This window comes from Bacillus sp. RC252 (assembly GCF_044909215.1).
In the GTDB taxonomy this organism is placed as follows: domain Bacteria; phylum Bacillota; class Bacilli; order Bacillales; family Bacillaceae_G; genus Bacillus_A; species Bacillus_A mycoides.
Window position 1 is genome coordinate 171,934 of record NZ_JBIYDV010000004.1, and the last position, 57,671, is coordinate 229,604.

54 protein-coding genes, 1 pseudogene and 1 riboswitch (1 of these 56 running past the window's edge) are annotated in these 57,671 nt (G+C 34.6%); of the genes and pseudogenes, 38 read left to right on the forward strand and 17 right to left on the reverse strand.

Annotated elements, in window-relative coordinates:
- On the forward strand, positions 1-4,133 hold the 3' portion of the coding sequence (locus ABH960_RS07725) for a DUF7507 domain-containing protein (RefSeq protein WP_404444082.1). It extends 3,340 nt beyond the left edge of the window; the window shows 4,133 of its 7,473 coding nt (coding positions 3,341-7,473); its start codon lies off the left edge, out of view; it ends in the stop codon at positions 4,131-4,133.
- 47 nt (positions 4,134-4,180) lie between these two features.
- Here the strand turns inward: ABH960_RS07725 and ABH960_RS07730 are convergent, their stop codons facing one another.
- Entirely contained in the window at positions 4,181-4,738 is a 558-nt protein-coding gene (locus ABH960_RS07730) for a CatB-related O-acetyltransferase (protein ID WP_002128459.1), read from the reverse strand.
- A 139-nt stretch (positions 4,739-4,877) separates the two neighbouring features.
- Here ABH960_RS07730 and ABH960_RS07735 point away from each other — a divergent pair, with 139 nt between their 5' ends.
- The 3 genes from ABH960_RS07735 to ABH960_RS07745 all read left to right on the forward strand — a co-directional run bounded on the left by ABH960_RS07735 (position 4,878) and on the right by ABH960_RS07745 (position 6,318).
- Entirely contained in the window at positions 4,878-5,219 is a 342-nt protein-coding gene (locus ABH960_RS07735; RefSeq protein WP_404444085.1) for an ASCH domain-containing protein, read from the forward strand.
- The gene (locus tag ABH960_RS07740) at positions 5,216-5,611 is read left to right on the forward strand and encodes an NUDIX hydrolase (protein ID WP_404444088.1); all 396 of its coding nucleotides are present in this window, start codon (positions 5,216-5,218) and stop codon (positions 5,609-5,611) included. Before ABH960_RS07735 ends, ABH960_RS07740 begins: the two co-directional genes overlap by 4 nt.
- An 86-nt stretch (positions 5,612-5,697) precedes the next feature.
- Positions 5,698-6,318, forward strand: coding sequence for an acetate uptake transporter (locus ABH960_RS07745; protein ID WP_000070943.1), 621 nt, complete (start codon positions 5,698-5,700; stop codon positions 6,316-6,318).
- A 43-nt stretch (positions 6,319-6,361) separates the two neighbouring features.
- Here ABH960_RS07745 and ABH960_RS07750 read toward each other — a convergent pair whose 3' ends face one another.
- Positions 6,362-7,459 (reverse strand): phosphodiester glycosidase family protein, encoded by a 1,098-nt coding sequence (locus ABH960_RS07750; RefSeq protein ID WP_219303272.1) that lies wholly within the window; start codon positions 7,457-7,459, stop codon positions 6,362-6,364.
- Between the two features lie 315 nt (positions 7,460-7,774).
- Here ABH960_RS07750 and ABH960_RS07755 point away from each other — a divergent pair, with 315 nt between their 5' ends.
- The 5 genes from ABH960_RS07755 to ABH960_RS07775 all read left to right on the forward strand — a co-directional run bounded on the left by ABH960_RS07755 (position 7,775) and on the right by ABH960_RS07775 (position 11,276).
- Positions 7,775-8,218: a flavodoxin gene (locus tag ABH960_RS07755; protein ID WP_002185212.1), complete on the forward strand. Its 444-nt coding sequence runs from the start codon at positions 7,775-7,777 to the stop codon at positions 8,216-8,218.
- A gap of 16 nt (positions 8,219-8,234) precedes the next feature.
- Positions 8,235-9,134, forward strand: coding sequence for a WD40/YVTN/BNR-like repeat-containing protein (locus ABH960_RS07760; RefSeq protein ID WP_404444092.1), 900 nt, complete (start codon positions 8,235-8,237; stop codon positions 9,132-9,134).
- A gap of 218 nt (positions 9,135-9,352) precedes the next feature.
- Positions 9,353-9,553, forward strand: a complete 201-nt coding sequence (cspB, locus tag ABH960_RS07765) for a cold shock-like protein CspB (RefSeq protein ID WP_001179147.1) — start codon at positions 9,353-9,355, stop codon at positions 9,551-9,553.
- A 188-nt stretch (positions 9,554-9,741) separates the two neighbouring features.
- Positions 9,742-10,587 carry an exonuclease gene (locus tag ABH960_RS07770; protein ID WP_002185214.1) on the forward strand — a complete coding sequence of 282 codons (846 nt, stop codon included), beginning with the start codon at positions 9,742-9,744 and terminating at the stop codon, positions 10,585-10,587.
- Positions 10,588-10,928: 341 nt separating this feature from the next.
- Positions 10,929-11,276 (forward strand): hypothetical protein, encoded by a 348-nt coding sequence (locus tag ABH960_RS07775; RefSeq protein WP_002087722.1) that lies wholly within the window; start codon positions 10,929-10,931, stop codon positions 11,274-11,276.
- A gap of 313 nt (positions 11,277-11,589) precedes the next feature.
- Here the strand turns inward: ABH960_RS07775 and ABH960_RS07780 are convergent, their stop codons facing one another.
- On the reverse strand, positions 11,590-12,681 hold the full coding sequence (locus ABH960_RS07780; RefSeq protein ID WP_404444096.1) for a DUF3900 domain-containing protein: 1,092 nt from the start codon (positions 12,679-12,681) through the stop codon (positions 11,590-11,592).
- Between the two features lie 115 nt (positions 12,682-12,796).
- Complete coding sequence (locus tag ABH960_RS07785; RefSeq protein ID WP_404444099.1) at positions 12,797-13,123, reverse strand: hypothetical protein; 327 nt, start codon at positions 13,121-13,123, stop codon at positions 12,797-12,799.
- 466 nt (positions 13,124-13,589) lie between these two features.
- Between ABH960_RS07785 and ABH960_RS07790 the strand changes: the two genes are divergently transcribed.
- The 5 genes from ABH960_RS07790 (at position 13,590) to ABH960_RS07810 (ending at position 18,152) form a co-directional block, all read left to right on the forward strand.
- On the forward strand, positions 13,590-14,501 hold the full coding sequence (locus ABH960_RS07790) for a VanW family protein (RefSeq protein ID WP_404444102.1): 912 nt from the start codon (positions 13,590-13,592) through the stop codon (positions 14,499-14,501).
- Positions 14,502-14,738: 237 nt separating this feature from the next.
- Positions 14,739-14,845: riboswitch (SAM riboswitch) on the forward strand.
- Between the two features lie 69 nt (positions 14,846-14,914).
- The gene (locus tag ABH960_RS07795) at positions 14,915-15,583 is read left to right on the forward strand and encodes an amino acid ABC transporter permease (RefSeq protein WP_002066492.1); all 669 of its coding nucleotides are present in this window, start codon (positions 14,915-14,917) and stop codon (positions 15,581-15,583) included.
- A gap of 19 nt (positions 15,584-15,602) precedes the next feature.
- Positions 15,603-16,364, forward strand: a complete 762-nt coding sequence (locus ABH960_RS07800; RefSeq protein WP_033708422.1) for an amino acid ABC transporter ATP-binding protein — start codon at positions 15,603-15,605, stop codon at positions 16,362-16,364.
- An 11-nt stretch (positions 16,365-16,375) separates the two neighbouring features.
- On the forward strand, positions 16,376-17,161 hold the full coding sequence (locus ABH960_RS07805) for an amino acid ABC transporter substrate-binding protein (protein ID WP_002033609.1): 786 nt from the start codon (positions 16,376-16,378) through the stop codon (positions 17,159-17,161).
- 82 nt (positions 17,162-17,243) lie between these two features.
- A complete protein-coding gene (locus ABH960_RS07810; protein WP_404444106.1) occupies positions 17,244-18,152 on the forward strand; it encodes a VOC family protein in 909 nt (302 codons plus the stop codon).
- Between the two features lie 200 nt (positions 18,153-18,352).
- Here the strand turns inward: ABH960_RS07810 and ABH960_RS07815 are convergent, their stop codons facing one another.
- Positions 18,353-18,871: a GNAT family N-acetyltransferase gene (locus ABH960_RS07815; protein ID WP_002087711.1), complete on the reverse strand. Its 519-nt coding sequence runs from the start codon at positions 18,869-18,871 to the stop codon at positions 18,353-18,355.
- 313 nt (positions 18,872-19,184) lie between these two features.
- Between ABH960_RS07815 and ABH960_RS07820 the strand changes: the two genes are divergently transcribed.
- Both ABH960_RS07820 and colA read left to right on the forward strand, forming a co-directional pair.
- Positions 19,185-19,862, forward strand: a complete 678-nt coding sequence (locus ABH960_RS07820) for an MgtC/SapB family protein (RefSeq protein WP_404444109.1) — start codon at positions 19,185-19,187, stop codon at positions 19,860-19,862.
- A gap of 203 nt (positions 19,863-20,065) precedes the next feature.
- Positions 20,066-22,981 (forward strand): collagenase ColA, encoded by a 2,916-nt coding sequence (colA, locus tag ABH960_RS07825; RefSeq protein WP_404444112.1) that lies wholly within the window; start codon positions 20,066-20,068, stop codon positions 22,979-22,981.
- A gap of 33 nt (positions 22,982-23,014) precedes the next feature.
- Here the strand turns inward: colA and ABH960_RS07830 are convergent, their stop codons facing one another.
- On the reverse strand, positions 23,015-23,518 hold the full coding sequence (locus tag ABH960_RS07830) for a GNAT family N-acetyltransferase (protein ID WP_000636219.1): 504 nt from the start codon (positions 23,516-23,518) through the stop codon (positions 23,015-23,017).
- Between the two features lie 255 nt (positions 23,519-23,773).
- On the opposite strand from ABH960_RS07830, the gene ABH960_RS07835 reads away from it, so the two are divergent.
- The 6 genes from ABH960_RS07835 (at position 23,774) to ABH960_RS07860 (ending at position 28,003) form a co-directional block, all read left to right on the forward strand.
- Positions 23,774-24,172 carry a DUF2871 family protein gene (locus ABH960_RS07835; protein WP_033729908.1) on the forward strand — a complete coding sequence of 133 codons (399 nt, stop codon included), beginning with the start codon at positions 23,774-23,776 and terminating at the stop codon, positions 24,170-24,172.
- 171 nt (positions 24,173-24,343) lie between these two features.
- Positions 24,344-25,735, forward strand: a complete 1,392-nt coding sequence (locus ABH960_RS07840) for an FAD-binding oxidoreductase (protein WP_404444117.1) — start codon at positions 24,344-24,346, stop codon at positions 25,733-25,735.
- Between the two features lie 6 nt (positions 25,736-25,741).
- Positions 25,742-26,089, forward strand: coding sequence for a DUF4260 domain-containing protein (locus ABH960_RS07845; protein WP_000415340.1), 348 nt, complete (start codon positions 25,742-25,744; stop codon positions 26,087-26,089).
- A gap of 24 nt (positions 26,090-26,113) precedes the next feature.
- Complete coding sequence (locus tag ABH960_RS07850; protein WP_000808566.1) at positions 26,114-26,650, forward strand: GrpB family protein; 537 nt, start codon at positions 26,114-26,116, stop codon at positions 26,648-26,650.
- Positions 26,651-26,837: 187 nt separating this feature from the next.
- A complete protein-coding gene (locus ABH960_RS07855) occupies positions 26,838-27,443 on the forward strand; it encodes an FMN-binding negative transcriptional regulator (RefSeq protein WP_404444121.1) in 606 nt (201 codons plus the stop codon).
- A 350-nt stretch (positions 27,444-27,793) separates the two neighbouring features.
- Positions 27,794-28,003 carry a hypothetical protein gene (locus ABH960_RS07860; protein ID WP_016120604.1) on the forward strand — a complete coding sequence of 70 codons (210 nt, stop codon included), beginning with the start codon at positions 27,794-27,796 and terminating at the stop codon, positions 28,001-28,003.
- A 46-nt stretch (positions 28,004-28,049) separates the two neighbouring features.
- Here the strand turns inward: ABH960_RS07860 and ABH960_RS07865 are convergent, their stop codons facing one another.
- The 5 genes from ABH960_RS07865 to ABH960_RS07885 form a co-directional block, all read right to left on the reverse strand.
- A complete protein-coding gene (locus ABH960_RS07865; RefSeq protein ID WP_000592011.1) occupies positions 28,050-28,238 on the reverse strand; it encodes a Phr family secreted Rap phosphatase inhibitor in 189 nt (62 codons plus the stop codon).
- Complete coding sequence (locus ABH960_RS07870) at positions 28,235-29,329, reverse strand: response regulator aspartate phosphatase (protein ID WP_404444124.1); 1,095 nt, start codon at positions 29,327-29,329, stop codon at positions 28,235-28,237. Before ABH960_RS07870 ends, ABH960_RS07865 begins: the two co-directional genes overlap by 4 nt.
- A gap of 276 nt (positions 29,330-29,605) precedes the next feature.
- Complete coding sequence (locus ABH960_RS07875; protein ID WP_016127388.1) at positions 29,606-31,072, reverse strand: protein adenylyltransferase SelO; 1,467 nt, start codon at positions 31,070-31,072, stop codon at positions 29,606-29,608.
- A gap of 177 nt (positions 31,073-31,249) precedes the next feature.
- Positions 31,250-32,248: an NADP-dependent oxidoreductase gene (locus ABH960_RS07880; protein WP_404444127.1), complete on the reverse strand. Its 999-nt coding sequence runs from the start codon at positions 32,246-32,248 to the stop codon at positions 31,250-31,252.
- Between the two features lie 18 nt (positions 32,249-32,266).
- Complete coding sequence (locus ABH960_RS07885; protein WP_002167867.1) at positions 32,267-32,611, reverse strand: ArsR/SmtB family transcription factor; 345 nt, start codon at positions 32,609-32,611, stop codon at positions 32,267-32,269.
- Between the two features lie 533 nt (positions 32,612-33,144).
- Between ABH960_RS07885 and ABH960_RS07890 the strand changes: the two genes are divergently transcribed.
- The 3 genes from ABH960_RS07890 (at position 33,145) to ABH960_RS07900 (ending at position 35,695) form a co-directional block, all read left to right on the forward strand.
- Entirely contained in the window at positions 33,145-34,761 is a 1,617-nt protein-coding gene (locus tag ABH960_RS07890) for an FAD-dependent oxidoreductase (protein WP_404444131.1), read from the forward strand.
- A 115-nt stretch (positions 34,762-34,876) separates the two neighbouring features.
- Entirely contained in the window at positions 34,877-35,248 is a 372-nt protein-coding gene (locus tag ABH960_RS07895; RefSeq protein ID WP_002185228.1) for a hypothetical protein, read from the forward strand.
- A gap of 87 nt (positions 35,249-35,335) precedes the next feature.
- Positions 35,336-35,695 (forward strand): hypothetical protein, encoded by a 360-nt coding sequence (locus ABH960_RS07900; RefSeq protein ID WP_016130038.1) that lies wholly within the window; start codon positions 35,336-35,338, stop codon positions 35,693-35,695.
- 55 nt (positions 35,696-35,750) lie between these two features.
- Here the strand turns inward: ABH960_RS07900 and ABH960_RS07905 are convergent, their stop codons facing one another.
- The 3 genes from ABH960_RS07905 to ABH960_RS07915 form a co-directional block, all read right to left on the reverse strand.
- On the reverse strand, positions 35,751-36,428 hold the full coding sequence (locus ABH960_RS07905; RefSeq protein ID WP_002167869.1) for a YdcF family protein: 678 nt from the start codon (positions 36,426-36,428) through the stop codon (positions 35,751-35,753).
- Between the two features lie 93 nt (positions 36,429-36,521).
- Positions 36,522-37,034 carry a DUF3916 domain-containing protein gene (locus tag ABH960_RS07910; RefSeq protein WP_215553747.1) on the reverse strand — a complete coding sequence of 171 codons (513 nt, stop codon included), beginning with the start codon at positions 37,032-37,034 and terminating at the stop codon, positions 36,522-36,524.
- The gene (locus tag ABH960_RS07915) at positions 37,027-37,878 is read right to left on the reverse strand and encodes a LysR family transcriptional regulator (RefSeq protein ID WP_340952995.1); all 852 of its coding nucleotides are present in this window, start codon (positions 37,876-37,878) and stop codon (positions 37,027-37,029) included. Before ABH960_RS07915 ends, ABH960_RS07910 begins: the two co-directional genes overlap by 8 nt.
- A 112-nt stretch (positions 37,879-37,990) precedes the next feature.
- Between ABH960_RS07915 and ABH960_RS07920 the strand changes: the two genes are divergently transcribed.
- Complete coding sequence (locus tag ABH960_RS07920; protein WP_404444136.1) at positions 37,991-39,217, forward strand: MFS transporter; 1,227 nt, start codon at positions 37,991-37,993, stop codon at positions 39,215-39,217.
- Between the two features lie 94 nt (positions 39,218-39,311).
- Here the strand turns inward: ABH960_RS07920 and ABH960_RS07925 are convergent.
- Positions 39,312-39,539, reverse strand: a pseudogene (locus tag ABH960_RS07925) (hypothetical protein).
- Between the two features lie 261 nt (positions 39,540-39,800).
- Between ABH960_RS07925 and ABH960_RS07930 the strand changes: the two are divergent.
- From ABH960_RS07930 to ABH960_RS07965, 8 genes are all read left to right on the forward strand, one after another.
- Positions 39,801-40,928 carry a serine hydrolase domain-containing protein gene (locus ABH960_RS07930; RefSeq protein WP_016120598.1) on the forward strand — a complete coding sequence of 376 codons (1,128 nt, stop codon included), beginning with the start codon at positions 39,801-39,803 and terminating at the stop codon, positions 40,926-40,928.
- Positions 40,929-41,213: 285 nt separating this feature from the next.
- A complete protein-coding gene (locus ABH960_RS07935; protein ID WP_404444139.1) occupies positions 41,214-42,377 on the forward strand; it encodes an agmatine deiminase family protein in 1,164 nt (387 codons plus the stop codon).
- Positions 42,378-42,553: 176 nt separating this feature from the next.
- The gene (gene psiE, locus ABH960_RS07940) at positions 42,554-42,973 is read left to right on the forward strand and encodes a phosphate-starvation-inducible protein PsiE (protein WP_404444142.1); all 420 of its coding nucleotides are present in this window, start codon (positions 42,554-42,556) and stop codon (positions 42,971-42,973) included.
- Positions 42,974-43,151: 178 nt separating this feature from the next.
- Entirely contained in the window at positions 43,152-44,084 is a 933-nt protein-coding gene (locus ABH960_RS07945; RefSeq protein WP_016127380.1) for a bestrophin family protein, read from the forward strand.
- Between the two features lie 229 nt (positions 44,085-44,313).
- Positions 44,314-45,291, forward strand: a complete 978-nt coding sequence (locus tag ABH960_RS07950; protein WP_404444330.1) for an agmatine deiminase family protein — start codon at positions 44,314-44,316, stop codon at positions 45,289-45,291.
- 44 nt (positions 45,292-45,335) lie between these two features.
- On the forward strand, positions 45,336-46,157 hold the full coding sequence (locus tag ABH960_RS07955; protein ID WP_002185237.1) for a MerR family transcriptional regulator: 822 nt from the start codon (positions 45,336-45,338) through the stop codon (positions 46,155-46,157).
- Between the two features lie 81 nt (positions 46,158-46,238).
- On the forward strand, positions 46,239-47,981 hold the full coding sequence (locus ABH960_RS07960; protein WP_404444146.1) for an amidohydrolase: 1,743 nt from the start codon (positions 46,239-46,241) through the stop codon (positions 47,979-47,981).
- Positions 47,982-48,077: 96 nt separating this feature from the next.
- Positions 48,078-49,127, forward strand: a complete 1,050-nt coding sequence (locus ABH960_RS07965) for an agmatine deiminase family protein (RefSeq protein ID WP_404444149.1) — start codon at positions 48,078-48,080, stop codon at positions 49,125-49,127.
- A gap of 54 nt (positions 49,128-49,181) precedes the next feature.
- Here ABH960_RS07965 and pepF read toward each other — a convergent pair whose 3' ends face one another.
- Positions 49,182-50,969, reverse strand: coding sequence for an oligoendopeptidase F (gene pepF, locus ABH960_RS07970; RefSeq protein WP_404444152.1), 1,788 nt, complete (start codon positions 50,967-50,969; stop codon positions 49,182-49,184).
- Between the two features lie 118 nt (positions 50,970-51,087).
- Entirely contained in the window at positions 51,088-51,879 is a 792-nt protein-coding gene (locus ABH960_RS07975; protein ID WP_404444155.1) for an arylamine N-acetyltransferase family protein, read from the reverse strand.
- Positions 51,880-52,093: 214 nt separating this feature from the next.
- Here ABH960_RS07975 and amyS point away from each other — a divergent pair, with 214 nt between their 5' ends.
- The 4 genes from amyS (at position 52,094) to ABH960_RS07995 (ending at position 57,471) form a co-directional block, all read left to right on the forward strand.
- Positions 52,094-53,635, forward strand: coding sequence for an alpha-amylase (amyS, locus tag ABH960_RS07980; RefSeq protein WP_404444158.1), 1,542 nt, complete (start codon positions 52,094-52,096; stop codon positions 53,633-53,635).
- A gap of 532 nt (positions 53,636-54,167) precedes the next feature.
- Positions 54,168-56,069, forward strand: coding sequence for an endonuclease MutS2 (locus ABH960_RS07985; protein ID WP_404444161.1), 1,902 nt, complete (start codon positions 54,168-54,170; stop codon positions 56,067-56,069).
- A 6-nt stretch (positions 56,070-56,075) separates the two neighbouring features.
- Positions 56,076-56,600 carry a GNAT family N-acetyltransferase gene (locus tag ABH960_RS07990; RefSeq protein ID WP_002137597.1) on the forward strand — a complete coding sequence of 175 codons (525 nt, stop codon included), beginning with the start codon at positions 56,076-56,078 and terminating at the stop codon, positions 56,598-56,600.
- 160 nt (positions 56,601-56,760) lie between these two features.
- Positions 56,761-57,471: a histidine phosphatase family protein gene (locus ABH960_RS07995; protein WP_404444165.1), complete on the forward strand. Its 711-nt coding sequence runs from the start codon at positions 56,761-56,763 to the stop codon at positions 57,469-57,471.
- Positions 57,472-57,671 lie beyond the last annotated feature (200 nt).

Here is a 57,671-nt window from a genome sequence, read left to right on the forward strand (position 1 = left end):
AGCCACCAATTACAATTGTAACGATTAGTAATATTGTTGTGACGCGAGTGAATGTAGGATCACTTAATGTAATGAAGAGTGTAAATACACCACAAGCAGGTATAGGAGATACGTTAACGTATACGATTCTTATTCAAAATACAGGAACTGTTCCTACAACAAATATCATTTTTCAAGATCCAATCCCAACTGGAGCTACATTTGTAGCGAATAGTGTAACGATAAATGGAGTTGTTCAGCAAGGCGCGAATCCTATGACAGGTTTTCCAGTACCAAATATTCCAGTCGGGCAAACCGCTACAATTACGTTTCAAGTTACAGTGACGAGTGTTCCAAGTGGAGGGAATATAAGAAATCAATCGAACGTTACTGCAAGCTTCCTTATAAATCCGGCAGGACCTCCTATAACGACTGTTACGAATAGTAATTTTGTAGTGACACAGGTAAATACGGCACAGTTAAATATACAAAAATCTTCATCTGTACAACAAGCAGCACTTGGAGAGACTTACACGTATTCTGTTGTCATTCGAAATAATGGCACAGTACTAGCGACGAATGTTTCTTTCATTGATCCGATTGCAACAGAAACAACATTTGTCGCAAATAGTTTAACGATAAATGGAACGCCTCAACCTGGCTTTGACCCAAATGTTGGTTTCCCGCTCCCTAATATCGCAGCGGGAACATCATTGACAGTAACGTTCCAAGTTACGGTAGTTGCACCGTCTACACGTGGAGCAGTATTAAACACAGCATCTGCTACAGCCACTTTTTTATTAAATCCTTTACAACCGCCTGTAACAACGACAAATTCAAGTAATACGACAGTAGTTACAATACCGTTACCTCCTCCTGGTGAAGTAACAGCAACAAAAACTGTAAATGTTGCTGCTGGAGCTGTTGGAGATGTATTAACGTATACCGTTCTAATAACGAATGTAGGAATTATACCTGTTACAGATGTACTCTTCCAAGATGTCATTCCAGAAGGAACAACATTTGTAGCAAATAGTGTAACGATAGGTGGAATACAGCAACTTGGTTTAAATCCTGAAATAGGATTTACAGTTACTCCGTCATTAAATGCTGGTGGAAGTATTACGGTAACATTCCAAGTGACGATTACAGAAATTCCAGATAATGAAGTCATATTAAACGATGCTGACGTTACATTTACTTCACAACCAAATCCGCAGGAACCACCGATTACGCAAACGATATTAACAAATTTAGTCGTTACGACGATTAATATAGCGTCTATTTTCCCATTAAAACTAGTAGATAAAGAGGCAGCAACGGTTGGAGAAATATTAACTTACGATGTACTAATTTTTAACTTTGGAACAGTGCCGGCAACAAATGTTCAATTTCTTGATTCTAGTACGAGTGGTGTAGCATTTGTTCCAGGAAGTGTGAGTATAAACGGAATACCAGAGCCTGGATTAGATCCGTTCATAGGCTTTACAGTTCCAGATATACCTGTAGGTGATTTTGTACTTGTCACATACCAAGAGATGGTAACGAGCATACCTCAAGGTGGAACAGTTGTTAACTTTGTGGATGTTACGGCTACATTTGCTGTAAGTGAAACAGAGCCGCCTATTACTGAAACAACGACAAGTAACACGACATTAACGAAAATAAATGAATCTGGTTTGAATGCTTTAAAATCAGTAAGTCAGCCGGTTGTTGCAGTAGGAGATACAATCACATATACAACAGTAGTTCAAAATACAGGAACAGTGACAGCGACGAATGTTCAATATAGTGATGTATTACCTTCCTCTATAACATTCATACCGAACAGTGTAACGATAGACGGTGTGTTACAACCTGGATTCAATCCTAATAATGGATTCCCGCTTCCAGATATAAATCCAGGTGAAAGTGTAAAAGTAACCTTCCAAGTAACCGTCGTCAGTGTGCCATCAAACGGAACGATTGCCAATACGGCAAATGTGACTGGAAGCTTTATATTAGTACCAGGAGAACCACCAGTTATAGTAAACCAACCAAGCAATACAACACTCACAACTGTAAATAGAGGACGATTTAATGTTATAAAACAGGTGAACAGGGCTGCGACTCTCGTTGGCGATGTATTAACGTATACAGTGCAAATAACGAATACGGGAACAGTAACAGCTAACAATGTTCAGTTTATTGATACGATTTCAGCAGGAGCGTCATTTGTCCCAAATAGTGTAACGGTAAATGGAACTCCGCAACCTGGTTTAAATCCGATTACTGGGTTTGGAATTGGCGATATACTTGTTGGCAATACGACTATAGTGACGTTCCAAGCGACAGTGACAAATATTCCATCTTCAGGAACGATAACGAATGTTGCAAATATAACAGGAAGTTTTACTTTAGTACCAGGAGAACCACCAGTTGTAGTAACAGAGCCGAGTAATACGACAATAACAAGGGTAAATAGAGGGCGATTCAATGTTATAAAAACTGTCAACAAACAGGCGACACGATTAGGAGATACGTTAACGTATAGTGTGCAAGTTACAAATACAGGAACGGTAACAGCGACAAATGTGCAATTTATTGACGTTCCATCACCTAGTTTAGAATTCGTTCCAGGGAGTGTACAGATAAATGGGATTCCGCAAGTAGGTTTAGATCCTTTTGTAGGCTTTTCATTACCGGATCTCCCAGTAGGAGATAGTGTACTCATAACGTTTGAAGTAACTGTAATCTCAATCCCGCCTTCTAATAGCATTATGAATTCGGCGAGTGTAACGGGTAGTTTTGAACTTATTCCAGGAGAACCACCGTTTACAATTACGAGTTCGAGTAATACGACAGTAACTCCAGTAAATAGAGGCAGTTTAGATATGCTAAAAGAAGTAGATCGTCCAATTGTTGGAGTAGGAGAAACGGTAACGTATACTGTTCGTATATTAAATACTGGTACGGCTGATGCGATGAATGTTCAATTTATAGACGTGTTATCTCAGGAAGCTGATTTTGTCCCAAATAGTGTAACGATAAATGGAATACCACAGCCGGGGTTAAATCCACAGATTGGATTTACGATACCAGATATCCCAGTCGGTGAAACGGTGATTGTAACATATGAAGCTACGATTACAAGTTTTCCTGATGGTGGTACGGTAGTGAACGTTGCTGGGGCATTAGCAGAGTATATTTTAGTACCAGGAGAGCCACCAGTTACAGTGATGGACACAAGTAATACAGTTATTGTAACGGTAAATACTGCAATTTTATTTGTTGCAAAAGGAGCGGATTTTGAAGTAGCAATGGTAGGAGATGTTGTCACTTACGGAATTGCTGTTATAAATGATAGTACAGTTCCTGTGACGAATATTATTTTAACAGACATCATTGACCCAAATACGTTATTTATAAATGGCACGGTAACAGTAAATGATGTACCTTTTCCATTTGCCAATCCGAATACTGGTATCCCTTTAGGTAATTTTCAGCCAAATGATGCAGCGATTATTAATTTCCAAGTTGTAATAACAGGAGGGCAAATAAATAATTTAGTTACAAATACAGCTACAGCGAATGGGCTTGCAACTGTAAATCCTAATGAGCCGCCAGTAGTAGTTGAAGGCGATAGTAATACAGTTGTTATCCCTTTTATTCCTCAAAATGTTTCAACAACAGTCGTAAAAACGGCAGATCTTCAATCAGCAACGATAGGCGATGTTATTACGTTTACGACAGTTATTACGAATACGGGGGATACAGCGATACAAAATATTCGTTTTCAAGATATGTTAGATAGTAGTTTTCGATTTGTTCCTGGAAGTGTAACTGTTGATAATACGCCAGTGCCAAATGTAAGCCCAGTATTAGGGTTTCTTATAGGAAGTTTAAATCCAGGTGAAGCACGGACAGTTTCGTTCCAAGTAACAGTTCAGAGTGCACCAAGCGGTTCAGGAAATTATATTAATCAAGCGAGTATTCGCTTCGAACATCAAGTAGGCACAGTATTGCCACCTGTTACACAAATAATAGATAGTAACATAGTTGTCATTCCATTTGTTCCAACGATAGAACAAATTTGTGAAATAAACTTTAATTGTTTAGACAAAATTCCATTTCACTGTTCCCCGTGTAATCAGTTGCGAATAAATAAAAAATAAACACAAAAAGAGCATCCTGAAAGAATAGGATGCTCTTTTTGTTTAGATTAAGTAGCTTCTTCTTCGGGAGAAGTGAAAAATTCGTTGACTTTGTTGGAGAGTAGAAATGGAATAGCTCCTTTTATAACGGAAATGTCCCAGTCCCACCATGCAAGGTTTTCTAGTTTTTCAATGATTTCTTGCGGGAAACGATATCGAACTAGTTTGGCAGGATTACCAGCGACGATTGCATATGGAGGTACGTCTTTTGTAACAACACTCTTGGCCCCGATAATGGCCCCGTTACCAATTGTAACACCAGATAAAATGCAGGATTGATAACCAATCCATACATCATTGCCGACTACGATATCACCTTTTGAAGAAGGATGCCCAGTAATGTGTGCTCCTTCTTCGAAGAGGACATTAAATGGATAAGTTGTTATCCAATCAGCACGATGTTCACCGCCAAGTACGAAAACGACTTCTTCTCCTAATGAACAAAACTTACCTATTTTTAATTTTGTTTCATCATTCCAAGAAAAAATAATAGGGCCTACTTTACTGTAAGTATAATCACCGATATCATATTTATTATATTCAGGTTTTTGATTTAAATATAACATACCAATTTTAGCATCCTCTCTAAAGAAAGTAATGGATATGGAACATTATATGCAAGGTGAAGTAAGGCGAACTATGTTGTATGAAATAGTAATGTGCAAAAATGTTAGTAGGCAAGATGAATAAAAGGGAGTGAAATGTATGAGATACGAAATGGGATTATATAATAAACCTTTTCAGTCGATTCAATTAGGAAAAAAAGTATATGAAGTACGCTTATACGATAAAAAACGTCAACTTATAAAACAAGACGATGAAATTGTATTTACGAACCTTACGACAGCAGAACCGATGGCTGTAAAAGTAACGGAGATAAAACGATACGAAAGCTTTAAAGCAATGTACGAACAAATTGATAAAAAATTATTTGATTGTGAAGAACTTAGTATAAAAGAAATGTTAGAAAGTACATACGGAATATATACGAAAGAACAAGAAAAAGAATGGGGAACAGTTGCGATTGGTGTTGAGGTAATAAAGTGAGAAGAAATCGCGGTGTAGCTATAATTATACAAGGTGGTAAAATCGCTCTTATAAAACGTGTTCGAGAAGGTGAAATGTATTTTGTTTTTCCAGGCGGGGGAATTGAAGAAGGAGAAACACCTGAAGAAGCAACGAAGCGAGAGGTTTATGAAGAATTAGGGGTACATATACAAGTGGAGCATCTGATTACAAAGGTGGAGTATAAAGGTACGGAGTATTATTATAATGCCCATATTATAGGTGGAGTTTTCGGAAGTGGTAAAGGCGAGGAGTTCGAGCTGAAAGATAGAGGGAGCTATATTCCTTTATGGATGCCGGTAAATGAGTTGCCAAATTTAAATGTAAAACCTTATGATATGGCCAAATGTGTATTTGATTATTATGGAATATAAGGTCTGACAACATACAAAAAAAACCATTGACATAGCCTTCTGATTTAAGTATTGTATTCGAGTATGTTTATAATCAGGAGGTTTATATGAGCAATCAAACTACTACACATCATGTGAAAATGACAACAGCAGATCCATCTGGAATTGGTCTATTTGGATTAGCGATGGTAACACTTGTAGCATCATCTCAAAAGTTAGGCTTAACAGATGGCGTTTCACTTGTATTACCATGGGCAATCTTTTTAGGAGGATTTGCACAAATCTTTGCATGCATTCACGATGCAAAGCATAACAATACGTTCGGTACAACAGCATTTGGTGCGTACGGCCTATTTTGGTTAGGTGTTGGAATGACTTGGTTAATTCAACTCGGAGTATTTGGCGAAAAATTAGCCCAAACTGCAGATTCAAAACAGCTTGGTGTAGCCTTTATCGGATACTTGATTTTCACGATCTTTATGACAATTGGTGCAATGGAAACACATAAAGTATTATTTATGATTTTCGTCCTTATTGATTTCTTATTTATTGGTCTTTCATTAAGTACTTTGGGTGTTATGCCGCACGCAATGCATAATTTAGCAGCGTATTCTGAACTATGTATTTCATTATTATCTTTCTATGGTTCAGCAGCAGCCGTGTTAAATACACACTTCGGAAAAGTTGTATTACCAGTTGGAAAACCATTTGGTATTTTTAAAAAGTAATAAAAAAGAACAGATGATTGTATAGTCATCTGTTCTTTTTTATTTATTTATTTATTGCTACAGCAGTAGATCCTGTCATTTCGGAAATCTTTTGAGAGCTTGCTGGGCTACCATCTATCGTTACATGAACTTGTTGCTTAGGGTTCGAGGTAACAACCCAGGCGTTTGGTAAATAGCGTGATTTATGAGATAAGGTTGAAGGGATGTTTAAAATGTCTCCCATTGCGTACAATGTTGCTGACGAGCCCCCGTCCATTGCCATTGCATTTATGGCCCCTTTTTCATAAAGAATATCTTGGCAGTCTCTTAAAGAAGCTCCGATACTATGAGGTTGTCTTCCATCAATGATGAAAAACATAATTGATCCATCTTTTTTCTGAGCCATAATACTTCGGGGACCATAGCCCCATCCGCCATCATTTGTAATCATTTTTTCGCCATTTACAATTAGTTGAGGCATAAAGCCAGCAGCGGAAACGACATTCTTATTTAACAGTTGATTAGCAGAAAACTCTCCTGAAACCATTTGTCCGTATTTTGTAAGTCCACTGACGAGAGTAGGGGTATTAATGTCTTGCGGTGTGTTTATAACTTTCCCGTTTTCAATAACAATACCGATGCCTGTTTTACCACCACCATGCCCCGTTTCATCCCAGAACCCACTAGCATTTACAGCAGCAAGTGCATGGTTTCGTTTTGCCATGACATATATTTTTTCTCCAACGTCTTTCCCTTCTGAACCTTGTTGTGTAACGAGCTTTACATTTAATGGATTACTAATAGTCATTAATTTACCTTCAAAAAAATGATCATTGTATTTTTTCTTTATCGTTTCAATCGAAACGTTTAATGGTGCATTTTTCTTTCGCTCTAATTCTTGTTTTGAAAGTTTAGTATTGGCAAAATCGCTGTTTTTCCATTTTGGATTTGTAATGGATTGAGAAATATCATTTAACTCGTTATCAGACAGTAATGTAATTTTTGCGTATTGCGGATGTTGAGACGTTAAAATACTTTCCGCTGCGATGACACGTAAATTATGGCCGTATGAAGTGCCAAATAGAATAATGGCACCCACTGTTAATAATAGTGCTGTCAAAAGGGATGATATTTTTAAAAGTCTAATAAAAAATTTTTTCATTAGAAAGACTCCTCTTTTTGTAAGATCGAAATTGTTTGTTACCTAAAAATAATGAAATGTGTAAATGGCCTTTCGCATTATATATGCAACATATTAAATGTGAAAGGATGTATATACAATAAGTTGAGAAACTAGATTTGGCAATAGATGAATATGAATGTTAATACTCAAAATGAAAAGGGAATAGTCAGATGTACCATTTCTTTTAACATAAATGAAAAGGATATAAATTGAATGAAAATAATAATTGAAATTGATTCTCATTATTAATATAATGAGAATGAGAATCAATTATTGTAAGAGGGGGATGCCAAAGTGGCGAAAATTTTAATAGCGTATGCAAGTATGTCAGGGAATACAGAGAGTATTGCTGACTTAATTAAAGTAAGTTTAGATGCCTTTGATCATGAAGTAGTATTACAAGAGATGGAAGGTATGGATGCTGAAGAATTATTAACTTATGATGGAATCATTTTAGGATCTTATACATGGGGTGATGGTGAATTACCATTTGAAGCGGAAGATTTCCATGATGAGTTAGAAAATATAGATTTAACGGGTAAAAAAGTGGCTGTTTTTGGATCAGGTGATACGGCGTATGAGCTGTTTTGTGAAGCGGTAACGATATTTGAAGAACGTCTTGTAAAATGTGGGGCAGAACTTGTACAAGAAGGATTGAAAATTGAATTAGCTCCAGAAGATAAAGAAGACGTTGAAAAATGCAGTGATTTTGCAATTGCTTTTGCCGAGAAGTTCTAGGAACGGGAGTGTCAACGTGGAAACAATGTTAAGTGCAACTGCTATTACAAAGTTAAGAGATGGAAAGCTTTTGTTAGCTACTACATATAATGGTTTATTCATTGAAAAAGATGGAGAATGGAAACAGGCTTTAACTGGTTTCCAAAAACGAATTCGAGATTTACATAGTGAAGGTAACGTAGTTTACGGAGTAGGAGACGAAGGAGTTTTTATTCGTAGTATGAATGGTGGAGAAGCGTGGACGATCCAGCGCTTTCCAACGAAAGCAACGGGCTGGAATGTATGTAGTAATGAGAATGGAACAGTAATTGCTCATGGAGATAAAACACTGTATCATTCTAATAATTTTGGTTCCACATGGGAGACTATTCAGCCATTTCTTAATTACGGTAGTGAGGCACCATCTATTCGATCATTATTTTTATATAAACATTACTTATTTATCGGTACGAAAATACATACTAAATATGGTGGTGTTTGGCTTTTTGATTTAGAGACACGTAAATTAAAAAGGATTAAAATAGCGATGAATCAGATGATTTCTGCGTTGACTATACATAATTCCTATTTAGTAGCGGCAAGTGGATCGTGCAAGGGGATTAGCGGAAATATTTCTTTTTGCAGAATAAATGAGAGTATCGAAAGTGATAAAATAGGTTGGCATACATGTCAAAGTGAACAAAAAGCGAGTAGTTATTTAGATTTAAGTGTGGATCAACATGTGTTATATACAACATCAACGCAAAATAAGGCGGGAATTAGCACTGTTTGCCGTGTGCTTCTTGAAGAAGGAATTGTTACAGTATGTGATTCGGTTAAAGGGCATGGTTGGCGCATTGTTAATGAAAAAGAAGGCTATGTTGTAGCTGGATCAGGTGAATTAAAAACGATGCAGTGGAAAAAAAAAGCTGTATAACTTTAAAAAAACTTTACTTTTATTATATTGGTATGATATAGTTACTTTAAACCATTTTACTTTTAATAATATAGAGATTTAAATGAGCTGTAACTTCCGAGGAGGATAGCAATGTTAAATCTCCTCTGGGGTTGCAGTTTTTTAATATATGATGTATTATTGTAAAGTGGTTGAAAATGAATATGTACATATAGGTACATTGTAGGAGGATTTTTTAAATGCAAAACGGTAAAGTAAAATGGTTTAACGCAGAAAAAGGTTTCGGTTTCATCGAGGTTGAAGGCGGAGAAGACGTATTCGTTCATTTCTCAGCTATCCAAGGCGACGGCTTCAAATCTTTAGAAGAAGGTCAAGAAGTTACTTTCGAAGTAGAACAAGGTAACCGTGGACCTCAAGCTACAAACGTAAACAAGAAGTAATTATGAAAAAAGAAGGGCTTGCCCTTCTTTTTTTTTGCGTTTTTATTGAATATCCTCCTATGTACATGTAATAATAAGACTGAATTTTTGATTTTTATGCGAAGTTTTTCATGCATAAAGTGCATTAATAAATAAATACTGAAAATAAAGTATGTGTGTGAAAAGGAATTTAGAAAGAGGTAAATAAATTGAAAAACGCTACACACTTCATTGTGTTTGATATTGAAAGGAATTTTAGGCCGTATAAATCAGAAGATCCGTCAGAAATAGTTGATATTGGAGCTGTAAAAATAGATGTGAGTACAATGAAGGTTATTGGAGAATTTTCAGAGTTAGTAAAACCAAGTGCCCCATTAACTCGTCATACAACAAAATTAACTGGAATTACAAAGAAAGATTTAATAGGTGTAGGGAATTTCCCTCAAATTATAGAGAAATTTATTCAGTTCATCGGAGAAGATTCAATATTTGTTTCATGGGGAAAAGAAGATTACCGTTTTCTATCTCAAGATTGTACATTATACGGTGTAGAATGCCCATGTATGGAAAAAGAGAGTAGATTTGATGTGCAAAAATTTGTTTTTCAGGCGTATGAAGAATTATTTGAGCATACACCAAGTTTACAATTTGCAGTGGATCAGCTCGGCTTAACGTGGGAAGGGAAGCAGCACCGAGCTTTAGCAGATGCTGAGAATACAGCAAATATCTTTCTGAAAGTATATGGCGAGAGAGATATTAACAAGCGATACAAGAGACATGGTGAGCTTGAACTTGTAAAGAACGGAAAACTAACAGAAAAAGCGAAAAAAAGGATGCGGAAATGGGTGTTTAAAGAACTGAGAAAAAATACAGAGCGTCCTTTTGTATGGAGTGCATTTGAAAGTAGTGACACGTGGGAAGGTATAACGGAAAGATATTATATAAGTGAATCAGCAGTAGAACTTCTGAAAAAACACTTTCCTACTGCGGTGAGAAAAGCGGAGCGGCAGCTTAGGTATTTGGCTGAGATGGAGAAAGTAGTAGAAGAAAGTTAGTAATAAAATTTATTTTATTCATATGTACAACTAGACTTCAGGATTAAGTTGCTGAAGTTTAGTTGGAAAATTCACGGCTTGTCCTGTATTGTTAATGGAATATTTTGTTGTTTTTAGTACGGATATACATAGAAAAGAGTGTAGTTTAATGGAAGCAATCTTTAACATTTTAACCGTTTTAGTTTTTTTGATAATATTTACCACACTATTTGCACTAATTACACTTCCTTTCATAGCAAAGAAGAAGAATTGGAAAAAGCTTAATATATCTTTAGCTCGTGGTGTATTAAAGATTAAAATCGAAGAGTAAGGTAAGAGTCTTATACAAGGGAGGTGTGATAGTGATAGACTTGGAAATCAAAGATGTCACCGTACAGATGGAATTAAATGGTGTCTTTTGGAATGAGGATGGAATTGCTGAAATGATGGTGACTACAAAGGCGGAGCATTCTCTTATTCTTCGTCTAGTAGTTGACTTAGAAAGTAAAACGATTCGTGCGATGAATGCCGAGATAGTGGGTGGGTTCTGTCCTCTATGTAAACAGAAAAGGAACGAATGTAGTGAACTTAATGACGTGCAAAATAAAATGGATATTTTAGAAGAAGCCTACGATTGGGTGAGAGAGCATCCGGAATATCGTTTTCAATTATCTTTTTACGAGTACAATAAATTTGAGGTAGTAAAGTGAAATTTTCATTTTAACAACATACATAATGACTAAAAGGAAAAACACCAAAAACTTATAGAAGGACTTGGTCAACTAGGAATATTGAAGTAGATGTCTCTCATGGAAATACGCTTGTACAACAAGGAAGGAATCTGCTTGATGCTACAAGAAATGTCATCTTGGAGCAAAAATATTTTTTAAAAATAAGCATATTTGTTATAAAGAAGAAAAACCGATTCTTAGTAGAATCGGTTTTTAGTATAAATGTCAACTATGTCCCAAATAAAAGAGCGCTTGTTAATAGAGCTCAGTAAAAATAGGTATATGGAAGCATTTATTCGATCCCATTCGGATCATAAGAATACTGCTGTTTATTCTCAATCCGCTCAATTACGTCTTCTAATTCATCCGGCTTCAGAAACTCAATGGGAGAGAAGCCTTTCTCAAAAGTAAGTGTGTCAGCCTCAATCATTAATACATATCGGGCGTTTACCTTTGCGATATGTATTAGGTCTCCGAAATCAGCAAGCAAAGCCTTCACAGAGATATGATCTGCTTTTAGCTTTAATTCCACTTCAGGGGCGTGCTCGACGATTTGAGCGGTAGCTTCCATTACTTCTTCTGTTGAAAATTGTTCCATAATTTCGCGTTTCGGACTGGCAGCCCATACTTCCATCGCTTGGTCGAACTGTTCACGTTCTTCAGTACCTTCTTCAAATACATCTTCAATTTGGTCGTATACCATGTCCATTACTTGTGTTTTCATAATTTCAGGCATAGAGCGTTCGTATTCGACGAATTTTAAGAAGTCTTCAAAGTAGCGGGCGTGTGATGCTTGGTGTATTTTTAGTTCGCCAGGCTCCACCATACCTTCTTCAGGCATGTATGGGTACTGGATAGATTTCATATTCTTTGTTGTGATGGCCATTTCAACGTTACGAATAAGTGTTGATTCATCAGAAATGGAAGCAACCTTTGGTTCGAAGTCACATTTCATTACGAATACGAATGGATCATCAAAGTATTTGCGTAGTTTTGCTTGAGCGATTAAAAACACACCACCACGTACAGCGCTTGTGTCAAGGTATGTATAAACGAGAGGTTCGCTCATATCTTTGAAGTTTTCTTTTGTTTCTGCAAAGCGAATACGATTAAATAAGTTGTAATGAGGGTTTGAATCGAGTTCATGCCCTTCTTCTACAATAAAGCGACCGATCTTCGTTGGGGCTTGTTCTGTTTTTGCGTGACGTTCTACTTTTCGCTTTGAAATTTTTAATAATTCACCATTCAAAAATTCTTTTAAAGAGCTATCTTCATACTCTTCAGCGTCTAATGTTTGAAAATGTTTATAGCGCTTATCAACTGCTTCACCTTTTCCTTCTACTTGTACTACATAAAAGGAAAGAAAATTTATTTCAAAATCCATATTTATCACCTTGTTTCATTTCATTAACTCTTATCAGTATAGAGATGGAAAAAACTTTCGTCAATTTATATAAGGAAGGGGGAGCCCCTTCCTTATATATTTGTTATTTTCGAAATTAAAATCCGTCTTCTAATGCTGAAAATGGAATATTTAGCCTATTTTCTACTGTACGTAAACGCTGATTTAAGCGGTTTAATCTACGCGTATGACGCTCAACTGTGTTTTCTAGTTGACGTACTCTTTGCTCAAGCTCATTTACTCGTCTTTCTAATTGACGGTTTCCAGTACCAGGGAAAGAGATTGGAAGTTGAAATTGTCGATTTTGATCATATGGATTAAATTGTTCTGTTTGATCTATATATTGTTGGTATTGTGCCTGTAAATCATACTGAGGTTGGTAACCATATTGGTTAAATGAATCATAAGGATTGTAGGGATACATAAAAACATCCTCCATTTCTTTATAATAGGTTAAATTCATCATAATGTATGTGCAAAAGCGGAGTAGTGGCACGGCAAATACCTATATACACTGAAGCGAATGATTGTTTTTACCTATAAAAGCTCGGTTTAAGTTGTTTAATAATGATCACATATGAAAAATCGGTATTACGGTTTCTAAAGCATGCAGATGAATAGAGAGGTGAAATGAAAGAGTGTTACATTTGTATTTCATCTGTTGAATGGTATATACTGGATGGAGATAGGTTGCATAAAAGTTACAATTTTATCAAACTCGAAAATTTATATAAATATGTATAGACATTTACAAAAGAAAAGAGTAATTTTAATAGAGTAAAAAACAACTTGTAACATTTTCTAAATATATTGTAAAATGATTGTAACAAAAGATACATAAAAATGAAATAATACATAAGAAATAATGTTGGGGAAAAGGAGAGAGTATATTGTTCCGAAAAATAAAGGGTATATTAGTAGGGGTGCTATGTGTAGCTGTAGTAAGTGGTTGTGGTACAAAAGTAAGTGATGTGGCATTAGTAAGTGATTTTGGTGGGAATGTTGTAGAGGCTAAGGCTGATGTACAGGATTCAATTAGCTTAGTGGATGGGCGTACTGGTACTGAAGTGAAAAAAATAGACTTATCGAGTTTAGGTTATTTTGAAGATGAGTCGAAATTCAAAAAATCCGTAACGAAGGTTGCAGGTGAAGTCGGGAAAAATGTTGACAAAAAGATGGTCCCTTCACGTATAGCATCTGATGGATCATGGCAAGAAGGAAAGCCTTCTTTTGAATTAATGGAAAAAGAATTAGTAGATAAATTATTAAACGTTGGTATGTGGGATTCTTCATATCAGTTACCTATCGTTGAGAAAAAGCCTACCGCAACATTAAGTGATGCGCAAGGAAGTGGCACGGTAATTGGTAGATATGAAACGAATTTAGGTGGATCAGCAGGTGGCCGTATTGAGAATATTCGTTTGTCGGCAGCGAGCATAAATGGAGTTGTATTAGCAAAAGGAGACAGTTTCTCTTTCAATGCATTAATCGGTGATACAACGCCAGATAAAGGATATCAATTAGGTAAAGAAATTGTAGATGGTAAATTAGTAGATGGTTATGGTGGTGGCGTTTGTCAAACATCATCAACGCTATACAATGCAGCAGATCAAGCTGGTTTGAAAATGGTAGAGAGAACTACACATTCTAAAACAGTAGGTTATGTCCCTCAGGGAAGAGATGCTACAATTGCTTATCCATATTTAGACTTAGTATTTGAAAATACGAATGATGCTCCTGTTAAGCTTTATATGGGCATTCAAGGCGGAAAGTTAGTTGCTGAAGTACATAAGATGAAATAAATATGTAGTTAAAGGATAAGAAAGTAAAATATTTATAGTTTCTATAATTGAAGCCATCTCTTCTGAATTTCAGAGGAGATGGCTTTTGTGTACAGTTTATTAAGAATAGTAAATTGATGTATTACTAGTATGTTCGAAAAAGGGTTGAGTTTAATTCTTAGTTTTCCTATTGACATTGTTTAATTTTAACTGTATTCTTCATAATAACAACTAAATAAATGGAAAAATTTATTAGTTTTCTTATCAAGAGAGATGGAGGGACTGGCCCGGTGAAATCTCAGCAACAGGCTAAAAAAGCACTGTGCTAATTCCAGCAAACGTAAAAGGCGTTTGGAAGATGAAGGGAAGTGGATTAACATTCAACTCTTCTTATATGTGTAAGAAGAGTTTTTTGTTTAGAGAGGGGGGATAGAGTGAAATTTGATGTAGCGTATTTTTTAGAAAGTTTTCCGCAATTATTTAAGTATGTATACATAACTTTAGGGATTACTGTAGTTTCAATGATTATTTCTTTCTTTATAGGGATTGGCTTGGCGATCATTACAAAAAACAAAACGAAATTTTTATATCCAATTGCAAGGGTGTATATCTCTTTCTTTAGAGGAACACCGTTATTGGTTCAATTGTTTGTGTTGTATTTCGGATTGCCACAAATATCTCCGGCTTTTACAGTACTTACAGCTATGCAAGCAACTTTAATTGGCCTCAGTTTAAATAATGCTGCTTATTTGTCAGAAATCATTCGAGGTTCATTAAATGCTGTGGAATCAGGGCAAATGGATGCTTGTTTATCAGTTGGAATGACAAAAGCACAAGCGATGCGACAAATTATCTTTCCGCAGGCTATTCGTGTAGCAGTGCCGTCACTTGGAAATAATTTTGTTGGATTGTTAAAAGAATCTTCGTTATCTTTTGCACTTGGAGTGGCTGAAATATTGGCACAAGCGAAAATGCTGGCGGCACAATCGTATCGTTATATGGAAAGCTATTTAGCGGTAGCGATTGTGTATTGGATTATTACAATCGTAATCAGCTGGGGACAGAAAAGGTTGGAGAAGAAACTTGATGCACCGTATTTATAAGAGAAATGAGGTGATATATGTGATTGAGTTAAAAAATTTGTATAAATCTTACAAACATAATGAAGTGCTGAAAGGAATCTCACTTACTGTCAAAAAAGGGGAAGTGGTAGTAATTATTGGACCTTCTGGTTCAGGGAAATCGACATTACTACGATGTTTAAATTTATTAGAACAACCGGATGATGGCAGTATTAGAATTGAAGATTTAGAGATTCATACGAAGAAACTTTATCAAAAAGAAATCATAAAATTACGTCAAAAAACAGCTATGGTTTTTCAAAACTATAATTTATTTAAAAATAAAACAGCATTGCAAAATATTACAACAGCATTAACGGTTGTACAGAAAAAAAGTGAAGAAGAGGCAAATGGAATAGCGAGAGAAATATTAAAACAAGTAGGCTTAGCTGATAAAGAAGATTTTTATCCGGCAATGTTATCAGGTGGACAACAGCAAAGGGTAGGGATTGCTAGGGCAATGGCTTTAAATCCAGCTGTATTATTGTTTGATGAACCGACTTCAGCACTTGATCCAGAATTAGTTAATGAGGTATTACAAGTTATTAAAGACTTGGCAAGACAACATATAACGATGGTTATTGTTACACATGAAATGAATTTTGCAAAAGAGGTGGCTGATCGCGTTATTTTTATGGCTGATGGAATCATCGTAGAGCAGGGAACGCCAGAAGAGATTTTTCGAAACCCACAAAATGAACGTACGAAAAAGTTTTTACGGCAATTAAATGCATCTGAAGAAGGAAACCATTTCGTTATTTAGGAGGAAGAGTTATGAGAAAATCGTCATTATTACTAACATTAGCATTAACACTATCAGTTGGAGCTTTGTCTGCATGTGGTTCTAATGCAGCAAGTAAAAAGACAGATGAAAAAGTAGTGAAAGTTGGGACTTCTGCAGGTCGTAGCCCATTTATATTTAAAGAGGGTGAGAAAGTAAAAGGTTTTGATGCTGAAATTATTGAAGCGGCTGCTAAAAAAGCTGGATATAAAGTAGAATGGAATGTTTCTGATTTTGAAGGATTATTCGGTTTATTAGATTCAGGCCGTATTGATACGATTGCAAATGAATTATCCGTTTCTCCGGAAAGAAAAAAGAAATATGACTTTTCGATCCCGTATGTGTATTCAGGTTCTGTTTTTGCGGTGAAGAAAAATAATAATACAATTAAATCGCTAGAGGATCTAAAAGGAAAGACTGTAGGTGTTGGACTTGGTACAGCAGGAGAGCAAGAGTTAAAAGCTTTAAATAAAAATAATGCTTTTACGATTAAAACGTACTCAGAGGACCCAACGGCGGAATTGAACGAAGTAGGATTCGGACGCGTCGATGCTTATTATAATGATAAAGTTCAAGTGGAAACAACAATAACAAAGGCGAAACTAGATAATGTAAAAGTTGGATTTGGCCCACTTGAATGGGGAGAGATTGCATTTCCATTTGCAAAAAAGAGTGAAAAGTTAGAAGATATAAACAAGGCGTTAAAAGAATTAGAGCAAGATGGAACATTAAGTGACATATCGAAAAAATGGCTAAAAGTTGATGCTACAAAAAAATAAAATTAAGGTGTATTCGTTGAATGGGCCTATTGCCTATCAACTTACATAAAAAAACTAAAGGGAACTGGAGAGGACGTTATTCATGGTACAAATTCATCCGAAAACATGTATTGGTCATGTTGCATTTAAAGTAAAAGATCTAGAGCGTCAAATTGCTTTTTATGAGAATGTAGTAGGGTTAGAGGTAAGTAAGCAAGAGGGGAATAAAGCATATTTAACAGGAAAAGGTGGTAAGAATACGTTACTTGTCCTTGAGCAGTTGGAAGATGCAGCGCTACAAGAACCGCGTACGACGGGTATATATCACGTAGCCTTTTTAGTTCCGACTCGTGAAGCTTTTGCTTCGGCACTATTTGGTGTTATTCGCAATAAAAAGGTAATTGATAGTCCGGCTGAGCAAGAAGGGCGTTATACATATTCAAATGAAATTTTGCCAATTTCAAGATTTAATAGTGCAAGTGATCATACGTATAGTGAGGCGTTTTATTTACAAGATTTAGAGGGGAATGGTATCGAGATTTATGCAGATCGCCCTCGAGGTCAATGGGGAGAAGGGCCAGGGGGAAGTACGCCACTAGATTTAAAAGAACTGGCAACACTCGTTAATTATGAGTTTGATGGATTACCTGCTGACACTGTCGTTGGGCACGTCCATTTACGAATAGCTGATGTAGGAAAGTCACATGAGTTTTATGTAGATACAGTAGGTTTTGAAGTACAACAGCGTGAAGATGATTGCTTATTTATTTCGGCAGGAGGCTATCATCACCATATTGGTGCAAATACGTGGAACGGAGTAAATAATCCGTATCCACCAGCACATGCAACTGGACTAAAAGTGTATACGATAGTACTACCGCATAAAGAAGCGTTAGATGAAGTGAAAGAAAGATTAATAGAAAAACAACATGAAATAAATGAAACTACAAATGGATTTACTGTAGTAGATCCAAGTGGTATTACAGTGCAGTTTGAAATAGAAGCAGTATAAAGTGAAACTTTAATCAGTGGGGGTTTTGTTCATCCCCCACTGATTATTAGCCTTCACCAATCGGGCGTTTATGGGCAGTTAATCTCCCACCTAACTTCTTTGTTCCAGCTGAATTTTGAGGTGGGAGTTGTACTGCCCGTTAACGCGGGATAAAACAAGCCAGAAAGTGTTTAATCACTTTCTGGCTTGTTTTTGATTATTTAGAGCTCAATCCAATACCTTCTCACAACATTCCCATCTTCTTCAGTGAAATCATCATCACGGAGACCGCCGTTATGTAAAATCGTTTTCTCTGAAGCAGTATTCACCTCGTCGCAAACGACAAGTGCTTTCGTGATGTTTAATTCTTTCGTTTTTTCTAATGATAACTCTAGTAACTTTGTAGCATAACCTTTTCTTCTTTCAGAAGGGCGAATACCGTAACCGATATGGCCTCCAGCATTAAATAAATGCTCCGTCAAACTATGACGAATATTAACAACTCCTACAATTTTATTTTCATTTGTAACAAGCCAATAAGTAGAATCTGGTACCCAAGTTTCAGGAATATTTATTCCGTTATGTGCGTCGTGTAATTCTTGAATCATTGCCGTGAAATTAGAAGGATTTTTTGAAATAACCCATGGAATCATCGTTTCACCGCTATCTTTCCATTCGTTATAAAAATCTAAGTATTCTTCTTGTAAATCAGTAGTAGGTGTAAGTAAAGAGACGTTCATTGTTAGTAAGCTCCTTTTATTTATGTTTTATTTCACAAAAATTATGATATAAAATGAAAGCGTTTCCTGGATTTCTCAACCTCATTTCACGCAACTCATATGCCATTTTTAACTGAAAATAAGTTAGACGTTGAATTTTAAAGTTTTTTTGTATGAGAAGTAGGTTGTTTCATTTATGTTAATATTTAAAATATTAACATAAAATCACTGGGATATTAAATGTATTTTAATAAAATGCTTTTATATCGATGGATAGATGCATGTGATAATTTTTGTTTTATCTCTCTATAATGAATAAAAGGGGGAAGTGCTCGTGAGCTTACATATTGATTTTATTATACGAATCGGTGTTGCTGGTTTGTTAGGGGCGATAATCGGTATTGAAAGGGAAATTCGCTCAAAAGAAGCTGGATTAAAAACACATTTCCTAGTAGCCGTAGGGAGTGCTTTAATAATGGTCGTTTCGAAATATGCTTTTTCGGATATTGTGTTTGAAGAACATATGGCTCTTGATCCGAGCCGGATTGCAGCGCAAGTTGTTAGTGGAGTTGGATTTTTAGGTGCAGGTACAATCATTATTCAAAAGCAGGCAGTGAAAGGATTAACGACAGCGGCTGGTTTATGGGCTACAGCAGGAATAGGGCTAACAATTGGAGCAGGTATGTATGTTGTAGGGATTGGAGCGATGATTCTCGTTTTGATTGGTTTAGAGATTGTAAGTCGTATTTTTAAGGTGCAATTTTTATTTCCGCAAAATATAACAGTGCAAATGTGTATAAATAAACACGCAGCGGTACAACAAATAGTAGAGACGCTACGAGTGAAAGGTATTCCAATACTTTCATATGAAGTTGAAGCTTTACAGCAAGATACAGAAATAGTTTATAAGGTAGGAATGCAATTGAAAAATATATCGTCAGAAGAAAAGAATGCATTTATTCAGCATATGCAAACATTGCCGGAAATTACGTTTATAAAGTTAAAATCATAGTGTTGAAATAGAGGATAGATGTAGCAGGAATTTCGCTATTATCTATCTTTTTTTGACATAAATCACATGTGAAGTCAAGTGTTAATTTCGCTTTGAGTGGATACATGTGTGAACGTTCCCTTCTTTTTTCTCAATACAGAATAAATAGTCAGAATAGTAAAATAATTGAGCAGGACACTAAAAAATGTAAGGTAGGGGAGAGCATGAAAGGCTATTCAAAAAAAGTTTTAGTAGGGGTAAGTTTTGCTAGTTTAATGTTAGGGAGTTTTCAAGGAAGCATATTGGCGGAAGATACTAAGGGAGAGCAAGTTTCATATCGAAATGTGCTAAAAATGGAGCCGGTTGGTGTACAACTACCAGTGGAAGAATTAGCTCATTCATCGAAAGTATTAGAAAGCAAGTCTTTTGAGAAAAGGCTACAATTTGCTGATTTATCGCAAAGACCGCCTGAAGTAAAAAAGGAAAGTAAGCAATTAGCTGTAGCGAAAACTTATACAATTGCTGAATTAAATCAATTAAGCAATCAACAATTAGTAGATTTACTTGTAACAATCGATTGGGAGCAAATTACGGGGCTATTTCAGTTTAATAAGGACAGTCTTGCATTCTATCAAAATGATAGTAGGATGCAGGCAATTATTGATAAATTGAAGCAGCAAGGACAGGCTTATACGCAAGACGATTCAAAAGGGATTGAGACATTAGTGGAAGTTTTGCGATCAGGGTTTTATTTAGGATTTTATAATACAGAATTAAGTAAACTAAATGAACGTAGCTATCATGACAAGTGCTTACCTGCATTAAAAACGATTGCGAACAATCCAAATTTCAAACTCGGTACGTTAGAACAAAATAAAGTTGTATCATCATATGGGAAATTAATAGGAAATGCTTCGAGTGATGTGGAAACGATAACATCGGCTGCAAAGATTTTTAAGCAATATAATGATAATTTTTCTACATTGGTAGATAATCTTTCAGCTGGAAATGCGATTTACGATATTATGCAAGGTGTTGATTACGATATTCAATCGTATTTGTACGATACGAGAAAAGCACCGAAAGATACAGTATGGTACCAAAAAATAGATAGCTATATTAATGAATTAAGTAGATTCGCGTTAATGGGAACGATTACAGAGAAAAACGGATGGCTTATTAATAATGGCATTTATTATACAGGTAGACTCGGCACATTCCATAGTACAGGGACAAAAGGATTACAAGTTGTAACAGATGCGATGAAAATCTATCCTTATTTAGGTGAGCAATATTTCGTAGCAGCTGAGCAAATTACGACGAATTATGGCGGGAAAGATGCAAACGGTAACGTTGTTAATTTAGATCAAATACGAGAAGATGGGAAGAAAAAGTATTTGCCGAAAACGTATACGTTTGATGATGGTGCAATTGTTTTAAAAGCGGGAGATAAAGTGACTGAGGAGAAAGTTAAACGTTTATATTGGGCAGCAAAAGAAGTGAAGGCACAATTCCATCGTACGGTTGAAAGTGACCAACCGTTAGAAAAAGGAAATCCAGATGATGTATTAACGATGGTTATTTATAATAGCCCGGCTGAATATCAATTTAATCGTCAATTGTACGGGTATGAAACGAATAACGGCGGTCTTTATATAGAAGGAACAGGTACGTTCTTTACTTATGAACGTACGCCAGAAGAAAGTATTTATAGTTTAGAAGAATTGTTCCGACATGAATTCACGCATTATTTACAAGGTAGATATGAAGTGCCAGGACTTTGGGGACAAGGTAAGATATATGAGAATGAGAGATTATCTTGGTTTGAAGAAGGGAATGCTGAGTTTTTTGCAGGTGCAACGAGAACGGACAACGTCGTTCCAAGAAAGAGTATTATAGGAGGACTATCTTCGAATCCAGCAGAACGTTATACCGCAGAGCGAACGTTAAATGCAAAGTATGGAACGTGGGATTTCTACAATTATTCCTTTGCTTTACAATCGTATATGTACAATAAGAGATACGATATGTTTGATAAAGTTCATGATCTTATTAGGAAAAATGATGTAACAGCATATGATGCATACCGCTCTGCTTTAAGTAAAGATGCGAATTTAAATAAAGAGTATCAAGACTATATGCAAATGTTAGTAGACAATCGTGAGAAATATAATGTTCCGTTAGTGTCAGATGATTATTTAGCAACTCATGCACCGAAACCAGTTTCGGATATTGCGGCAGAAATTACAGCGGAAGCAAAATTAAGTAATGTATCAGTTAAGAAAAATAAATCACAGTTCTTTAATACATTTACACTACAAGGAACGTATACAGGTACTACTGCAAAAGGAGAATATGAAGACTGGAAAACAATTACACAAAACGTGAATGATACGTTAAAGCGTTTAAGTGCAAAAGAATGGACAGGCTATAAAACAGTAACAGCGTACTTTGTAAATTACCGTGTGAATGCATCAGGACAATTTGAATATGATGTTGTATTCCATGGTATTAATACAGAAGAAGGTGCTGTGAATAAAGCACCAGTTGCGGTAATAAATGGTCCGTATAGCGGAAATGTAAATGAAGCAATCTCGTTTAAAAGCGATGGATCAAAAGATGAAGATGGGAAAATTGCTTCTTATAAATGGGAGTTTGGCGATGGTACTGAAAGTAGTGAACAAAATCCAACTCACGTATATACAAAAGAAGGAACATATACAGCAAAATTAACAGTAACAGACGATAAAGGATTAACTAATACTGCTACAGCAAGTGTAACTGTTCAAAAGAAAGAAGATAACAGTGTAGAAAAAGAGCCGAATAATTCATTCCAAACAGCGAATAAACTGCAGTTAAACCAATTGTTACGTGCAAGTTTAGGAAACGGTGATACAAGTGATTACTTTGAAATAAATGTGGAAACAGCTAGGAATCTCCAAATTAACGTAACGAAGGAAAATAATATTGGGGTAAACTGGGTTCTTTATTCAGCAGCAGATTTAAATAATTATGTTACGTATGCTCAGACGCAAGGAAATAAATTAGTGGGCAGCTACAATGCGCATCCAGGTAAGTATTATTTACATGTATATCAATATGGTGGGGGAACAGGGAATTATACGGTAGAAGTGAAGTAACAAAAAGGTCGCCATGAATGGCGACCTTTTTTATTATGCGTTATACCCGAATAATTTTAGATCTTCTCCGGAGTCTGAAATTATTTTTTCGAATCGCAATCCTACTTTTTCTAACAGATTGCCTGAAGCAGCATTATCTATAGAAGTAATTGCTACAATTCGTTTCATACCTAGCTTATGTACACCGTATTCGATTACCGCAGCAGCTGATTCATAGCCGTACCCTTTCGAACGGAATTTTTCTAAAAAGGCAAAGCCGATATCAACATCTTCTAATGAATCTCTTTTAATAAGGCCGCACATGCCAAGTGGAGTGAGATCTTCTTTTCGTTCAACTAAGTAAAGACCAAAGCCTATTTTATTATACATATCGACCGGACCGTTTAAAATATAATTTTGAGCATCTTCTAGGTTTCTAACCCTTTTATCACCAATAAACTGAATCCATGCAGGATCGTTTACTAACTCAAGAATAAACGGAGCATCTTGTATATCGAACCAACGAAGAGTGAGTCGTTCAGTTTCAAGAACTATCAATCTATTGCACCACCTTTATAAGTTATAATAATTAGTATGGATCGTGTAACACAAAAGCGCAACATATTTTAATAGAGTCCTGCTTGTTCACATAAAGTTCGATTGTTTTGTATAAAAGGATATTTTATAATTAGGATTGACTGTAAAGAGTGAGATGCTTATACAATGACTCCTAGGAAACTAGGAGTTTTTACTATATAACTATCATTATTACTAAATATGACACATTACACATTCTACTTAAGGAGGTACATAATGAAGAAATTATATAACGCATCGTTTACGTATTTAATTATTGGTTTACTATCAGGAATATTCGCTAGGGAGTATGGGAAATTTAAAGGAATACTAGGATCTACACTATTAAATCTTTTGCATACACATACGTTAGTACTTGGCTTTTTCTTCTTTTTAATTGCTTTAGGATTAGCGAAAGTATTCGCTTTTCATGAAGTGAAAGGATTTAATAAATGGTTTGTTTTACATAATATCGCATTAACTTTAATGTTAGGATCGCTGGCAGCGAGAGGACTTCTTCAACTAAATGGAGCGGACTTTAAAGGGTTAACTTATATTGTAGGGTTCTCTCATTCTCTGATGGCATTTACTTTAGTTTGGTTTATGTTGTTAATAAAGAAGTCATTTAAAATATAGTATTATTGAAAAGAACTTGCACTAATTAGTGCAAGTTCTTTTTGTTTATTCGACAGTAGGAAACGAATTTTATATATGTAAAACTTGAATTATTTAATTTTTCGGATTATTATGTATGAAATAGTTAACATATTTTGTAATTCTAATTTATAGAAAGTAGGAGAGTGTACGATGGAAATAACGGTAGAGCGTTTAGTAAATGAATTAAGGGGTGTACTTCCCGAAAATCGAGTAGTTGTGAATAAGACAGTAAGAGAGTTACATAGTAAAGATGAATCTTATCATATTAGTAGTTTACCTGATGTAGTTGTTTTTCCGAAGACGACCGAAGAGGTCAGTAGGATAATGAAAGTAGCGAGTGAGCATGAAAAACCTGTCGTTCCTTTTGGGGTAGGTTCTAGTTTAGAAGGTCATATAATTCCTTATGAAAAGGGGATTACAGTTGATTTTTCATTAATGAACAAAATACTTGAAATAAGAGAGAAAGATTTTCTAGTGAAGGTACAACCGGGAGTGACACGCTCTCAGCTCAATAAAGAATTGAAAAAGTACGGTCTGTTCTTTAGTGTAGACCCAGGTGCAGATGCAACGTTAGGTGGAATGGCTGCTACGAATGCAAGCGGAACGACAGCGGTGAGATATGGAGTTATGCGTGATCAAGTTCGTGATTTAGAGGTGGTACTTGCTGATGGGGAAGTAATACATACTGGAAATTTAGCAGCGAAGTCATCATCAGGTTATCATTTAAATGGAATTTTCGTAGGATCAGAAGGAACGCTTGGATGCTTTACAGAGTTAACATTAAAAGTATACGGCATACCAGAACATGTTATGGCTGCGAGAGCATCGTTTCCAACTATAAATGATGCGGTAGAAGCTGTTATTAATATACTGCAAGCGGGTATTCCAATTGCGAGAATTGAACTTGTAGATGAATTATCTATGAAACAAGTAAATCATTATAATGAAACAAGTTACAGAGAAGAGCCTACATTGTTTTTAGAGTTTCACGGTAATGAAGCTGGGCTAAAGCAAGACATTGAATTTACGAAGGAAATTGTTTTTGATCATAAATGTAAAGAAGTTGCTTTTGAAACGGAAACTGCGGCGAGAAATAAATTATGGGATGCACGGCATAATCTAGCGTACTCTTACGTGCATAGCTATCCTGGTAAAAAGCTTATGAGTACAGACGTATGTGTACCAATTTCAGAATTAGCGGGTGCAATCCAACATGCGAAAGAGACATTAGATAAAGTAGGTCTTGTTGGTGGTATTCTTGGCCATGTAGGAGACGGGAATTTCCACGTGCTCTTAATGGTTGATCCAAACGATAAAGAAGAAGTGGAAAAAGCGGATGAAATAAATGAAAGTATCGTTTTATATGCTCTTAAACGTGGTGGAACGTGTACGGGAGAACATGGTGTTGGAATCGGAAAACGGAAGTATCAAGAAGAAGAACATGGCGCGGCATTATTGGTAATGGAGAAAATAAAGAAAGCTCTTGATCCGCAAAATATTTTAAATCCGAATAAAATTTTCAAGCTAACAGATAAGGAATGATGAATTTTGGAGAAACGAATTATACACTTTGAAGGATTGGTCGTCTTATTAGCTGCGATTTATATATATGCATTATGTGGATTTAGTTGGTTATTATTTATCGTATTACTTTTTGCACCTGATTTAGCAATGGTGGCGTACGCTATTAACAAACGTGTTGGTGCACAAATTTATAATCTATTTCACACATATATCATATCAATATTACTTGTTTTAATAGGGGTCTATTTAAAGATGGATACAATTTTAATGGTTGGTTTAATATGGACAGCACATATTGGAATGGATCGAATGCTTGGGTATGGATTGAAGTATGAAACTGATTTTAAGGATACGCATATTCAGAGGTTATAAAAGTGATTTGAGAAGGGTGGTCAATTGAAACAATTTATTACTGTTGAGAAATATAATACACAATGGGAAAGTGAATTTTGTAAATTACAGACGTTGATTAATAACGTAATGGGAGAACTCATTTTTTCTATAGAGCACGTTGGGAGTACATCTGTTAAAGGCCTTGCTTCTAAACCGATATTAGATGTCGATGTTGTAATAGAAGATTATGATGTTTTTCCGAAAGTAATAAAGAGGCTTGAACAGATAGGTTATTTTCATCAAGAAGAGTGGAGTTTTAAGGGGAGAGAAGCTTTTGGGAGAAAGGATCAATATGTTCCGAGGGACGGGAAGAATACAATTTGGATGGAACATCATTTATATGTATGCGATAAGAATAGTGAAGAGTTAAGAAGACATGTGGCGTTTCGTGATTACCTTCGTGGAAATCCAAACGTTGTTATTGAATATGGAAAGCTAAAGAAAGAATTAGCAGAAACGGCGGAAAATCGCTTAAGTTATAGCTTAGGCAAAACGGAATTTATTGAAGCTGTATTAGAAAAAGCTATGAAGGATAGTTGAATAGAAGAGTTTGTATCAATACGAAAATAGACTAAGGTGGCAGAAATCATATAATGCCACCTATTGTTTTTGAAGAAGAGGTTTTACTATATGAACTGACCTTATAAAACAATTACAATCTGCCCCTGCCAAATAATAAATCTCGTAAATATAATGAGAAATAAGAAGATAAGAAAAGAGGGAGCTTATGTACATACCAAAACATTTCACTATACAAGATGAAGAGACGAAGTACGAAATTATTGAACAAAATAGCTTTGCAACTTTATTTTCTCAACATAACGGAGCACCGTACGCAACGCATTTACCGTTATTGTTAAATAGGGAAACACTTACTTTATCCGGGCATTTTGCACGTCCAAATGAGCAATGGAAAGATAGTGAAAATCAACAAGTGTTAGCTGTTTTTCAAGGACCACATAGTTACATCTCTCCGTCATGGTATGAAACAAATAAAGCAGTACCAACATGGAACTATGTTGCGGTCCATGTATATGGAGAGTTAGAAATTGTTGAAGATGAACAGGAATTAATAGATTCTCTTCAAGATTTAGTACATAAATATGAAAACTCAAAGAGCACCTACTCACTGAAGGATGTAGATCCGAATTATATGGAAGGATTAAGTAGGGGAATAGTTGGGTTCAAAATAAAGATAAATAATATAGAAGGAAAAGCGAAGTTAAGTCAAAATCATTCTGGGCAAAGACGGAAATTAGTTGTGGAGGAACTTGAGAAAATTGGTAGTGAGGGGAGTAGGGGGATTGCTGATTTGATGAAAGAAATAGAGTGATTTCATATGAAGTAAAGGGATATTTCTATTTTTGTAGAAATATCTTTTACTTGAAAGAAAAACTGCCTCCGTAGCTCTAGAAGGGAAGAGCGCCGGAAAACAGTGTAGAACCGGGTCGCAAGGCGAAGGTTTCAGAAGCACCGAAAAGCAAATAAGCTGAGACAGGTGAAACTCCTGTCGGTGAAATTCCGTAGGGAAGCGTGTTCTCCTTAGCCTATGCTTACGAAAGGAGTACGGGTTCGAATCCCGTCGGAGGCATATAGAAAACCGTATATTAAGAAATAGTTTGTCTTTGTTATACTCATTTAATGGTAAAATTAAAGTTAGGATATTTTATAGTGGGAAACAAAATGGAAGTGTTTTTAGTAGCCATCTTTTCAGCGACTATCATAATGATGACTGTTTTTGTTATAACAAAGGCTTGTTTTACGGGGTACAAGAGGAATGATATATCATTTCGGAAATTTATTTTTTTATTAAGTGTTTCAATTATGATAGGCTGTTTAGTATCATGGGTGTTACCATTTGGCTATGAAAAAATATTGGATTATATTAACTAAATAAGCGCATTTAAAAAGACCTTCTTAATTGAAGGTCTTTCATTTTTTAAAGTGCTTTTTCAGCTGTTGTCGTGTTGTAGTCTTTACTAACGTCAACTGATTGAACAAAATCAGGTCTTTGTGGTGCAGGAAGATCGGCATGACTTGCTTGATATGTAAATGAACTATTTATTCCAATAGACACAATACCAATAACAGATAATCCTAAAACGAGAGAACTAATTTTTTTAATCATTTTAGAGCTCCTTTCTCAAACGTTTTTTCTTTTGCTTGTAACGCTTTATGAAAATATTCACTCGCCTTTATATGATTATTTTCATCATAAAATTTAACAGCTAGTTTCTCTGAATACTCTTGAGTGTAGTTATATAAAGATTCTTTGTCGAAATAAGTAATTCCTTCAAGAATAATTTTTTCTAGATCTTCAGTTGACTCATTATTGTTAAATGAATTTAAATTTTTAAAATGAAGTATATATTCTTCATTATTTAGTTCTGTACAAACTTTTAATCCTTTTTTAATAAGTTCTTCCGCAATATTTATTTCACCAAGTTTAGAATGTTCTCTAGCTTGTAAAAAGGTCGCTTTAAAATGTGTAGGTATTTTTGTTGTAACTTCTGATAAATGTCGAATTGCTAGAGGAGAAAGGTTTTGACTTGCATAGAGCCAACCTAGATTATTGCGAACACTTAAAACTAAAGCATTCTCGTTGAATTTTTGTAAAATAGAAAGAGCAGAATTGAATTTTTCCTCTGCTTGTTCATATTGTTTTAAAAATACACATGAAGAACCAATTATGTTGTCACAAAGCGCTAATTTTATTTCAAATTCTTTTTCAGTAATGAAAATTTCTCTGGCTTTTGTTGCTTGCTGAATTGCTTCAATAGGTTTATAAAAATGTTGATTAAAGATAGCGAATCGATAATTGAATTCTGCTTCCTCTAATTTATCTGAAATATTGACTAATAGTTTCTCTGCCTTTTCATAATGTTTACTCGCTAAGTTATAATTTGTTGTTAAAGTAGCATAAATCGCTTTAAACAAATTATAGTAATAAGAAAGTGGATGATTAGATGAGATGGTATAAGAATCTATCTTATCAAAACTATCTTTAGTAATACTTAAACTAGCTGTTAAAATTTTATAGCGAAAATCTAGTAAGGAATAGTATAATGCTAAATTTTCGTCTTCTTTAAAATGTAGTTCCTTTTCCTCAATTTCATGCTTTAAATTCGTCGCCTGTGAAACATCTTGCTTTAGCATAGCTAAATACCAATCATTAAATAGTTTTGTAATTTGTTCATTACCTTGTAGTTGAACGTTCATGAAATCCCCTCACTTTTTGAATATTCTTATAAAATATATTATCAAAAATAATAATATTTAGAAATGGGGTTTTATATTTCTCAATATTTGTTTAGTGGATTTATTATTAAACAAATTGGAATAAAGTCAGTTTTGTTCTTTAGTTTAAGGGAGGGGAGTGTGGAATATAGTAAGGATAACTATAAGATGCTTCAGTCTATCTGTTTAAAAGGGAAGTGTATAAAAAAAGTGTGTTCACACAATTTGTATGAACACACCTTTTTACATATTAAACAATCACGTCCCACAAAAAGTACGATAAGGACGATTCGACGGCGCTGGAGGCGTGCAGTAATCCGCTTGTTCTTGAGAATATTCATAAGGATTTGCTAAAGCTTGAAGAAGTTTCTCCATTACGCTATAGTCTCCATTTTTAACAGCTGCTTCTAGTGCTTCTTCTACTCTGTGGTTTCGAGGGATGATTACTGGGTTGTTATTTTTCATTAATTTGTATGCATCATCTTTCGATTCTTTTTGTCTTTCTAACCGAGATTGCCATAGCTCGTACCATTCTTTAAATTCAGGACTTTCAAATAAAGGTGCATTTTCTAATATATTGTCAGTTAATGCACGGAATGTATTTGTATAATCTGCTTTATATTTTTCCATTGCTTTTAAAAGTTTCTCAATAAGTGATTGATCTTGCTCTTCATTGCTAAATAGTCCTAATTTCTTCTTCGTTCCGAGGAACCAATTGTTTTCGTACTGCACACTGAACTTTGAAATTTCATCTTGTGCAATTTTTAGTGCTTCTTCTTCATCTTCATGTAGTATCGGTATTAAAGATTCAGCTAAACGTGCGAGATCCCATGCAGCCATATATGGTTGATTTCCGTATGCATAACGGCCTTGTGTGTCAATAGAGCTAAATACTGTTCCTTGATTATAACTATCCATAAAGGCACATGGACCGTAATCAATCGTTTCACCGCTAATCGTTATATTGTCAGTGTTCATTACGCCGTGAATGAAGCCAACGAGTTGCCATTTTGCGATAAGGCTTGCTTGTCTCTTAATGACTTCTTGTAGTAGTGCGACATATGGATTTTCAGTAGATTCAACCTCTGGATAATGTCTTTTTATCGTATAATCAGCTAAAGCTTTGAGATCTTCGATTGAGCCTCGAGCTGCGGCGTATTGGAATGTTCCAACGCGTATATGACTGCTTGCAACTCTAGTTAAAATAGCTCCAGGTAACTTCGTTTCGCGATAGATTGTTTCGCCAGTTGAGACTACTGCTAAACTGCGAGTAGTTGGAATATCAAGCGCGTACATCGCTTCACTAATAATATACTCACGTAGCATTGGACCGAGTGCAGCGCGACCATCACCACGGCGCGAATATGGAGTTGGACCGGAACCTTTCAATTGAATATCAAACCGTTCGCCTGAAGGAGTAATTTGTTCTCCAATTAAAAGGGCACGACCATCTCCTAACATGTTGAAATGACCAAATTGGTGCCCAGCATACGCTTGAGCTAGTGGATGAGCTCCTTCTGGAATAGTATTACCAGCTAAAATGGCGATTTCAGCGTCCTTTTTTAGTTCCTCAGGATTAAAGCCAAGAGATATTGCTAAAGAATTATTTAGTTTAATTAACTCCGGTGAGTGTACAGGAGTTGGGGGGATTTCTGTATAAAATGATTGTGGTAAAGTCGTATAACTATTATCTAAATTCCAACCTGCTTCATTATTTTTAGTCATTTTATCTCCTCCTTGTTTATTTTTTTATTATGTATTTGTACGTATGTATTCTTTGTAAAATTAGCTAAAAGTATAATATGATATTTCCCCTTGAAATCTATTGTAAGGACTTCATTGCACTATGTCTATTTAACAGCAAATAATAAAACTCCATTTTAAAAAAATGGAGTTTTATTATTATTTGATTTTTACAATTATCTTTCCTTTTGCTCTTCCAGACTCTGAATATTCCATTGCTTTTTGAGTATCTTCAAAAGGGAAAATGCGATCGATTATAGGTTTGATTTGTCCAGATTCAATATACTTTGCAATTATACGTAATTGATCTCCGCTTGGTTTCATAAACAAAAACGAATATTGAGCATTATGCTTTTTTTCAAGTGCAGTAAGTTTTTTGCTTGCTAATGAAAATAAGAGTGTTTTGAAAAATCCTGAACCAAATTCTTTACCGAAGCGAGCATTCGGCATTCCTGAAACGGAAACAATGTTCCCTTCGCTTTTTATAATATCGAATGATTTTTCAAGTGTTGTACCGCCAAGTGTATCAAATACCGCATCATAATTTTTCAGTATATCTTCAAACTGTTCTTTTTTGTAATTAATAATTTCATCTGCGCCAAGAGACTTTACTAAATTTTCACCAGCTTCACTAGCAGTTGTTGCAACAGTGGCACCCATTATTTTTGCTAACTGAATTGCGAAAGTACCAACACCGCCGGATCCAGCGTGAATCAAAATCTTTTGTCCTTTTTGTAATTGCATGATGTCATGTAATGCTTGATATGATGTTAAGCCAACGAGTGGAATCGACGCCGCTTCCTCAAAAGTTAAATTTTTCGGTTTTAAGGCTATATCATCTTCATGAATGGCTATATATTCCGCAAAAGTACCGATCTTATCTTTTCTTGGACGTGCATATATTTCATCACCAACTTTAAATTGAGTCACCTTTGTTCCGACTTTTATAATGACACCAGAAAAGTCATTACCAAGAATAAGGGGCATTTTATATTTAAGTAACAACTTCACTTTTCCATCGCGTATTTTAAAATCAATTGGGTTAATGCTAGCTGCATGAATTTCTGCGAGCACCTCATACTGATTTATTTCAGGGGTGGGCATCTCAGTCATACGCATTGGAACTTTCCCGTACTTATCAATCACCATTGCTCTCATTTCTTATACCTCCAAAGTTCAATAAAAGTTTTGCAGTAGCTTCTCAATATCTAATACAAGATTTTTTAATAATCCTAATTTTGTACGTATGTCAATATAATAAAAGTTCTTTGTACCTTCTTTACGCATTAAAATAATACCAGCTTCTCGTAAAATCTTAAGGTGATGTGATACTGCTGGTCGAGAAAGGTGTGTTTGTTTAGTGATTTCGCCAACACGTAATCCAGTTTGACATTCTGTTTTCATTAGAACTAATAAAATAGCTTGACGTGTTTCATCACCAATTGCCAGTAATACTTTTTGACAATTAATAAAATCTTCTTTAATAACATTTAATTGTTCTTGTTTATTCATTTCAATCACTATACCTCCAATAATTAGTCGAAAGGTTTAAGATGATGAACCATTACATCGATACGGTAATGCTACATGAATGTTGTATGAGCTGCAATATTGAGAAAGAAAATCGAGACGAATCCATTTTTACGTATTGAAAATTATGGAGTAGTTATTATAGGGAATAGAAAATAATGGAGTTGAAAGGTAGAAAATGATTTAACAATACGATGTCTGCCGAGGATAAAGGGTAGCCATTTAACAATAAAATAAGCGGTCGTAACCTTGTATAATTTACAAGGTTACGACCGCTTATAATGTTTTTATTATTTTTGATGTCTATATCAGAGAATAGTTCAAAGTAAAGTAGGGCCTTCTTTTTTATCCTTTCATACACACACAAATTAAGTGACTTGTAGATGTATGAAAGGATAGAAGTAATTTGGGGCGTAATCTATCTATATGATAATTCAAAATGAAATATAAGTCTATATTTTTGTTGGTTTTTTGATTATATTTATGTCACTGAGCTCAGAAGAATATATGTGGAGGGAAAATGTATGGAATCGAAACATGTACCAGTTTTAATTGTTGGAGGGGGATTATCAGGATTATCGTCTGCATTATTTCTTGCGAAACATAACATTGATTATGTACTTATTGAAAGGCATCCGTCTACTGCGATTCATCCGAAAGCGGGTGGAATTACATTTCGCACAATGGAATTATTCCGAGAACTGGGTCTAGAAAAAGGAATTAGATTAGCTGGTAAAGCATTAGAGAATTGTCACGGGAGAATTGCAGTTCAAACAATAGCTGAGGTAAAGCATGAAGAGTTGGAACAAATAAGGGCGGCGCAGTATGAAAATAACGAAAATTTATTTCGTAAAGTGGAAGAGATTAGCCCATCAAAACAAACTGCTTGTTATCAAATTACTTTAGAGGAGATGATGTTACAAGAAGCACAGAGATTAGGCGGGAAGCTATCTTTTTATCATGAACTAGTTTCTTATGAGCAAAATGGAAACGGAGTAATAGCAACGATTCGAAATCGTAAAACGAAAGAAGAGAGCATGATTCATTGTGATTATGTAATTGCAGCAGATGGAGCGAAAAGTAAAATACGTGAACAGTTAGGTATTTTAACCGAGGGCCGTGGTACAATCGGTGGTTATTATATGAACATATATTTTGAAGCGGATTTGAGTGAATTTATTAAAGGAGACGCATTCGGTTTTACTATGATACTTCATCCAGAAGTAATTGGTGCGCTTATTCCAGTCGATAACGAAAGTAAATGGATTTATCATGTAGCTTATGATCCAGTAAAAGGGGAGCGACCAGAGGATTTCTCTATAGAACGCTGTAAACAAATTATTCAAACTGCAATTGGAAGTACGGATATTAAGCCAGAAATAGTAAGTGTTTTGCCGTGGGAAGCGAGTGAAAGTACAGCGGTAAAATTTCAGGACAATCGCATCTTTTTAGTTGGTGACTCGGCGCATATTATGCCGCCAACAGGAGGATTCGGTTCAAATACAGGAATACAAGATGCACATAATTTAGCTTGGAAATTAGCGGCTGTTATAAAAGAGAAAGCAAATCCAAAATTGTTAGAAACCTATCATGACGAGAGATATCCTGTTGCAAAATTAACGACGGACCATGCGAGTAGTATATTATTTCGTGCTGCGAATAGAGAGGAAGGTAATTTGAGTAATATGGATAGTTTAGCTGTCACTGCTGGTTATCAGTATTGCTCAGAAGCAATTATAGACGAATGTAACACACCGCATAGAATGAATATAGTTGATTTGAACGGACGCCCGGGAACGCGTGCGCCACATTTTTGGGGAACTTATGAAGGAAAAGAAGTTTCTATACTTGATCTATTTGGTAGCAACTTTGTGTTACTTACTGGAGCGGAGCCTAGTACTTGGACTGAAGCTGCAAATGTTGTTTCATCTGGATTAGGAATAAAGATAAAAGTGTATCAGGTAGGTTTAACTGGTGATTTTATCCATCAAGGTAACTTTTTTAGAAAACTATACGGGATAGAAAATGGAGGAGCGGTAGTAATAAGACCAGATGGATTTATTGGATGGCGTACGGAAAATGAGGTAGTAAAGCCGGGTATATTACTTGAAGAGATAATGAATTGTTTATTATGTAATTAAATATAAAAACACCGCTTGTATTTCAAAAGCAGAAGAACCACTGAATTATGGTGGCTTTCATATAACAACTATTACTTCTCAAAAGAGTAAGCATCTTTTAAGTTACACGAATATGATGCCAGTATACGTTAATAAACTACCTCATAAAGATGAGGCAGAGAAAATAGCGATGGATGTAATGGAAAAGGTTGATCGACAATATGCAAAGGGCCTAACTTTACTTCGTATAGAAAAACAAACTAGACATTATGTTGACGGGGGACAAACTGTGGAGTTTCCTGTTCTATGGATAAAGATGATGCATAATAACGGAAGTTTTAACTGGGTGACAATTGGTGGTGACGGACAAATCATTGAATTTGAGCGAGAAGTACGCTGGGATTATATGATGAGTCGTCGCCAAACAGAAATGTGGTATTACGATGATTGGGTATTGGCACGCACCGGGGAAGGACCACAATTATTGCCGCCAGCTGCGTTGGCTTAATATGTGTACAATGGTAGGCGTCTATGATAATATATCGCTAGTTATGCCTTATCTGTATAATAAAATGAACATAAAGGGCTGAGCGTTATGAGAAGAAAAGGTTATTTTATAGACAATGAGAGTAAGCGGTTATACAACAATGACATCGTAGTCTCAAATAAAATATATTCTAATAATCCTACGTTGGCAGAACTGAAACAAATGATTTATAACGGTGGAATAGAAGAAGTGTTTATATCCGATTATTTTGACGATCGAAAAAGTAATTTAGAGCGTGAATCAATAGATGATGTGAGAGCCGAATGGGATACAAAATATCACAATAATATTTGTCTTACTGATGAACCAGTATCTTTAGAAGATTTTCCAGATGAATATCTCTTCTTTGTTGAAATGTGGGAAAATGAAAGAGGAAAAGTAATTTTAGTGTTATTTATGCATCATTAGAATATTCGGGAAGCCTTTATATTGGCTTCCCGATATTTTTTATGTTGAAAAAATATTATGCAAGATGTTGGTAATATACTACGTATTTTTCTAATCCTTCAATCTCTTTCTCGGGAGGTTCAATTCCACCTTTTCGGCCGTAGCAAACATTTCTTAAGTATTCGCCGAAAATCATAGAGCGACTTTTCTCATTTTCCATCCAATTATATCTATTAATTATAAAATCACCATCAAAACTTGTATCAAATGTATATGGAATACAAGTTATATGTTTTGGTAAATGTTTTTTTAATACTCTATATTGCCGGCCTGCTCCTAAGCTTTTACATACAAATAGTAAACTATTAATTGTTGTAAAATCAAAGATCTTCTTAGCTTCAATTACATTTGCGATAGAATGGAGAGAGTTTTTCTCGAAAATGATAGCATCTTCCGGTACACCGTGTTCAATTAACTTGTTAACAATTACTTCTGATTCTGATAAATCTCCATAATTCCAGTTTGGATGTTTCATTCCATGTAAACTAGTACCACCTGTGACGATAATTTGTGCACCTAAACCTTGTTGATAAGCATGTAAAGGAGCTTGCCAATTACCAGGATGGGAACCACCGAAAACGAAAATTGCATCACACTGTTGTGGTGTTGATTCTTTTAGGAAAGCGATTTCGGTTATTTCTTCAATTTGTTTTTTCGTAAGATGTGGGACTTCAGGGTATTTAGGGATTACCATATGAAAACCTCCTATATAGTGAAATATTAAATTCATTATATAGCGATGTTGTTTAGTGGAAAAAGGGAAGTTTTTCATTTGACAGTTCCCCTTTTATGATAACTCTCCTATAAACAAAAGTTCTCCTTCATCATAAAATCCATCTTCATCCTTGATTATCTCTTGGAAATGCAATGTTTGGACACTGTTAGAAATTGATATTTTCCATTCATGCCCGAAGTCGGAAGCATTGGAGAGGGGAATCCATTTTTGAAATTCGTTATCTCTATTGAAAAAATTTTGAAAGTAGTCATCGTTTTTAAATATGATGATTTGTGAGTTCCATAAGCTTGCTATTTTGATCATAACAACGACTCGATATGTATTTGTATCGTTCGGTTTCATTGTCATTAATTGATTTGCTTGATTTAACAGGGTTTGAATGCACAATCGCTTTACTTTCCTAGGTGTTGTACTAGAATCGATAAAAGCTTGAGAGCCTGGTAAAGGCATATGCCAGTATTCATCGTTATAGAAAGTAGACGGAAATGCTTTAGTAGAGTCTTCAATTCTTTTTATAAGAGTTTGTGTTCTTCGTTTCATTCCGCGTATTTTTTTTTCACGCATTGCTGATCATCTCCATAAATTTTTGCAAGGCGGCTGAGTGGAAAATATCTTTTCGAATAATAAAGGTAGTAGGAACCTTTCTAAAGTGATTTGGTAATGTATTTAAAGATAAACCATGTTCGTAATCTGGAATAATAGATTTCAGCATAATAGCCGTACCCATACCTGATTTTACACATGCAAGTATTGCTTCAATTGTTCCGAACTCTAGTATTCTTTTAGGTGAAATCCCTTCTTCTTGAAGCCAGTTTTCTAATAGTTTTCTGTAATAACATCCTTGACTAAAAGCGAGTAAATTCAGTTCTCCTATTGTTTTAAAGGAAGATAGAGGAGTCTTACTAATGAGAACGAGTTCTTCTTCTCGAAATAAAAGTGTATGAAGTTCAACATGCTGAATATTTCCAGCGATGAATGCTCCATCCAGTTGACGGTCTAAGACGAGTTGAGTTAACCGTTCGGTCGTATTTGTTTCTAAAATAAATTCGACTTCTGGATACTTTTCATAATAGGTCGTTAATATAGGCGGGAGACGAACGGCTGTTGTCGATTCTGTACACCCGATTTTTAACGTGCCTTTTGGCTCGGTTCCGTTACTTTGGACAGCTTGAATGGATTGATCGATTAGATGGATGATTTGTTTTGCATATGTTAATAAAATTTCTCCGTTAGAAGTTAAAGTAACGCCTTTTCCATTTCGATAAAATAAAGGCACACCTAACTCAATTTCTAGTTGTTTTATACGCATCGTTACACCTGATTGTACATAGTTTAAGTTTTTAGCAGCATGAGATATATTTCCTACTGTCGCAACTTCGTAAAAAACCGTTAAATCTTTTATGTCCATTTATTATCACCCCGAAAAAGGTATCAATTTTTTTGATGGATTCTATTATTAACACTTATTTTACATGATATCAGAACCTTCATACAATGAAAGGGATATGGGGGAGATAACGTTGATAAGTGAAGAAAAAATTGAAAAGTACAGTAGTTCTAATAAATGGATCATGTTAACTTTGGCAACGGTAGCACAGGCAAGTGCAACACTTATAACATATGGAGTAGGGGTACTTGCGTTATTTTGGAAAGAGAAATATGCACTTTCGAATATGCAGGTTGGGTTGTTAATAAGTTCTGTAAATATTGGTCCGCTGTTTTGTATGCTTTTTGCCGGAAGGTTACTTGATCGATATAATGAAAGAATATTAATTGGAGCGAGTGCTGTATTACTTGGTGGGGCGCTGTTACTTGCTCATACGGCAAGGGGATTTATTGGGTTATTATTTGTTCTTCTTTTAATAGGGACCTTTTATAGTGTATCCCAGCCAGGGGGAAGTAAAGTAATCTTGAAATGGTTTCCGAAAGAGATTCGCGGATTAGCTATGGGAATACGGCAAGCTGGTATACCTATTGGCGGGGCGTTAGCAGGAGTAATAATCCCTTTGCTTACAATTAAATTTAGTTTAGCCTATACGATAAATGTTATTGCAACTATATGTATAATAGGCGGGTTATTGTTTTTCATATTTTATAAGGAATCGTACGTACGAGAACACACGAGCCAAGAAAATGTAAGTATTTCTTTTTGGATGCAGTTAAAAAAGGTAATATGTAAAAAAGAGCTGTATCCAATTTTTATTACAGGTATTTGCATGATTTCTTTACAAATGATATTAGTCGGACATTTTATAAAATTTTTAGTCATTGAAAAATCGATAACACCTATTGTAGCAGGGAAAGTATTTTCAGTTATGCTAGTTGCAGGAATGATAGGCCGAATTATATTAGCTACAATAAGTGATACATATTACAAAGGTGATCGTCGTACACCTTTATTAATAACTGTATGTATATCTTTTTGCTTAATTTTCGTTGTTGTAATGAGTATAAACACAATGACACTTGAGGCATTGTTTGTGATGAGCGGACTGCTAGGGTTCTTTGCAATCGGTTGGTTTAGTCTTTTTATGGTTGAAGTTGCTGAGTCTGCAAGTGAGGAATTGGTAGGCCTAACAGTGAGTTTTGCGCTTACACTTAATCAAATTGCTATTATCTTTGCACCTGCTTTGTTTGGTTATATAGTAGATGGAAAAGGCTACACATATGCATGGATGGGGATAGCTGCATTACTAAGCGTTTCAGCAGTGAATTTATGTAAAAGTAAACGAATATTAAAAATGTAAATCTTTTATGAAGAAAATCTAAAGAAATGTCGTGGGAGTGACATTTCTTTTTTAATATGTTGTATAATCAAGTTATAAATGAGATTCGTTTTCATTAACGCTCATTTCCTCTTTTGAAATTACCTGTAATTTTAGCCATAATAAGCTGTTTTTCTTTTTCGTTACTTGTCCGATTTATTTTGTTTAAAAATTTTTCAGCATCATTTCCTTTTAAAATTATAATCTGTTTTCCGTAATATTCAATTTAAACTATATTATTTTTTGTTACTCGATAATGAAACATCATATCATCTAAACGATTGCGCTTATCGGTCTTTTTCAAATTAACGCCTCCATTCTTGTTAATGTGTAACGAATGTTACATAAAAAATTAAAATTAAAGTTGGATGTATCCGATTGTAAGGTGGAAATTTTGTAAAAAAGAACTACAATAGAGAGTAGTTAAAATTTGAACGTTAGAAAAAGGAATCTAGTTTACTATGAGGAATAATAGAGTAGATAGATTATAAGATATTTAAAAACTAAAAGATATAGAATAGAATGGAAAAGTATAAAGTGAAACTAGATAAAAGAGGGTTCCCATATGTTTAAGAAATGGTTAATCGCTTTCTTTGTTTTTGCTATTTTTTGTGGGAGTGTCGCTGCACTCATACATGCAAATAAAGAAAAGAAATACAGTTTGAAGGCATTTTCAAATTTTGAGGATAAAGTTGGAAATGTTCAACCGAAAGTTGATGCGAATCAGCAAAAACGTTATGATATTGCAGCAACGAAACTCGATCAATATTTAAAAGATAAAGGATTTAACGGAACGGTTCTCGTAACGGATAAAAATAATGTGGTTTTACGAAAAGGCTATGGGTATGCGAATATAAAAGATAAAGTTTTAACAACGCCAAGAACAAAATATCGCATCGGTTCCATAACGAAAACAGTAGTTGCAATATCTATATTACAGCTAAGAGAAAAAGGGAAATTGAATATTGAAGACAATGTAAATAAGTATATTCCATCGTTTCCAGCAGATAAAAACATTACGTTACGAAATTTGTTAACACATACGTCCGGGTTACCAGATCAGGGACAAGGTAGTGTTGATGCGGCATCACGTTTAAAGTTAGTAACGTGGATTGGAGCGCAAAAGTTGCAATTTCCTGCAGGGACAGGATGGAAATATACAGATTATAATTATATGGTACTGGCGTATATTGTAGAAAAGATATCGAATAAACCGCTTGCTGAATATGTGAAAGAAAACATTTTTACTCCTGTTGAAATGAATGAATCTGGTATGGGTGCAACTCTCCCTGAAGATATTTTCTTAGCAGAAGGTTACACGAAAAAAGATAATGAGTTAATAGCTACACCCCGCTTAAAAATGAACTGGCTGTATGGTTGTGGTGAAATGTATACGACCGTTGAAGATATGAAAAGATTAGATGAGGCTATTATGGATGGAAAGCTGATTTCTAAACAAAGCTTATCAGATATGTTTACAGTATCACCTGCGAGAAAATATGGATTTAGCTTCTATATTTACCCAGATTATTATCATAACCACGGTGTATTAGCTGGCTGGAACACTTTTAATAATTTTAACTGGGATAAAAGAACGTTTGTAATATTATTCTCTAACGTACAAAATGGTATGAATGATACATTTAATCAAGAGTTTAGGAAATTAGCGAATGATTTAATAGAAGGAAAATAATTATTTGAAAATCGGTATTGATATAAAATTATCAATACCGATTTTTTTATTTAGTGAACAAGCATGTATGAGAGGGGATTAGTATTAGAATAAATTTATGAAGGAAGTTAAATGATATGGATGTTAAATATAGGAAGTGTATTTTGTGAATGTCATCTATTTGTATTGAAATTATGTGATTATCATGCGGAAGAATAATTGGTAATTTTTACATTGATGAAAAAGCTTGAGCTTCACACTATGTTAAGCCTTACAGTATTGTAGACATGAACAGGAGGTTGAAAAATGAAAAAAATAGTAAAGTTTTGTTTAATAGCTACATTATCTACAACGATTATTAGTGGATGTTCTTTTGAAGGGAATAATGAAAATGCCAAAGGGAAAGAGAAAGAGGATAAAAAAGTAGAGGTACAGAAAAACGCTGGAAAATATACGATGCCGGATGAAAAAGATAAACATGAAGGTACATGGCTACAATGGCCTCATGAATACACATATGGTCAAGAGTATAAACAAGAAGTTGAACCTATTTGGATTAAGATAGCAAGTGCTTTAACTGAGGGTGAAAAAGTCCACATTGTTGCATATGATGAGGAAGAGAAAGAGCGAATCAATAAGCTTTTAATAGATAAGGGGCTGAATATGGATAAAGTTGATTTCTTTATCGCTCCTACTGATGATGTGTGGGCAAGAGATAGTGGACCGATTTTTGTTTATGACAATAATAAAAATCTAAAAATATTAGATCCAGCATTTAATGGTTGGGGAAAGAAAACTCCATATAAAAATGATGCCCGTATACGTGAGAATGTTAGTAAACAATTAGGGATTGAAAGAATTGATTGGGGGAAATTTGTCCTTGAAGGTGGCGCAATTGAATTAGACAGCAATGGGACTGCTTTATTAACTCGAAGCGCAGTAACGAATAAAAATAGAAATCCTGATTTATCAGAAGCGGAAATTGAAAAATATATAAGTGACCTTGGGGTGACAAACTTTATTTGGTTAGATGGAGTGCCTAATTTAGATATTACTGATTTTCATATTGATGGATTTGCTAAATTCCATGATAAATCTACAATCGTAACGATGGCAGAAGATGCCTTGGCTGAATGGGGCTTGTCAAACAAAGATATGGATAAATTGTTAGATGCAAAAAATGCTTCAGGACAGAAATATAAGTACGAATACTTACCGCTTAGTAAAGATAAAGTTACTTTAGAAGGTGGAAAAACTCTAGATTATAAGGGGTCGTATATCAATTATTATGTTGGGAATACAGTTGTATTGGTTCCTAACTATAATGATCCAAATGACAAAATCGCAAACGATACGATTCAGAAATTATACCCGGATCGTAAAGTAGTGGGAATTGATGTGAGAGAGCTTTATAAAAATGGCGGAATGATCCATTGTGTGACACAGCAACAACCGATTCAATTGAAGTAATCGATTATAGTTTCGTTATGTTGCTTTATAGACAAAATAGGTGAAATGCTATCTTTACTTATTTTGTCTTGTTTTAACATCTGTAACAAGAACGGAATGTATAATTTTAATGTAACGATAATTGAATAAAAGTATATTGTCATTATTGGTTTATATGGAAAAGGAGAAAAATGTTTGTGGTAAAGAATTTTAAAAAAGTATTTTCGTTTTTCCCTATCGTTCTACAGTACATTATAAATGTAGCTTTGATCTGTTTGGGAATTGTTTTAAGTGTGTTTCTTATGAAAGAAGTCATTCAATTTATACAAGAACTTAAATTAAATAGTGAGGAATCTAGTTATCATTTAATTGATAGCATTGTCGTATTTTTTTTATATTTTGAATTCATCGTAATGATTATAAAGTATTTTCAAATGAACTTTCATTTTCCATTACGTTATTTTATATATATAGGTATTACGGCTATTGTTCGTCTAATTATTATAGACCATGATAGTCCAATGGATTCATTGATATATGCTTGCGCGATTCTTGTATTAATTAGTGCTTTATTCATTGTAAATTCTAAAATAATGCGTCGTGATTTAGAAGAGTGAACGTTTGTTGTTTAAATCAAAAAAGATGTTTTATCTTTTGGTAAAAAGGAGTAACAGTATTGAAAGAAATAATCTTAACCAGTTTTATAATAATAGGGTTTATGATTCTACTATTTAATTGTATACTTTCATAATTTAAAAGAATAAAAGGTTAATAAGGAAAGAGGTTTTTGTAAATATGGTTCATTACAATAATCAAAATAATTTACATCAAATATTTACATTAAAGGGAACAGTTATAAGAGATATTTTCCCGCAAATTTTATTATATATATGTATTTCAACGATAGTAACTGTGATTAATTATTATTATGTAGAAATAAAAATTAATCAAACTCCTTGGGTAATTGTTGGAGGAGCTTTAGGTCTACTGTTAGTTTTTCGTACTAACACTGCCTATGATAGGTATTGGGAAGGTAGAAAGTTATTTGGCACGGTTGGTGCTTGTACTAGAAATTTGGCAGTTAGTTTTTTATGTTATTGGGAGTCTGAAGGGAAAAAGACGGATCAGGAAAAATTAAAATTTTTACATTTGTTAATTGCTTTTCCAAAGATAGCGAAAGGACATTTGAGAGACGAAAAAGATTTATCCGAAATAAAAGCATTGTTTGATATTTGTTCTGAGAAGGAAAAAGAAATGTTGGCTGAGTCTATTCATTTACCGATTAGTATAGTTTTTATGTTAAAAACTATACTATCAAAAGGTTTGAAAACGGGTCAAATTCACCCAAATGCAATAATTAATATGGAAGCTGATTTGAATACTCTGCTTACGGCTGTGGGTGGATGTGATCGGATCAAAACAACGCCTATTCCTTTTGCATATTTTGCTCATATTAAAATTTTACTGCTCATATTTTGCGGGACTTTATCGATTGGTCTTGTTGATAGTCTTGGATGGTTTACAGTACTTGCAACTACGTTTATAAGTTTTGCATTTATAGGGATTGAAGCAATAGGAGTTGAAATTGAGGATCCATTTGGTCAAGATCCAAACGATCTGCCGCTAGAAGGGATTTGCATTGGTGTAGAAACGCATTTAGTGAATTTATATAATCAAAACGCTCTATTAGAAGTAATGGATTTGAATCTTGATAAAAAAATCATCTAATCCTTCATTGTGTACGACGATTAAAATTTAAAAATCTTGTCAAGAGTCAGTTTACGGCTTAACGACGTCTTTATATTTTTTATATAAATATATAATATTTCTCCGTGCTATAATCCATTCATGAAATGTGCACGTTTCAAAAATTGTAATGAAAAGAGAAATGAATTGGGGAATAGTTGGCTTATTGAAAACAGTTATTCAATCATTATTAAAAAGCGAGGTAAGTAATATGGAACAAAAACATAGTGGCATTATTTTTACTGCAATACCAGATGAATCGAATGAATATTATCGACCATTTTATGAAGACATTATTTATTTTAATGAATACTTAAATGAAAATAAAGCATTTACCGATCAACTTATATCTTTATCTGTTGAAGAGCAAGACTTTCATACAAACTTTTTTGAGTATGATGATATTTGGCTAAGAGATGTTGCACCAGTTGTAACAAATCATCTAGTTAAATTCAAATATCAACCGAATTATTTACCGAAAGATCAAGGACGATATTTAGATCAACAATTTAATAAATGGTTGAAAAAGAACGATTTTGAATATGTGACATCTCCATTGATATTAGACGGTGGAAATCTTATTTGGAATAAAAAAGATACCGTTATATTAACGGAACGCATATTTGATGATAATTATGATTGGACGGAAGAAGAAATTATAGAGCAACTGGAATGGGATTTAGATGTGAGTCGGGTTATTATTATTCCTGCTGAAGAGGGAGATGTACTTGCACACGCAGACGGGATGGTTAAATTTATTGATGAACATACAATGTTTATTAGTGATTTTTTAGGGGATCATGAATTTAGATATAAGGTTCAAGAGATTATTCAAGAGCAAATGCCAGAGGCTGAATTTATAGTTGTTCCTTCGTCATATACAGAGAAGGGTCAATACGATGAAGAGATAGCGTCAGCAAAAGGTTTATATATAAATATGTTAGAAACATGTGATACGCTTTACGTTCCTAAGTTTGGATTAGCTAAAGATGAGGAAGTTTTAAGATATATTCAACAGCATACTGAGAAACAAGTTATTCAAAGTCATGTAGGAGAAATATCGACAATGGGAGGCGCGATGAATTGTTTAACGTGGTATTGTCCTAGTCATTTGTTACCTTCAAAAATGAAAAGGCTGAACGATCAGAATGAAGGTTCTGCAATCAGAAAAATATTTGATTGGTTTTAATAAATAAGCTTATATATAAGAGAATGTATTCAAGGGGTATTTATATGTATACAATTACTGAGTTTTCGCGGATTTGTAAAATGAGTACACGGATGCTAAGGCATTATGATAAAGAGGAAATATTGAAACCAGCATATGTGAATCCGGTAAATGGATATAGATATTATGAGCAAGGGCAGCTTGAAATAGCGCTGAAAATTAAAAAGCTAAGGGAGTATAAGTTTCCTTTACCGAAAATCAAAATAATTCTTCAATCATCAGATCAAGATTCATTTATTAAACATATGCAATCACAAATTATAGAGTTGTCTCATGAGGTGAAACAAAATTTACAGGTTATTTCAGAAATGAATGAAATGGTAAATATGAATTATGCTTTAAATACTGCTTGTCATAGAAATTACGATATATTTATTGGAATGAGAAATGAAATAACAGTAATTGCTCAAAGACTGCAAATAAATATAGATGATATGGATGATTATTTTTATGACTTATATGAAAAAGTACAAAAGCATAACTTACAAATGGTCGGTTCGCCCTCTACGGTCTTTTATGATGAAGAGTATATTCCAAATGAAAGTGATGTTGAATTAAGGATTCCGGTCATGCATGGGAACAATAAAGATGTAGTACAAGAATATGAAATAAAAAAATTAAATCCACATCAAATCGTTACTACTATGCATTATGGAAGTTATGACTATATAGGCTACGCTTATATTGCGTTAGAAAAATGGATTGAAAGAAATGGTTATGTAATAGATGGTTCACCATATGAGGTCTACATAAAGGGACCTGAATGTGATTGTTTAGTAGAGGAGTATGTGACACAAATTTGTTTTTTAGTTATGAAAATAGACTGAGAATAAGGATTGACATTAACATTGTGTCAATCCTTATTCTATTTATGTAAGTAATTCATCATAATAAAAAGGAGAAAGAATATGAAAAGAACAATCATGATTATTTGTCTGATTCTAAGTATGACATGGTTTTCAGCGTGTACTCCTGGAGTAGGAGAAGGTGAGAATGGTAGCTTCGTTCTACCAAATCAGTTGCCAAAAAATGTAGTGTTTAAAAATGGTACAATCTATACTTCAAATGACAAGCAAGACATTGTAGAGGCTGTAGCCGTTAAAGAAGGGAAAATTACATTTGTTGGTTCAAACAAAGATGTAGAAGGATTTATAAATGAAGATACGAAAGTGGTGGATTTACAAGGACGTTTTATTCTTCCTGGTTTTGTGGACAATCACAATCATATATTTGAGGCGAAATCACCAGCAGCAGGGAATTGTAGTGTTTCACCGGATGCTGCGCTGCAAGAACAACGCTCGTATTTAAAGGCTTGTAAAAAAGATGTGAAAGATGGCGAATGGATAAGCGGAACAGGATTTAGTTTGGAAGAGCTGTTAAAAGATATGGACGAAAAATCAGAACAACAAACGCCATTACAAGTTCTTGATGAGTTATTTCCTAATAACCCTGTATTAATTATGGAAAGAACTTCTCATTCTGTATGGGTTAACTCAAAAGCATTGGAAGTAGCGGGAATAAATAAAGAGACGAAAGATCCGCAAGGCGGAAGAATCATCCGGGATCCAGAAACAGGAGAACCTTTCGGGCTTCTGTATGATACAGCAGGGGATATCGTGATGGAAAAAGCATGGAATTCCCAGCCCAATCTCTTTGAAAAAAATTATGAAGGTTTGTTAGACGGTTTAGATGAGGTTGCGAAGAATGGTATTACTACAGTCGGCGATGGACGTCTTTATTGGAAACGAGGCTGGTTAGATGTTTGGAATAAAGTTAATGATGAGAAAAAGTTAACGTCGCGAGTAGTACTTCGTCCGTGGGTATATCCGAACTTAAATGAAGCAGAGCAAATGGAGTATTTCAAAAAAATTAAGCGTGATGATGTATCATCTAGAATGCTTATTAATCAAGTGAAGATGTATAGTGATGGAATTAGCATTAACAGCACAGCTAAAATACTAGAAAAATATAAATTTGAGTGGTTTAAAGGAACACCGTACGGTTTGAACTATATTCCAGAAGAAAAAATGAAGTGGTGGTTGAGTGAACTCAATAAAATTGGTTACGGTGCACTCATCCACACAATTGGAGATGGCGGAGTAAGAGAAAGTTTAAATGCAATTGAAGCAGCGAAAAAAGAAGGGGCGAATCAACCTTATACGCTTACACATGTGGAAATGGTAGAAGATAGTGATATAAATCGTTTTGCTAAGTTAGGTATTAGCGCTGATTTCCAAGTAGGTCATGATTTTGCAGAAGATCCTAAACAAAGCTGGGCAAGTGCGTATTTTACAAATCAACAGATGAAACGAATTATGCCGTTAGGACGCATTTGGAAAACAGGAGCAAATGTATCGCTTAGTAGTGATTGGGACGTAAACGAACTGAATCCACTTGTGACAATTTCGAATGCGTTAAGTATTGAAGAGAAAGGCTTATCTGATATATATGCAGCTATTGATGCTTATACAATTAAGCCCGCCAAAGCATTAGGCCTTGATAATATTACTGGTTCAATTGAAGTAGGTAAATCAGCCGATATGGTATTGCTAAATGAAGATATTACTAAAATGAGTGTCGATAAGATTCCGAATGCGAAAGTTTTAGTGACGGTTTTACAAGGAGAAGTAGTGTATCACAAGGGAAAATAAAGAATCAGTTTATGAAGTAGTTAATATATTTCTGTTGACCTTAACACGATGTCAAAGTTTAGACTGAACTTACATTCGAAGAAGGGGTGAACACGTATGAGAAATATAGAAAATAGTTTGTTTTATATGCCTGCTCAGTGGGAAAATCATGAGGGGACATGGCTCCAATGGCCTCATGATAAAGCTCATAGAGGTGAAGGTTACAGATCTAAGCTAGATGATATTTGGGTAACGATGGCAAAGGAGCTTCATTACGGTGAGAATGTGCATATTGTTGTATTTGATGAGGAAGAAAAAGTACATGTACAATCGAAGTTAATTGAAGCGAATGTAGATATGGATAAAATTGATTTTTTAATTGAAGAAACGGATGATGTTTGGATAAGAGATAATGGACCGATCTTTGTAAAAGATAAGGAAGGCAATCTCTGTTTAACACACTGGGTATTTAATGGTTGGGGGGATAAATATCCGTATGAAAATGATGCTGTTATTCCGGAAAAAATAAGTGAAATGTATAGCATTCCAAAAGTTAAATCTAGTGTCTGTATAGAAGGTGGAGGAATAGAGATAAATGGAAATGGCACCTTAATGGCGGCAAAAACTTCTATTATAAATGAAAATCGAAATCCTACACTAAATCAGGAAGAGATTGAAATAGAGTTAACGAAGTATTTGGGAGTAACGAATTTTATATGGATAACTGGTATTCGCGGAGAGGATAATTATGATGAAGATACAGATTACCATATTGATGGGGCAGCGCGTTTTGTAAATGAAAATACAATTCTTTATGAATATGATCCTTTTGGGGAAGGAGAGTTGTACCTTTTGGAGGCGCAGGAAAAGCATTATCAAGAATTGCGACAAGCGAGAAATATAGATGGAAATCCATTTCAGCTCATCCCAGTACCTGTAACAAGAAAAGTGGTAAAAGAGGCAGACTGTAAAGGTTCGTATTTGAACTTTTATATTGGAAATGAAGTTGTATTGGTTCCTATATACGGTGATGAACATGATAAGTTAGGACTTCAAATCATTGAAGGGCAGTTTCCAGGAAGAAGAATTGCCGGTGTTTATGTAAATGAACTGTATGCGTATGGTGGTATGATTCATTGTGTGACGCAGCAACAAGTGAATAAATGAAATGTATATTTTATATGAAAAAGCATGCAGATTCTATAATCTGCATGCTTTTTTCTATAATGCTGAAAACTCTTCAACAAGTTGGGTGAATCGATTTAATGCACTTTCAATCGGTTCTGGTGTAGTTAAATCAACGCCAGCTTTTTTCAGTAGGTTTAATGGATAGTCAGAACTTCCGCCTTTAAGGAATTCAATATAGTTTTTCTGAGCATTTGGATCACCGCTTAATAATTTATCGGCGATTTGAATGGCAGAAGCGAATCCAGTTGCGTATTTGTATACGTAAAATGGACGGTAGAAATGAGGGATTCTAGACCAGCCATATTTTACTTCTTCGTCAAATACGAGAGAGTCGCCATTATATTCTCTAAATAAGTTTTCGTAAATTTCACTAAAGACTTTGGCATTTAATGGTTTACCTTGTTCGGCCATTTCATGTGTGATTTTTTCAAATTCTGCAAACATGATTTGTGTAAAGAAAGTACCTTTAAAGCTATCGATAAAGTAGTTAATTAAATGATTACGTACGTTCGTTTCTTTTGCTTCTTTTAATAAATAATGAATTAATAACACTTCATTTACTGTAGAAGCGACTTCTGCAACAAAGATAGTATAGTGTGCAGAAATTCTTGGTTGGTATCCGTGTGAGTAATGCGTATGCATACCGTGCCCGCATTCATGAGTAAGGGTGAAAAGGCTATTTAAATCATCATGATGATTTAAAAGAATGAAAGGATGAACACCGTATATACCAAAGTTATAAGCGCCAGAACGTTTTCCTGGTGTTTCTCTCACATCTATATAGCGTTTATCTTTAAAGTTTTTTAATGTTTCGATATATTCTTTACCTAAAGGAGCTAGTGACGCGATCATTATATCAAACGCTTCGTCGTATGGAATGTCTTGTTTTACACCTTTTACTAAATCAACACTCAAGTCGTATTGTCGTAGTTCATCTACATTTAATTTTTCTTTTCTAAGTTCATTATACGTATGTAATGATTGAATGTTTTTTTTCGTTGTCTCAATTAAATTTTCATATACTTCTTTCGGAACCATGTCGCCAAATAATGATTTTTCTAAAGCTGATGGATATTTTCGTAGCTTTGAGACAGTAACATTGTTTTTAATAGCTGCGGACAAAGTAGAAGCGATAGAATTCTTTAATTGAACGTATGGTTTGTAATAAGCTTTATAGGCTTCTTCACGTTTCTCACGATTCTCATCTTCTATTAGCTTTGAATACATTCCACGTGTTAAGTTTACTTTTTCTCCATCATCAGTAGTCACTTCACCAAAAATTATATCTGCATTATTTAACATGCCAAATGTATGCTGCGGGGAGGAGAGTGCTTCACCCATTTGTGATAAAATCTCTTCTTGGTCTTTATTCAAAACGTGTTTTTTATAACGGTATAGCTCAAATAAGTCTTCTTTATAATAGTGTAAGCCTTCGGTTTCTTCTATGTAAGAATATAATGTGTTTTCATCTACGCTAAGTAAGAATGGAGAAAAGAAAGATTTAGCCGCACTTACTTTCACGTGTAATTGTGATACTTTATCGACAAGGGATTGAGCGTCAGTATCGCGTGTATCAAGATCAGATTGTAATCGTGCATAAGCGAACATTAAAGATATTATGCTAGATATTTCTTCACTCTTTGTTAAATAAGCTAATAAACTATTGCCGTCATGAATATTTCCATTAAACTTGTGTAATTCATTCGTTAATACTTCAATTTTATGAAAATCGCTTTCCCAATCTTCAATTGTATGATAAATATCCGTTAAATCCCATTTTTCTTTATCAGCTACTTGTAGTCGATCTTTAAGTTCAGTCATAATCATTTCCTTTCTAAATATGTAGTTATATTCCTATATAACTATGAAATACAACAAATTGCAAAAAATCCCTGCTGGAAAATAAAAAGCCTTGCCGGAAATGGCGAGGCTTTAAAAGTTATAATGTAATGCCGAACGTTGAATGAAGGAGGTTTGTATATTGCTCTTTTGTAATTGTTTCTTTTGTTTTATTTCTATTTTTCGTTACTGTAAGGCTATCTTTTGTTAATGATGCGTGCCCGTCATGAGTAAGTTTTACAACAAGAGGTACTTTGTTAAATGGTGAACCTTCATGTTCAACAATAATTTTTTGTGCTGCATTTACTTTCGTTTCATCCACTTCTTCCAAGTAAAATGCATAACCTACTGTCCAATCATCAGTAGAAGATTGATCTAGAAACTCATTGCTTTTACGCATTTCTAAAATATAATTACCTTTTTCAGTCGTTTCTTTACGAATACGATAGTCGCCTGTTACAGAATGAACGATCTCACCTGAGAAAGGAACAGGGGAAAGGGGTAAATATGATCCGAAACCTACTTCAATTAAGTAAAGTTCATTATGATGTTGTAAAACAGTTGCGATATGCCCTGAATCTACAGCCCATATAGAATTTGCAGCGTTATAAACTGTTCCTGAAACGAGATGGACATCGAATTTAGAGTCTTTAAGGAAGTAATACATAGTAGGATTGAGTTCATAACAAAGGCCGCCACGGTTGTTTATTAAAATTTTTTCTTTTAGATTTTCTTTTGATATTTCTTTAAAGTTGTTTTCGAGAATATTTAAGTTTTCAAAAGGGACAGATTGTGACATTGCGTACATAATGTTAGGTAAATCTTCAAATGAAACTGTTTCTTTTTCTTCTATATTTAATCGTGCGAAAAATTGTTTTTGAAAGTTTGTCATGAAAATCCCTCCGTTATGATTTTATAGGTAAATTGTAAACAATCTTGAATAAGATGTGAAATTTAAACTATGTGGGGGTACTTGTGGAATATGTGAAGTTACGTGAAAAATAATGTGAGAGATTAAAAGATTACTACTTTACTAACTGTAGAACGAATATTATAATGATTTTAATAAATTATGCAAACGTTTTCTTGAAGGGGATGGTGTAAATATGTTGAAAAGGATTATGGTAGTCTGTTTATTGTTTACTTTACTTTTTCCTAATATATATGAGGGGAATAAGGCGGAAGCAGCAACGATAAACAATGGAACATTAATGCAGTATTTTGAGTGGTACGCTCCGAATGATGGGAATCATTGGAATCGTTTGCGTTCTGATGCTGGAAATTTAGCTCATAAAGGAATTACATCTGTATGGATACCACCTGCATATAAAGGGACTTCACAAAATGATGTAGGATATGGAGCGTATGATTTATATGATTTGGGGGAATTCAATCAAAAAGGAACGGTGCGGACGAAATATGGGACAAAAGTACAGTTGAAATCTGCAATTGAAGCTTTACATAAGCAAAACATCGATGTATACGGTGATGTAGTTATGAATCATAAAGGTGGAGCAGATTATACTGAAACTGTCACAGCTGTTGAGGTAGACCGTAACAATCGAAATATTGAAGTGTCAGGTGATTATGAAATTAATGCATGGACGGTGTTTAACTTTCCAGGGCGCGGAGATTCTTATTCTAATTTCAAATGGAAATGGTATCATTTTGACGGAACGGATTGGGATGAAGGAAGGAAATTAAATCGAATTTATAAATTTAGGGGTATAGGTAAAGCGTGGGACTGGGAAGTGTCTAGCGAGAATGGGAATTATGATTATTTGATGTATGCAGATCTTGATTTTGATCATCCTGATGTTGCGAATGAGATGAAAAATTGGGGGACGTGGTATGCGAATGAATTAAATTTAGATGGTTTTCGTTTAGATGCTGTTAAACATATTGATCATGAATATTTACGCGATTGGGTAAATCATGTCAGACAGCAAACGGGGAAAGAAATGTTTACAGTAGCTGAATATTGGCAAAATGATATCCAGACTTTAAATAATTATTTGGCGAAAGTCAATTATAATCAATCTGTATTTGATGCACCGCTTCATTACAATTTTCATTATGCTTCAAAAGGAAATGGGAATTATGATATGAGAACTATTTTAAATGGAACAGTAATGCAAAATCACCCTGCACTCGCAGTTACTCTCGTTGAGAATCATGATTCTCAACCTGGACAGTCATTGGAATCTGTAGTAAGTCCGTGGTTTAAACCGTTGGCATATGCATTTATTTTAACACGTGCAGAGGGCTATCCTTCAGTTTTCTATGGTGATTACTATGGGACAAGCGGAAATAGTAGTTATGAAATTCCAGCGTTAAAAGATAAAATTGATCCAATTTTGACGGCACGAAAAAACTTTGCATATGGTACGCAGCGTGATTATTTAGACCATCCAGATGTGATTGGCTGGACAAGAGAAGGCGATGGTGTACATGCTAATTCTGGTTTAGCGACATTACTCTCGGACGGACCAGGAGGATCAAAGTGGATGGATGTTGGAAAGAATAACGCTGGGGAAGTATGGTACGATATTACGGGTAATCAAACAAATACTGTAACAATTAATAAAGATGGATGGGGGCAGTTCCATGTAAATGGAGGCTCGGTTTCCATATATGTTCAGCAGTAAATTGGTGATGAAAAGAAGAGGTAGACTGAAATATAAGTTCTCCTCTTCTTTTTTACATTCTGCATAGTTATTAAAGTATGACACCTTTACTTCTTATAAAACATATAGTATGATGATTTCAATAAATTAGATTTCAATGAACATAAAATATAAATTAATGAGAGGTGCTTTTTGTGAGTGCGGTAGGTACTAAATAGGAAAAATTTAATGAAATAAATCGGATAAGACCAGGGGATTTTTATGTACATCATACCCCTAATTTTGTCATGGATTTATTTCGAAACCTATGAAGATACCTACAATACTTTATAAAGCGTGTAATAAGGGGATTGCCATCTGTTTTTTTATGGCTTATTTCCTCATATGTTATTACACTTGCCTTGTAAATGTAAAAGCTGCGGTATCCCCGCAGCTTTTTTGTATATGTTTTTGATGTATAAAAATGGTAATTGAATAATGTAGAATTCATTGGAATCTAATGAGTAGGTATCTTCATTGATGATAGAAATCAATCATAGTGAGGAGAAACAAAATGAATACGATGACTTTTGAAAAGTTACAATATAACGAATTAATGGAAATAGTGAAATCATATTGTATAAGTGGATTAGGTAAGGAATTATTAAATAAATTAGAGCCGAGTACGAGTATAAAAGTAGTGAGAAATCGCTTAAATGAAACGACAGAAGCACGAGCTATAGTAGATGCAGAAGGACATGTTCCTTTCTTCGGAATTTCCAATATCGCTAGTACAATTCAAAAATTAGAAAAAGGGATGATTTTAGATCCAGCAGAGTTAGTGAGCGTTTCAGACTTTTTACGTGGATGTAGAAAGATTAAAAAATTTATGTTAGATAAAGAATTCTTTGCGCCAGTATTAGCTTCTTATGCAAATTCAATGACTGAATTTAAAAGTATTGAAGAGGAAATTAACTTTTCAATTAAAGGAAATGGCATTGATGCAGCTGCTAGTAAAGAGTTAAAACGAATTCGAAATAACATTGATTCTGTAGATGGAAAAATAAAAGAACGTTTAACGAAATTTTTAAATAGTAGTGCAAATAAGAAATATATTCAGGAATTCTTTATTAGTAAGAAGGACGATAGGTATACGATTCCAATTAAATCTTCTTATAAAAATCAAGTTGCGGGAAGTATAGTTGAAGCATCTGCAAAAGGTTCTACTGTATTTATAGAACCACATACGGTTACAAAATTAAATGCGGAACTCGCAAGTTTGAAAGCAGAAGAAGCGATGGAAGAGTATCAAATTTTAGCGACATTATCAGGAATGGTATTAGAAAACATTTATCATATAAAAATTAATATGGAACTAATTAGCCAATATGATATGGTATTTGCGAAAGCGAAATTTAGTAAATCAATCGATGGAATAGAGCCGAAGTTAAATGATCATGGCCACATTCATTTAGTAAATTGTAAGCATCCGCTTTTAAGTGGGAAAGTAGTACCGTTAAACTTTGAAATCGGTCAAGAATACCGTAGTTTAATTATTACAGGACCGAATGCAGGCGGAAAAACAATTGTGCTAAAAACAATAGGATTGTTAACATTAGCGACGATGTCAGGTTTGCACATCGCTGGAGATAAAGAAACGGAAATTGCTATTTTTGACAACGTATTTGTAGATATTGGTGATAATCAAAGTATTGAAAATGCACTAAGTACATTCTCATCGCATATGAAAAATCTATCCGAGATTATGAGGATGTCAAATAATAATACATTACTACTATTTGACGAAATAGGAAGCGGTACAGAACCGAATGAAGGTGCGGCGCTTGCGATATCTATTTTAGAAGAATTTTACCTTGCGGGATGTATTACAATTGCGAGTACGCATTACGGTGAAATTAAGCGTTTTTCAGAAATGCATGGTGATTTTATGAACGCAGCAATGCAATTTAATAGTGAAACACTAGAGCCACTTTATAAATTAGTGATCGGTAAATCAGGTGAAAGTAATGCACTTTGGATTGCGAATAAAATGAATGTGAGAGACCATGTACTGCAAAGAGCGAAAGAGTATATGGCAAATAAAGAATACGCTCTAGAAAAAGTGAATGAAAGTAAAATTAGAAAACCAAAATTCGTGCAAGAAAAAAGAGAAAATGACTATGAATATAAAATCGGTGACCGTGTGAATTTATTGGATCATGATGATTTTGGTATCATCTATAAGGAAAGAGATAATTTCTATAATGTCGTTGTATATTATAACGGTGAATTCGTTGAAGTGAATGTAAAACGTATTACTTTAGAGGTAGCGGCGAAAGAATTATACCCAGAAGGATATGATTTAAATACACTATTTGTCGATTATAAAGAAAGAAAAATGCAGCACGATATGGAGCGCGGATCGAAAAAAGCGCTTCGTAAAATTGAAAAAGAAATAAGAAAGAATAGAGGATAATATAGAATGGTAACGATTAGACAAGAACAACAAAATGATTGTAGTAAAACTGAAGAAGTTGTAAAACAAGCATTTTCAAATGAAGAATTTAGTGATAAAAAGGAACATGAACTTGTAAAACGTATTAGAGAATGTGACGCGTTTATTCCTGAATTATCAATCGTTGCAGTAGATGAGGAAATAGTCGGGCATATTATGTTATCAAAAATTAAGATAGAACAAGACGGAACTTCTGTAGAATCATTAGCACTTGCACCAGTATCCGTTGCTAGGGGCCATCAGAAAAAAGGAATTGGCGGAAAACTTATCGTAGCTGCTTTAGAAAAAGCGAAAGAACTAGGATATGAATCTGTTGTGGTATTAGGTCATCCAGAGTACTATCCGAAATTTGGATTTAAAAAAGCAAGTGATTGGAATATAAAAGCACCATTTGAAGTGCCAGATGAAGTGTTTATGGTGATGGAGTTAAGAGAGAATGCTCTTCAAGGTGTAGAAGGAGTTGTACAATATTCGAGTGCTTTTGCTGAGTAGGAGAATCGATTAAGAAATGTAATCATAAAAGATGCTATCTTTTTGTAGGAATATACAGAAAGATAGCTTTTTTTATTAAGCAGATCTACTTACGTATATTTTGCTCAATGAATAATTGAGATGGTAAAATTGATATAGAAATGTAAAGGGAGAGAATATGATGAAGAATCGAGAAACAGATAGCAATGAGAATGTAGTTACGTTATATGTTACAAGACATGGTAAAACAATATTAAATACGAATCATCGCGCGCAAGGTTGGGCAGACTCTCCGTTAGTAGAAAAAGGTGTGGAAGTTGCCTCTAATTTGGGAACGGGATTAAAAGATATTCATTTTGCGAATGCGTATAGTAGTGATAGCGGTCGAGCGATTGAAACTGCTAATTTAGTATTAAAATATAGTGAGCAATCAAAATTGAAACTTGAGAAAAGAAAAGATTTACGAGAATTAAATTTTGGTATTTTTGAAGGTGAAAAACTTGAAAATATGTGGGATGTGGTTGGGAAAGCTGCGGGCGTTGCATCTCCAGAAGAACTCATGAAGTTTTCTATTCAAGAAGTGATTAATCTTATTAGAGCAGCAGACCCTACGAAACAGGCGGAAGATTGGGAATTATTTTCTACTCGGATAAAAACAGAGATTGATAAAATTAGTGAAGAAGCTGCTAAAAATGGAGGTGGCAACGTTTTAGTTGTCGTTCATGGGCTTTTGATTACTGCCTTAATAGAAATGTTAGACAGTGCCAAAACAAAACTTGGAGTGGAAAATGCAAGTGTGACGAAGATTGTATATCAAGATGGGAAGTACACAGTCGAATCAGTTGGGGATATGAGTTATGTTGAAAAAGGAAAAGAAAGTGTGGAAATATAATTAAATCTCAAATAGAAATAAGAAAAAGAAGCTAGAAAGATCTTAACGAGATCTCTTTAGGGTGAGTTTTACTCAACATAACAAATAAGATCGTATGCCTTTTCGCATAAGCGGAAGGGTCTTTTTTTATTGATTTAAATCATATTTCGTTGATTTTGTACCAAAAACAGTACCACTTTCAACATAAAGTCAGAGTGCAC

Bases quoted from the DNA above. Each gene is read 5' to 3' on its own strand.
- ABH960_RS07730 (WP_002128459.1), bottom strand. From the start codon at position 4,738: ATGTTATATTTAAATCAAAAACCTGAATATAATAAATATGATATCGGT.
- ABH960_RS07735 (WP_404444085.1), top strand. From the start codon at position 4,878: ATGAGATACGAAATGGGATTATATAATAAACCTTTTCAGTCGATTCAA.
- ABH960_RS07745 (WP_000070943.1), top strand. From the start codon at position 5,698: ATGAGCAATCAAACTACTACACATCATGTGAAAATGACAACAGCAGAT.
- ABH960_RS07750 (WP_219303272.1), bottom strand. From the start codon at position 7,459: ATGAAAAAATTTTTTATTAGACTTTTAAAAATATCATCCCTTTTGACA.
- cspB (WP_001179147.1), top strand. From the start codon at position 9,353: ATGCAAAACGGTAAAGTAAAATGGTTTAACGCAGAAAAAGGTTTCGGT.
- ABH960_RS07780 (WP_404444096.1), bottom strand. From the start codon at position 12,681: ATGGATTTTGAAATAAATTTTCTTTCCTTTTATGTAGTACAAGTAGAA.
- ABH960_RS07785 (WP_404444099.1), bottom strand. From the start codon at position 13,123: ATGTATCCCTACAATCCTTATGATTCATTTAACCAATATGGTTACCAA.
- ABH960_RS07805 (WP_002033609.1), top strand. From the start codon at position 16,376: ATGAGAAAATCGTCATTATTACTAACATTAGCATTAACACTATCAGTT.
- ABH960_RS07810 (WP_404444106.1), top strand. From the start codon at position 17,244: ATGGTACAAATTCATCCGAAAACATGTATTGGTCATGTTGCATTTAAA.
- ABH960_RS07815 (WP_002087711.1), bottom strand. From the start codon at position 18,871: ATGAACGTCTCTTTACTTACACCTACTACTGATTTACAAGAAGAATAC.
- colA (WP_404444112.1), top strand. From the start codon at position 20,066: ATGAAAGGCTATTCAAAAAAAGTTTTAGTAGGGGTAAGTTTTGCTAGT.
- ABH960_RS07835 (WP_033729908.1), top strand. From the start codon at position 23,774: ATGAAGAAATTATATAACGCATCGTTTACGTATTTAATTATTGGTTTA.
- ABH960_RS07840 (WP_404444117.1), top strand. From the start codon at position 24,344: ATGGAAATAACGGTAGAGCGTTTAGTAAATGAATTAAGGGGTGTACTT.
- ABH960_RS07855 (WP_404444121.1), top strand. From the start codon at position 26,838: ATGTACATACCAAAACATTTCACTATACAAGATGAAGAGACGAAGTAC.
- ABH960_RS07860 (WP_016120604.1), top strand. From the start codon at position 27,794: ATGGAAGTGTTTTTAGTAGCCATCTTTTCAGCGACTATCATAATGATG.
- ABH960_RS07865 (WP_000592011.1), bottom strand. From the start codon at position 28,238: ATGATTAAAAAAATTAGTTCTCTCGTTTTAGGATTATCTGTTATTGGT.
- ABH960_RS07870 (WP_404444124.1), bottom strand. From the start codon at position 29,329: ATGAACGTTCAACTACAAGGTAATGAACAAATTACAAAACTATTTAAT.
- ABH960_RS07875 (WP_016127388.1), bottom strand. From the start codon at position 31,072: ATGACTAAAAATAATGAAGCAGGTTGGAATTTAGATAATAGTTATACG.
- ABH960_RS07880 (WP_404444127.1), bottom strand. From the start codon at position 32,248: ATGAGAGCAATGGTGATTGATAAGTACGGGAAAGTTCCAATGCGTATG.
- ABH960_RS07890 (WP_404444131.1), top strand. From the start codon at position 33,145: ATGGAATCGAAACATGTACCAGTTTTAATTGTTGGAGGGGGATTATCA.
- ABH960_RS07895 (WP_002185228.1), top strand. From the start codon at position 34,877: ATGCCAGTATACGTTAATAAACTACCTCATAAAGATGAGGCAGAGAAA.
- ABH960_RS07900 (WP_016130038.1), top strand. From the start codon at position 35,336: ATGAGAAGAAAAGGTTATTTTATAGACAATGAGAGTAAGCGGTTATAC.
- ABH960_RS07905 (WP_002167869.1), bottom strand. From the start codon at position 36,428: ATGGTAATCCCTAAATACCCTGAAGTCCCACATCTTACGAAAAAACAA.
- ABH960_RS07910 (WP_215553747.1), bottom strand. From the start codon at position 37,034: ATGCGTGAAAAAAAAATACGCGGAATGAAACGAAGAACACAAACTCTT.
- ABH960_RS07915 (WP_340952995.1), bottom strand. From the start codon at position 37,878: ATGGACATAAAAGATTTAACGGTTTTTTACGAAGTTGCGACAGTAGGA.
- ABH960_RS07930 (WP_016120598.1), top strand. From the start codon at position 39,801: ATGTTTAAGAAATGGTTAATCGCTTTCTTTGTTTTTGCTATTTTTTGT.
- ABH960_RS07935 (WP_404444139.1), top strand. From the start codon at position 41,214: ATGAAAAAAATAGTAAAGTTTTGTTTAATAGCTACATTATCTACAACG.
- ABH960_RS07945 (WP_016127380.1), top strand. From the start codon at position 43,152: ATGGTTCATTACAATAATCAAAATAATTTACATCAAATATTTACATTA.
- ABH960_RS07950 (WP_404444330.1), top strand. From the start codon at position 44,314: ATGGAACAAAAACATAGTGGCATTATTTTTACTGCAATACCAGATGAA.
- ABH960_RS07955 (WP_002185237.1), top strand. From the start codon at position 45,336: ATGTATACAATTACTGAGTTTTCGCGGATTTGTAAAATGAGTACACGG.
- ABH960_RS07960 (WP_404444146.1), top strand. From the start codon at position 46,239: ATGAAAAGAACAATCATGATTATTTGTCTGATTCTAAGTATGACATGG.
- ABH960_RS07965 (WP_404444149.1), top strand. From the start codon at position 48,078: ATGAGAAATATAGAAAATAGTTTGTTTTATATGCCTGCTCAGTGGGAA.
- pepF (WP_404444152.1), bottom strand. From the start codon at position 50,969: ATGACTGAACTTAAAGATCGACTACAAGTAGCTGATAAAGAAAAATGG.
- ABH960_RS07975 (WP_404444155.1), bottom strand. From the start codon at position 51,879: ATGACAAACTTTCAAAAACAATTTTTCGCACGATTAAATATAGAAGAA.
- amyS (WP_404444158.1), top strand. From the start codon at position 52,094: ATGTTGAAAAGGATTATGGTAGTCTGTTTATTGTTTACTTTACTTTTT.
- ABH960_RS07985 (WP_404444161.1), top strand. From the start codon at position 54,168: ATGAATACGATGACTTTTGAAAAGTTACAATATAACGAATTAATGGAA.
- ABH960_RS07990 (WP_002137597.1), top strand. From the start codon at position 56,076: ATGGTAACGATTAGACAAGAACAACAAAATGATTGTAGTAAAACTGAA.
- ABH960_RS07995 (WP_404444165.1), top strand. From the start codon at position 56,761: ATGAAGAATCGAGAAACAGATAGCAATGAGAATGTAGTTACGTTATAT.